Source organism: Carnobacterium funditum DSM 5970, from assembly GCF_000744185.1.
Classification (GTDB): domain Bacteria; phylum Bacillota; class Bacilli; order Lactobacillales; family Carnobacteriaceae; genus Carnobacterium_A; species Carnobacterium_A funditum.
Genome location: NZ_JQLL01000001.1, coordinates 288,358 through 346,028 on the forward strand (window position 1 = coordinate 288,358; position 57,671 = coordinate 346,028).

Annotated in this window: 43 protein-coding genes, 12 tRNA genes and 3 rRNA genes (2 of these 58 only partly in view); 54 read left to right on the forward strand and 4 right to left on the reverse strand. The window is 35.9% G+C overall.

Annotated elements, in window-relative coordinates; genetic code table 11:
* The 4 genes from BR44_RS01225 to BR44_RS01240 form a co-directional block, all read left to right on the forward strand.
* On the forward strand, positions 1 to 594 hold the 3' portion of the coding sequence (locus BR44_RS01225; protein ID WP_034549911.1) for an SGNH/GDSL hydrolase family protein. The gene continues 255 nt to the left of window position 1, outside the view; 594 of the gene's 849 nt are visible here — the last part of the coding sequence; its start codon lies off the left edge, out of view; the stop codon is at positions 592 to 594.
* Between the two features lie 1,242 nt (positions 595 to 1,836).
* Positions 1,837 to 1,965 carry a hypothetical protein gene (locus BR44_RS12015; RefSeq protein WP_281173115.1) on the forward strand — a complete coding sequence of 43 codons (129 nt, stop codon included), beginning with the start codon at positions 1,837 to 1,839 and terminating at the stop codon, positions 1,963 to 1,965.
* Between the two features lie 200 nt (positions 1,966 to 2,165).
* Complete coding sequence (rsxC, locus tag BR44_RS01235) at positions 2,166 to 3,476, forward strand: electron transport complex subunit RsxC (RefSeq protein ID WP_034549915.1); 1,311 nt, start codon at positions 2,166 to 2,168, stop codon at positions 3,474 to 3,476.
* Between the two features lie 22 nt (positions 3,477 to 3,498).
* The gene (locus BR44_RS01240) at positions 3,499 to 4,497 is read left to right on the forward strand and encodes an RnfABCDGE type electron transport complex subunit D (RefSeq protein WP_034549917.1); all 999 of its coding nucleotides are present in this window, start codon (positions 3,499 to 3,501) and stop codon (positions 4,495 to 4,497) included.
* 364 nt (positions 4,498 to 4,861) lie between these two features.
* On the opposite strand, the gene BR44_RS01245 is transcribed toward BR44_RS01240, so the two are convergent.
* Positions 4,862 to 5,959, reverse strand: coding sequence for an FUSC family protein (locus tag BR44_RS01245; protein ID WP_034549920.1), 1,098 nt, complete (start codon positions 5,957 to 5,959; stop codon positions 4,862 to 4,864).
* Between the two features lie 762 nt (positions 5,960 to 6,721).
* On the opposite strand from BR44_RS01245, the gene BR44_RS01250 reads away from it, so the two are divergent.
* The 31 genes from BR44_RS01250 to BR44_RS01400 all read left to right on the forward strand — a co-directional run bounded on the left by BR44_RS01250 (position 6,722) and on the right by BR44_RS01400 (position 33,455).
* The gene (locus tag BR44_RS01250; protein ID WP_034549922.1) at positions 6,722 to 7,165 is read left to right on the forward strand and encodes a Fur family transcriptional regulator; all 444 of its coding nucleotides are present in this window, start codon (positions 6,722 to 6,724) and stop codon (positions 7,163 to 7,165) included.
* 206 nt (positions 7,166 to 7,371) lie between these two features.
* Entirely contained in the window at positions 7,372 to 8,340 is a 969-nt protein-coding gene (locus BR44_RS01255; protein ID WP_034549924.1) for a LacI family DNA-binding transcriptional regulator, read from the forward strand.
* A 23-nt stretch (positions 8,341 to 8,363) separates the two neighbouring features.
* Entirely contained in the window at positions 8,364 to 9,257 is an 894-nt protein-coding gene (locus BR44_RS01260) for a diacylglycerol/lipid kinase family protein (RefSeq protein WP_034549925.1), read from the forward strand.
* 198 nt (positions 9,258 to 9,455) lie between these two features.
* Complete coding sequence (locus BR44_RS01265; protein WP_034549927.1) at positions 9,456 to 11,180, forward strand: glycoside hydrolase family 13 protein; 1,725 nt, start codon at positions 9,456 to 9,458, stop codon at positions 11,178 to 11,180.
* A 125-nt stretch (positions 11,181 to 11,305) separates the two neighbouring features.
* Positions 11,306 to 13,030, forward strand: a complete 1,725-nt coding sequence (locus tag BR44_RS01270) for a glycoside hydrolase family 13 protein (protein WP_051912451.1) — start codon at positions 11,306 to 11,308, stop codon at positions 13,028 to 13,030.
* A gap of 50 nt (positions 13,031 to 13,080) precedes the next feature.
* A complete protein-coding gene (locus BR44_RS01275; protein ID WP_034549929.1) occupies positions 13,081 to 14,874 on the forward strand; it encodes a glycoside hydrolase family 13 protein in 1,794 nt (597 codons plus the stop codon).
* Between the two features lie 182 nt (positions 14,875 to 15,056).
* Positions 15,057 to 16,337 carry an extracellular solute-binding protein gene (locus BR44_RS01280; protein ID WP_034549931.1) on the forward strand — a complete coding sequence of 427 codons (1,281 nt, stop codon included), beginning with the start codon at positions 15,057 to 15,059 and terminating at the stop codon, positions 16,335 to 16,337.
* A 245-nt stretch (positions 16,338 to 16,582) separates the two neighbouring features.
* Positions 16,583 to 17,860 (forward strand): extracellular solute-binding protein, encoded by a 1,278-nt coding sequence (locus tag BR44_RS01285; RefSeq protein WP_034549933.1) that lies wholly within the window; start codon positions 16,583 to 16,585, stop codon positions 17,858 to 17,860.
* An 89-nt stretch (positions 17,861 to 17,949) separates the two neighbouring features.
* Positions 17,950 to 19,260 carry a sugar ABC transporter permease gene (locus BR44_RS01290; RefSeq protein ID WP_034549935.1) on the forward strand — a complete coding sequence of 437 codons (1,311 nt, stop codon included), beginning with the start codon at positions 17,950 to 17,952 and terminating at the stop codon, positions 19,258 to 19,260.
* 1 nt (position 19,261) lies between these two features.
* Positions 19,262 to 20,113: a sugar ABC transporter permease gene (locus BR44_RS01295; RefSeq protein ID WP_034549937.1), complete on the forward strand. Its 852-nt coding sequence runs from the start codon at positions 19,262 to 19,264 to the stop codon at positions 20,111 to 20,113.
* A gap of 107 nt (positions 20,114 to 20,220) precedes the next feature.
* A complete protein-coding gene (locus tag BR44_RS01300; RefSeq protein ID WP_051912453.1) occupies positions 20,221 to 21,081 on the forward strand; it encodes a component of transporter in 861 nt (286 codons plus the stop codon).
* Positions 21,074 to 23,347, forward strand: a complete 2,274-nt coding sequence (locus tag BR44_RS01305) for a glycoside hydrolase family 65 protein (protein WP_034549940.1) — start codon at positions 21,074 to 21,076, stop codon at positions 23,345 to 23,347. Before BR44_RS01300 ends, BR44_RS01305 begins: the two co-directional genes overlap by 8 nt.
* 28 nt (positions 23,348 to 23,375) lie before the next feature.
* Positions 23,376 to 24,038: a beta-phosphoglucomutase gene (gene pgmB / locus BR44_RS01310; protein WP_034549941.1), complete on the forward strand. Its 663-nt coding sequence runs from the start codon at positions 23,376 to 23,378 to the stop codon at positions 24,036 to 24,038.
* A gap of 17 nt (positions 24,039 to 24,055) precedes the next feature.
* Positions 24,056 to 25,696, forward strand: a complete 1,641-nt coding sequence (locus tag BR44_RS01315) for a glycoside hydrolase family 13 protein (protein WP_034549944.1) — start codon at positions 24,056 to 24,058, stop codon at positions 25,694 to 25,696.
* A gap of 614 nt (positions 25,697 to 26,310) precedes the next feature.
* Positions 26,311 to 27,872 (forward strand): 16S ribosomal RNA (locus tag BR44_RS01320).
* A 204-nt stretch (positions 27,873 to 28,076) separates the two neighbouring features.
* Positions 28,077 to 30,997: ribosomal RNA gene (locus BR44_RS01325) — 23S ribosomal RNA — on the forward strand.
* 88 nt (positions 30,998 to 31,085) lie between these two features.
* Positions 31,086 to 31,201: ribosomal RNA gene (rrf, locus tag BR44_RS01330) — 5S ribosomal RNA — on the forward strand.
* Together the 16S, 23S and 5S rRNA genes with 12 tRNA genes alongside form the textbook arrangement of a ribosomal RNA operon.
* An 11-nt stretch (positions 31,202 to 31,212) precedes the next feature.
* Positions 31,213 to 31,285: transfer RNA gene (locus BR44_RS01335), tRNA-Asn, on the forward strand.
* Positions 31,286 to 31,336: 51 nt separating this feature from the next.
* Positions 31,337 to 31,425 (forward strand) — tRNA-Ser (locus BR44_RS01340).
* Between the two features lie 13 nt (positions 31,426 to 31,438).
* A tRNA-Glu gene (locus tag BR44_RS01345) sits at positions 31,439 to 31,510 on the forward strand.
* Positions 31,511 to 31,522: 12 nt separating this feature from the next.
* A tRNA-Val gene (locus BR44_RS01350) sits at positions 31,523 to 31,595 on the forward strand.
* Between the two features lie 14 nt (positions 31,596 to 31,609).
* Positions 31,610 to 31,682, forward strand: a tRNA-Asp gene (locus BR44_RS01355).
* Positions 31,683 to 31,706: 24 nt separating this feature from the next.
* Positions 31,707 to 31,782 (forward strand) — tRNA-Phe (locus tag BR44_RS01360).
* A 12-nt stretch (positions 31,783 to 31,794) separates the two neighbouring features.
* Positions 31,795 to 31,878, forward strand: a tRNA-Tyr gene (locus tag BR44_RS01365).
* A 29-nt stretch (positions 31,879 to 31,907) separates the two neighbouring features.
* A tRNA-Trp gene (locus BR44_RS01370) sits at positions 31,908 to 31,978 on the forward strand.
* Between the two features lie 31 nt (positions 31,979 to 32,009).
* Positions 32,010 to 32,082, forward strand: a tRNA-His gene (locus BR44_RS01375).
* A 9-nt stretch (positions 32,083 to 32,091) separates the two neighbouring features.
* Positions 32,092 to 32,163, forward strand: a tRNA-Gln gene (locus BR44_RS01380).
* A gap of 36 nt (positions 32,164 to 32,199) precedes the next feature.
* Positions 32,200 to 32,270: transfer RNA gene (locus BR44_RS01385), tRNA-Cys, on the forward strand.
* 31 nt (positions 32,271 to 32,301) lie between these two features.
* Positions 32,302 to 32,385 (forward strand) — tRNA-Leu (locus BR44_RS01390).
* A gap of 178 nt (positions 32,386 to 32,563) precedes the next feature.
* Positions 32,564 to 33,001, forward strand: a complete 438-nt coding sequence (locus BR44_RS01395) for a hypothetical protein (protein WP_034549946.1) — start codon at positions 32,564 to 32,566, stop codon at positions 32,999 to 33,001.
* Positions 33,002 to 33,035: 34 nt separating this feature from the next.
* Positions 33,036 to 33,455, forward strand: coding sequence for an OsmC family protein (locus BR44_RS01400; RefSeq protein ID WP_034549948.1), 420 nt, complete (start codon positions 33,036 to 33,038; stop codon positions 33,453 to 33,455).
* A 61-nt stretch (positions 33,456 to 33,516) separates the two neighbouring features.
* Here the strand turns inward: BR44_RS01400 and BR44_RS01405 are convergent, their stop codons facing one another.
* Positions 33,517 to 34,008 (reverse strand): YajQ family cyclic di-GMP-binding protein, encoded by a 492-nt coding sequence (locus BR44_RS01405; RefSeq protein WP_034549950.1) that lies wholly within the window; start codon positions 34,006 to 34,008, stop codon positions 33,517 to 33,519.
* A gap of 173 nt (positions 34,009 to 34,181) precedes the next feature.
* Here BR44_RS01405 and BR44_RS01410 point away from each other — a divergent pair, with 173 nt between their 5' ends.
* The gene (locus tag BR44_RS01410) at positions 34,182 to 35,078 is read left to right on the forward strand and encodes a YitT family protein (RefSeq protein ID WP_034549952.1); all 897 of its coding nucleotides are present in this window, start codon (positions 34,182 to 34,184) and stop codon (positions 35,076 to 35,078) included.
* Between the two features lie 68 nt (positions 35,079 to 35,146).
* Here the strand turns inward: BR44_RS01410 and BR44_RS01415 are convergent, their stop codons facing one another.
* A complete protein-coding gene (locus BR44_RS01415) occupies positions 35,147 to 35,956 on the reverse strand; it encodes a Cof-type HAD-IIB family hydrolase (protein WP_034549954.1) in 810 nt (269 codons plus the stop codon).
* 107 nt (positions 35,957 to 36,063) lie between these two features.
* On the opposite strand from BR44_RS01415, the gene BR44_RS01420 reads away from it, so the two are divergent.
* The 3 genes from BR44_RS01420 (at position 36,064) to clpB (ending at position 40,023) form a co-directional block, all read left to right on the forward strand.
* On the forward strand, positions 36,064 to 36,822 hold the full coding sequence (locus BR44_RS01420) for an alpha/beta fold hydrolase (RefSeq protein WP_034549956.1): 759 nt from the start codon (positions 36,064 to 36,066) through the stop codon (positions 36,820 to 36,822).
* An 84-nt stretch (positions 36,823 to 36,906) separates the two neighbouring features.
* On the forward strand, positions 36,907 to 37,248 hold the full coding sequence (locus BR44_RS01425; protein WP_034549958.1) for a metal-sulfur cluster assembly factor: 342 nt from the start codon (positions 36,907 to 36,909) through the stop codon (positions 37,246 to 37,248).
* Positions 37,249 to 37,410: 162 nt separating this feature from the next.
* On the forward strand, positions 37,411 to 40,023 hold the full coding sequence (clpB, locus tag BR44_RS01430) for an ATP-dependent chaperone ClpB (protein WP_034549960.1): 2,613 nt from the start codon (positions 37,411 to 37,413) through the stop codon (positions 40,021 to 40,023).
* A gap of 157 nt (positions 40,024 to 40,180) precedes the next feature.
* On the opposite strand, the gene BR44_RS01435 is transcribed toward clpB, so the two are convergent.
* Positions 40,181 to 40,369 (reverse strand): YjzD family protein, encoded by a 189-nt coding sequence (locus BR44_RS01435; protein ID WP_034549962.1) that lies wholly within the window; start codon positions 40,367 to 40,369, stop codon positions 40,181 to 40,183.
* A 148-nt stretch (positions 40,370 to 40,517) separates the two neighbouring features.
* On the opposite strand from BR44_RS01435, the gene dnaE reads away from it, so the two are divergent.
* The 15 genes from dnaE to BR44_RS01510 form a co-directional block, all read left to right on the forward strand.
* Positions 40,518 to 43,877, forward strand: coding sequence for a DNA polymerase III subunit alpha (gene dnaE / locus BR44_RS01440; RefSeq protein WP_034549963.1), 3,360 nt, complete (start codon positions 40,518 to 40,520; stop codon positions 43,875 to 43,877).
* Between the two features lie 186 nt (positions 43,878 to 44,063).
* Positions 44,064 to 45,026, forward strand: a complete 963-nt coding sequence (gene pfkA / locus BR44_RS01445) for a 6-phosphofructokinase (RefSeq protein WP_034549965.1) — start codon at positions 44,064 to 44,066, stop codon at positions 45,024 to 45,026.
* 23 nt (positions 45,027 to 45,049) lie between these two features.
* Complete coding sequence (gene pyk, locus BR44_RS01450; RefSeq protein ID WP_034549968.1) at positions 45,050 to 46,831, forward strand: pyruvate kinase; 1,782 nt, start codon at positions 45,050 to 45,052, stop codon at positions 46,829 to 46,831.
* A gap of 201 nt (positions 46,832 to 47,032) precedes the next feature.
* Complete coding sequence (locus BR44_RS01455) at positions 47,033 to 47,956, forward strand: CvfB family protein (protein WP_051912455.1); 924 nt, start codon at positions 47,033 to 47,035, stop codon at positions 47,954 to 47,956.
* Positions 47,957 to 47,991: 35 nt separating this feature from the next.
* Entirely contained in the window at positions 47,992 to 48,435 is a 444-nt protein-coding gene (fur, locus tag BR44_RS01460) for a ferric iron uptake transcriptional regulator (protein ID WP_034549970.1), read from the forward strand.
* A gap of 86 nt (positions 48,436 to 48,521) precedes the next feature.
* On the forward strand, positions 48,522 to 49,412 hold the full coding sequence (xerD, locus tag BR44_RS01465; protein WP_034549971.1) for a site-specific tyrosine recombinase XerD: 891 nt from the start codon (positions 48,522 to 48,524) through the stop codon (positions 49,410 to 49,412).
* A gap of 90 nt (positions 49,413 to 49,502) precedes the next feature.
* Positions 49,503 to 50,672, forward strand: a complete 1,170-nt coding sequence (deoB, locus tag BR44_RS01470; RefSeq protein ID WP_034549972.1) for a phosphopentomutase — start codon at positions 49,503 to 49,505, stop codon at positions 50,670 to 50,672.
* A gap of 51 nt (positions 50,673 to 50,723) precedes the next feature.
* Positions 50,724 to 51,545: a purine-nucleoside phosphorylase gene (locus BR44_RS01475; protein ID WP_034549973.1), complete on the forward strand. Its 822-nt coding sequence runs from the start codon at positions 50,724 to 50,726 to the stop codon at positions 51,543 to 51,545.
* 578 nt (positions 51,546 to 52,123) lie between these two features.
* Positions 52,124 to 53,437: a diaminopimelate decarboxylase gene (gene lysA, locus BR44_RS01480; protein WP_034549975.1), complete on the forward strand. Its 1,314-nt coding sequence runs from the start codon at positions 52,124 to 52,126 to the stop codon at positions 53,435 to 53,437.
* Positions 53,438 to 53,494: 57 nt separating this feature from the next.
* Positions 53,495 to 53,899 carry a GNAT family N-acetyltransferase gene (locus BR44_RS01485; RefSeq protein ID WP_034549976.1) on the forward strand — a complete coding sequence of 135 codons (405 nt, stop codon included), beginning with the start codon at positions 53,495 to 53,497 and terminating at the stop codon, positions 53,897 to 53,899.
* 2 nt (positions 53,900 to 53,901) lie between these two features.
* On the forward strand, positions 53,902 to 54,669 hold the full coding sequence (locus tag BR44_RS01490; protein ID WP_034549978.1) for a segregation/condensation protein A: 768 nt from the start codon (positions 53,902 to 53,904) through the stop codon (positions 54,667 to 54,669).
* Positions 54,670 to 54,672: 3 nt separating this feature from the next.
* On the forward strand, positions 54,673 to 55,254 hold the full coding sequence (gene scpB, locus BR44_RS01495) for an SMC-Scp complex subunit ScpB (protein WP_034549979.1): 582 nt from the start codon (positions 54,673 to 54,675) through the stop codon (positions 55,252 to 55,254).
* Between the two features lie 49 nt (positions 55,255 to 55,303).
* Positions 55,304 to 56,041 (forward strand): pseudouridine synthase, encoded by a 738-nt coding sequence (locus BR44_RS01500; protein ID WP_034549980.1) that lies wholly within the window; start codon positions 55,304 to 55,306, stop codon positions 56,039 to 56,041.
* Positions 56,042 to 56,186: 145 nt separating this feature from the next.
* The gene (locus BR44_RS01505; protein ID WP_034549982.1) at positions 56,187 to 56,909 is read left to right on the forward strand and encodes a response regulator transcription factor; all 723 of its coding nucleotides are present in this window, start codon (positions 56,187 to 56,189) and stop codon (positions 56,907 to 56,909) included.
* Between the two features lie 8 nt (positions 56,910 to 56,917).
* On the forward strand, positions 56,918 to 57,671 hold the beginning of the coding sequence (locus BR44_RS01510) for a sensor histidine kinase (protein WP_034549983.1). It continues 1,067 nt past the right edge of the window; 754 of the gene's 1,821 nt are visible here — the first part of the coding sequence; the start codon lies at positions 56,918 to 56,920; its stop codon lies beyond the right edge, outside the window.

A 57,671-nucleotide genomic window follows, 5' to 3' on the forward strand; every position in this document is an offset into this window, starting at 1 on the left:
AAAGTTATTAGCTTTTATGGAGATTTTTCAGAATCTGATGAGTGGTTTCTTACAGTTGGAAAATACATAAGCGAACAAGTTGATGGTAATGTAGAAATCAATTCTATTGCCTTGCCTGATTTCGATTCCTATCGTTTATTGGAAGAAAATACGGTTTCATCATTAGCAGAGAAGACCCCTGATGTTGTTTTCTTCCAACTTCCTGTTTACGGTGACCAGGTAAGAGACATTAGTTTAGCAGACTCAAAAAGCTACACCATGCAAGATTATGAAGAAATTAAACAAGAGTTGCCTGAAACATTGGTTGTTTTTGTAACACCTAATCCGAGTAATTCAAGAAAAGAAAAATACAATTCTAGAACATTAGTGTATACAAGCTATTTAGAATCAGTCATAGAGATCATCAATGAAAATAACCTTCCGCTTTTTGATCTGCATGAAGCCTATAATGCTGAATTACAATCAAGTGATAGTGCTCTTGAGAACACGTTAATAGAAGATGGGAAAACGTTGAATGATGAAGGAAATAAATTGTATTCTACAGTTTTTAACAAACAATTAACAGAGCCTGTTGACACAACAAGCGGAAGATAAACCTTGCGAACTATGTTGGCACTAAAGTACCAAGCTTTTTAGGAGCACCTTGACTTGGGATGTGCATTTCAGCATACCCACAATGGTTTAGGCTCTCTGACTAAGGCTTGTCTCAAGCCAATTGAGAGAATGTTTTTCGCTGCATTGATATAACGGTCAGGTAGTGTCTGACAGTTAGTAAACGTCCATTTACGGACAGACAACTCTTATTTCCCACTATCCTGTCCGTATGTTGAAAAAATTTGTGACAGTTGTATGGATTGACTACATGTAACTCTTTCCCATAACGAATACACTTGTACTCCAACATTCAGCGGATTTCACACCAAGATTGAGAAGCGATAGCACGAGCCAACTGTTTATTTTCATCATTTTAACCGTACTTAAGTCTTTCAACTTAATGACATTATAATCTCGAACCAACTGAGTGGTCAGCTTGTATAAGCGATCCTGACGTTGGTTTCTTTTTTTTAAAAAAGGTACACGATTATTGCTTTCTCTTATGTTGGCAATGCTTTACTTCATTTAAGGAAAGGTCATTTGTTTTTACTTGTAAGACTCTTCTGGCTACAGGACACTCCCAAAATTTTCGTTTGGGTTCTAAGATCTTGTCGAAATGGATGGTAGTAATCTTCTCACCCGTGGATAACACCATTAAATTAGTAACACCCATGTCTAACCCTACCATTTGGTATGTTTGGTCGTAGGTGACTCTCTTCTTGTATGCAGGCAGAAGAACTCATGCGAGTATTTAAAGCCTATCGTTTCGAAAACTTCGATACGTTTACTACCAACTACAATAAGTAAGTCTTTGCTCAAAAAATCAGTTGAAAAAGGAAAAGGACGTTTATTACCTTTTAAAATGGATTTGAACCTTTAGCAGAAGCTGTTCAGAAAGATAGTACGTAAATTAGTGGTTAATGAATCGTGACTGCTAGTGCTTTCTTTATTTTTTCCATTCTTCATCTAAAGTGGATTAAGAATGGAAAATGAATCGTTTGAGAAAGGGTAGAAAAAAGTTGTTCAATAAGTAACTCTATAGATTGCTCAAAGGAATAAACTATGAGCACTTCAACTTGAACTCACTCTTTCGGAATAATAGGGTATTTCAAGTGGACAAATTAATAAAGGATAAACTAAAAAGTACGTCGCAACCATAATTATAGGTTTAGTTCCTATTTTAAAAAAGTAGATTGACTATTCCATACAGGTGAACTCGAAAAGGAAAAGGAGATAAAGGATATGAAGCTATATTTTAGTAGAGACAGATTTTATTTAATTGATGAACTATTAATTAGTACAGCCGCAGAAATTAATACAGTAGAAGAACAGCTAAAGGATAAGTGGAATAATAGAGCAGAGGGGGGCTGAAGATAGTAAAAAATAGTATAACTGGAGTATAACTGGTAAAATTAACTTAGAGAAACCGGAAATGCTCATTACGACTATTTCTTATTCTTTAGGACAGACCGCTATTGTTAGCTACACTTATATCCATTTTAATAAATAATCGAGAGAAATTAAACTATAAACATTCATAAGTATTTTTTATGTTTAGGAAGGAGATTATTATGATTCAACTAATCAAAAAACAGTTAGGCTATATTCATCCAGACGATAAAAAAAACAGAACAGAATCACTATCGATTGTTGAAGCAAAAGTACCTAGTGTACTAGTATTTCCACTCTCTATGCATATTGGCTCTCCAGCAGAACCAGTAAAGCAAATTGGAGATAAAGTGAAAATTGGTACCGTTCTTGCTAAAGCTAGTGGAAAAATATCAGCCGCAATTCATTCATCCGTTTCTGGAGAAGTTTTAGCCATCGAAAAAAGACAAACAGTTAATGGTTTAGCTGATTGTATTGTAGTGAAAAACGATCAAAAAGATGAGAAAGAAGCTTTTATAGTAAAGACGGACAAAGAATTAACGAGAGAATTCATTTTAGACGCCGTACAAAAAGCAGGTATTGTAGGGATGGGAGGAGCCGCTTTTCCTACAGTTGTAAAACTTAATCCTCCTCCTGGAGATACTATCGATACCGTAATCATAAATGGAGCTGAATGTGAGCCGTACTCGACTTCAGATCACCGTGTTATGGTTGAATTCAGCGATGAAATCATCAAAGGAATACAAGTAACACGCAAATTGTTTCCCCAATTGAAAAAAATTGTCATTGGGATTGAAGACAATAAACCTGAAGCTATTGAAGCACTTGAAAAAGCAAGTAGTGAGTATTCAGACATATCTATTCAATCTTTGCGAACAATGTATCCACGAGGTTCGGAAAAAAATCTTATTCAAGATATAACTGGAAGAGAAGTTCCGACAGGAGGATTGCCTTCAGCAGTTCACTGTGTAGTAATGAATACTTCTACTACGCGAGCAATTTATCGTGCAGCACTATTAGGAGAACCTCTTTACCAACGTATCGTTTCGGTATCGGGAACACCTATTGCAGAACCGAAAAATCTCCTCGTACGAATTGGAACACCAGTAGATTTCCTGATTGAGCAATGCGGTGGATTTAAAACACGACCAGGGAAATTGTTAAGTGGAGGCCCAATGATGGGTAAAACCTTAGTTGACGGGAGCGTTCCCATCATCAAAGGAACGACTACTATAAATGCTCTTACTTTTGAAGAAGCCCATGTAGGGAATTGTTCAGATTGTATCATGTGTTCTGAATGTCTGAACGTTTGCCCGGTAAGGTTACAACCTATTTTGATTAGTGAAGCCTTTGAACGCGGAGATATTGAAAAAGCAAAGAAATTGGGAGCGATGGATTGTATTGAATGTGGAAATTGTTCTTTTATTTGTCCTTCTAAAATTTCTCTTCTGGAAAATATACGAGGAGCAAAAGCTGCTATAAAAGCTAAATAATAGAAGGTAGGGTGATTGAGTAATGGCACAATCAATGGATCTTAAAGGGAAACTTGTTCAGGGTCAGTCTCCTCATATTCGAATACCAAGAACTTCATCTTGGGTTATGACGCAAGTTCTTATTGCATTAATTCCACCAACAATCGCAGCAACCTATTTCTTTGGTTGGAAAGTCTTGCTTTTAGTAGGACTAGGTATAGTAACAGCTGTATTAAGTGAGTATTTGTATCAAAAATTTAATTATCAAAAGATACGTATTCAAGATAGAAGCGCAATGGTTACTGGTGCTTTAATAGGTTTGAGTTTACCAGTGACTGCTCCTTGGTGGACTGTAGTAATAGGAGCAGTTTTTGCTATTGTAATCGTGAAACAGATGAATGGCGGAATTGGAAAAAATTACTTTAATCCTGCTGTAGCTGCCCGTGTCATGTTGAAATTTTTCTTTTCTCCTTGGATTACCAATTGGGTGTTACCAGGAACAGACGCCGTCTCTAGTGCAACGCCTTTAGCATTTATTGGAGATGGAGCAAAAACTGTGGCTGCAACCATTCCTTCCATTGGAGATTTGTTTATGGGCTTCAACTTAGGTGGAAATGTCGGAGAAACCAGTAAATTAGCTATTTTAATAGGGATGATTTTTTTAATTGTACGACATGTTATTAATCCGAAAATTCCGATTTTATATATTCTCACAACCATGGTAGTAATTGGTTTTTATTCAGAATTTAATTTGGAATTCATGGTAACTCATGGATTATCTGGAACGCTATTTTTCGCAGCTACTTATATGGCTACCGATTATAGTTCTGGCTCGTTAACACCAAATGGAAAAACTGTTTTTGCTATAGGCGCCGGCGTACTAACGGCGTTCTTTAGAGTAACATTCAATTACCCAGGCGGAGTTGGTTTTGCTATTTTAATTATGAATGCTTTAATTCCGTACATTGATCAAAGGTTGATGCCAAGAATATATGGGCACGAAAAACGTCCGGAAGTAACTTTTGATAGACAAGCAAAATGATGGGAAAATGGCTTGGAAAAGGGACGCAGTCAGAGACTATTAATCTCTACCCCTATGTGATAGGACAAAAAGAACTGAGCAATCTTCTAGTTCTTTTTTTAGAATACTGTGTAGATGAGTAACCCAGCAACTTTAAAGAAAGTATGATTTGAATGGTTCCTATTTTTTTCTAATTAGTTCAATAGTTACAGCGAAACGGTAGAATGAAACCAAGTTATTTGACTGAAATCAACCGGGAAATTTTCATCAACCTATTGTATAAGATTTTTTGTTTTTTGCGATAAATTGGATTGCGTCATTTTAATGCAACATTAGTGAAAAAAAAGTCTTTGATTGGGAAGTGAAAACCAATCAAAGACTTTTTTTATTGCTCGATGTGTTCGATGTTATCGATAGTTGTTTGTGGATTCCTGAGATTTCTTTTATAACTAGTTACTAAAATATTTAAACGATTCAGGTATTCTTCGTATTTTAAAATACTAGACATGATATGAATTACAGCGTTACTTTGTGTATAATCTTTATTAACTTTAGCTTCCATATTCGCTTCATTAAAAAATGATTGCATAAATTTTTCTCTAAGAGATTCTTTGTAAGCAATAAAATTTACTTCATTTGGGGCTACTCGCCCATTAAATTTTAACAAGATTTGTTCATGTGCACTCAAAAGAGTTTCTAAGCGTTCGCGAATTTGAATTCTTAATTCTTCAGGAAAATGGTTAAACGAATTTTCGTGTCGATGTAAGATACTAGCCAAGTTGTAAGCGACTTTAGTCGTTGAGATGATTTGACGATAAACAACAATTTTTCTTAATATCTGGAATCGATTTTTTTTCCGAGAATAGGTGCCCTCATCTTTAAACAAAGAATAATAGGTTTCTAATCGATCTAGTTCAGATTTCACCCATTTTAAATCCTTTTTTAAAATGGAATATTCACTATTTTTTCGTACACTAGCTCTAATCCATTTCATGATTTCAGAAGTTGTATAATCTATTAAATGATATAGCTTTTCTTCATATTTAGGAGGGAAAAAAAGTGTGTTGACTAAAAATGCAATAACCACACCCAATAATGTCGCCAAGATACGGATAGTAGCTGAGAAAATAAAATTTGTACCTGGACTCATCATGATGACGACTAATGTTACGGTTGCTAAGCCTATAACAGGTCCGAGATTAAATTGATTCAAAATAGCAATGAGCAAGACTGCTGCAAGTCCAACAAAGATGAAATGATTTCCCAATGTTAGATTAACAACAATAGCTAAAATACCACCTACAATATTAGCGAAGACTCTATCTTTTAAGGTCTTAACAGATCGTTTTAAAGAAGGTTGCAATGCAAATATAGCTGATATGGCAGCTAAGACAGCTGCAGTTTTCATATTTAATAAGTAAGGTATGGCTAAAGCAAGAGTAATGGCTAGACCTGTTTTCATAGTCCTTGCTCCGATTTTCATAAAATATATCCTCTCTCACGCAATTTATTTCGTTTTATTGTTTAAGTTCACTGTTCTGATATTTCTATTTTAGCAAATATTTACAGTAATGAGAAGTGAATGAGTAGGATAAGTGTATTTTAATTAAACTATACCATTTTACCCTTCGTATTGTTCATTTTTTTTAAAAATAATAGAAATTTAAAGCAAAAATAGGATTATACAAATAGATCTGAATCATTCAACATATTTTATCATCTTTAAATAAATAGGGTGTTAGCATACAAACTCATAAAATGGGTATTTATTTTCTCTTCTCCTTTGTTATGACACTGATTTTATATTAGTCAGCTTATCTTATTGTGTTCAAAAAAATGACAAGTTTAAAAAAATTCTAACTAGTTCAATGTAGCATAGAATACAACACTGAAATTGTTTATTACCTATTGAAAATATGGAATTAAAATTTATGCTAGTATTAAGTCGACCCTTTATCACGAAAGAGAAGATTGTCATAAGTTCAATAAAGCCATTCTTTTTGTACCCCTAACGGGTGCCGGGAAATCAAAAGGAAACTAGCATCATAATAGACTATTAGAAGGTTTCTAGAAAAAACCAAAAATGAATTAAGTTAGCGTTTCTATTTTTTAAAAAGGACCAACTTAATTTGAAAAATTGCATTCTTAAGTGATAAACGTTATCATTAAGAAAATAAACATAGGAAATAAAGAAACTATAGAAAAACCAATAATTTAAAAGAATAGGATGAAGAGGAGTTTAGAGATGGTCGCTAATCAGATGGTGCTTCAAACAGTTGAAAAATTAAAAGCTTCTAACATAAGAATAACGCCGCAACGATATGCTGTCTTAGAATATTTAATTGAAGCGGATAGCCATCCAACAGCAGATGATATTTATCGTTCTTTGGTGGAACGCTTTCCTAATGTCAGTGTAGCTACTATATACAATAATTTACGTCTTTTTACAAAAATTGGATTTGTAAAGGAAATGACTTACGGAGATGACTCAAGTCGTTTCGATTTTGCTACGACCCAACATTATCATGCTATCTGTGAAAAGTGTGGAAAGATTGAAGATATCTATTACCCAGGACTTGAAGATATTGAAGAAACAGCACATAACTTAACGGGGTTTAAAGTAACCAATCACCGAATGGAAGTTTATGGGATTTGTCCCGAATGCCAAGAACTTTTGGCTAATGAATAAAACGAATCTTGACGGCAGGAATAATTGTACTTGCGGTCAATGTTATTTTGGAATGAATGATTAAATAGGTAGCCGTCTAATTGATAGGACCTTAGGTTTTCTAGTCCTAATACATTCTTTTTTTATTAACTAATGATAATAATAACGCATACATGAATAAAATGAACAGACTTGAGAACGAGAGAATAGAAAAGGACGGATTAAATATGACCACATTAAATGATGTTGCAAAAAAAGCTAATGTATCTAAAATGACTGTTTCTCGTGTCATTAATCATCCTGAGCAAGTTACGGATGAATTAAAAGAGCTTGTCTTTAAAGCAATGGAAGAATTAAATTATCGGCCTAACGTAGCAGCCAAAGCTTTAGTGAATAATCGTACTCAAATTATTAAGCTATTTATCTTAGAAGAAATGGATACAACAGAACCCTATTATATGAACTTGTTAACAGGCATAGCTCAAGAGCTAGATGCGCGGCACTATTCTTTGCAGTTGGTTACAAAAAATAACTTCGATATTGGTACTTGTGATGGTTATATAATGTGTGGAGTCCGTGAAAAAGATTATGCTTGGATTAGTGGTGCGAATAAACCGGTAGTCTTATTTGGCGAAAATCGACACGGTTTCGATTTTGTTGACTCAGATAATAAAGCAGGTATCTCACTTGCTACACAATATGCGATAGATTTAAAGTACCAAAATGTTATTTTTATTGGGATAGAAATAGATGAGTTATTCGAACTTTCAAGAGAATCTGGCTACCTCCAAATAATGAAAGAAAACCAAAAGATGTCCCAAATTTATCGTTTTGGGAATCACTCTAGACAGGCTGCCAAATTTATTAAAGATAATTGGTCTGAATTTACACCAAACACAATTTTTGTCTGCAGTTCAGATCGATTAGCATTAGGTATTGAACGAGGTATTATTGAAATGGGTGGTGGTATACCAAACGATTTTGGCATCATTGGTCACGATGGCGTGTTTCTAGATCAAATTGCTTTCCCACAACTAACGACTGTAAAACAAGCTGTAATCGAAATGGGTGCTGCTTGTGCTAAAATGTTGTTAAATAAAATTGATCAAGATGGTATTTCCCAAGGATCGGTTCTATTTAAACCAGAATTGGTTATTAGAGGGACTACAAAAAATAAGATGAATAAAGTAAATTAAGATAAAGGGAGGTTTTAGCATCTATGAAAGTCATGATTATCGTCAATCCTTCATCAGGAAGTGAAGAAGCAGAAGAATATGTTAAGCAATTAAAAAATCGTTTAAGTGAACAATATGAACATATTGTAACTAAAGAAACACAGAAAGCTGGAGATGCTATAAATTTTGCTTCTCAAGCATCAAAGGAACGATTCGATGCTATTATTTTAATGGGTGGTGACGGAACAGTAAACGAAGGCATCAATGGTGTTGCAAAACAGGATTATCAACCAACTATTGGTATTATACCTTTGGGTACGATAAATAATTTTGCCCAGGTTTTGGGTATCTCAATGGAACCAAAAGAAGCGATAAATCAATTAAACGTTAAAAGTAAAAAGAATATTGATGTTGGAAAAGTAAATGACCTATTCTTCGTTAGCACAGTTTCGGTAGGTTCCATACCAGAAACAGTTCAAAAAGTAGATAAAGATGCTAAGTCCAAATTTGGGCCACTAGCGTATGTTTTAGAGGGTGTAAAAGCCTTAAACGATGATGAAACGGCAACATTCCAAATGACGATAGATGACAAAGACTTCGAAGACAAGTATAGCCTGTTGTTAATAGGGCTGAGTCAGTCGATTATTGGAATAGGCACAGTATTTTCTTCAGCAAAAATTGATGATGGCTATTTAAACATGCTCTGTTTGAAGGCATCTACAGTTACAGAAAAAGTGAAATTAATTCCAGAAATTCTTCGTAATGATGACAATTATTCAGACAAACTTGTTTACAAGAGATTTAAAATAGCTGACATAAAAACAAAAGAGAATAAAGCATTTGTTACAACAGTAGACGGCAATGAAGGACCTGCTTTTCCAGTTCACTTGGAAGTCTACCAACGATTTTTAACTGTATTTGTACCTTCTGATGATTAAAAAATAACTGATTATGTTATCAAAATCAGGTGCTCTCATTTTAGTGAGAACATCTGATTTTTTTGGGTTCTAAATAGACTGAATGATTTGTTCTAAATAAAGTCTTTATTTTGGCTATCGCATTCAAGTTTGATTAAACTAAGGATAACAGAATTGGGTTAAGGTGCAAAAACAGAAAAATTATAGGAGGCGTTGGTAATGGAAGTAGGACAATCAAAGTGGTGGAAAAATGCCATTGTTTACCAAGTTTATCCAAAAAGTTTTAAGGATACAAGCGGCAATGGAATCGGAGACTTAAGAGGAGTTATTCAAAAATTAGACTACATTAAGCAACTTGAAGTTAATACGATTTGGATTAACCCTATATTTAAATCTCCACAGGTTGATAACGGCTATGATGTTTCTGATTATTATGCTATTGATCCTCTCTTTGGCACGATGGATGATGTTGAGGAACTAATTGAGGAGGCGCATAAACGGGAATTAAAAATTATTTTTGATTTTGTTCTTAATCATACATCTGTTGAGCATCCTTGGTTCCAAGAAGCTTTAAAGGGACTTGATAATCCGCATAGAGGTTTCTATATATGGCGTGATGCCTTACCAAACGGTGATTTACCTAACAATTGGGCTTCCATATTTGGCGGTTCAGTATGGGAAAAAGAACCTGCAGGAAATCAATTTTACTTTCACTTATTCAAAAAAGAAATGCCTGACCTGAATTGGGATAACCCACATGTTGAGAAAGCAATGGAGGATATAGGTAAATTCTGGTTAGACAAAGGGATTGATGGTTTCCGATTAGATGCTTTTATTCATTTGGATAAACTAGACGACTTTCCAAGTGAACTATCAATGAAAAATGGAGAACTAGCCTCTGCTCAAGAAATAAATAAAAACTTACCAAATATTAAAAACTATATTCAGGATCTTACTAGTGGTTTACGAAGAGTTAATCCAGATGTATTTATTTTAGGTGAGGCTGCTTCAGCAGATGTTGAATTAGCGGTCACTTATACTGATCCGAAAAACGATATGTGTGATGCCATTATTTCGTTCATGTTATTTCCTGAAGATCACTCGGTTAAAGATGCACGATTGCCACTTAATATGCAACATTCAATTTTAGATAAAAAAGAATTCAAAAAAATAATGACAGAGTGGCAAGAGAAATTGGATCCATTTGGAGGACCAACACTTTATTGGAATAACCATGATATGCCACGAGCTGTTTCTCGCTTTGGGGATGATAGTCAGTACCGAGAAAATAGCAGTAAAATGTTAGCCACTTTAATGTATTTACAAAAAGGGATTCCTTTTATTTTAAATGGTGAAGAAATAGGAATGTGCAATTTGAGTCATACAAACCCGCAAGAATTTGAGACGCCTGGTGCAACGGCTTTTTATGCGAAATCCAAAGCCTTAGGGTACACAGAAGAACACATTTTAAAAGAATTAAACAGCACAGCACGTGATGTAAGTCGTGGGGTTATGCAATGGGATAATTCTGAATACGCTGGATTTTCAACCATTTCACCGTGGAGTGGTGTTAATAGAGAAGAAAAATACAATGTTTATGAAGAAGACAAAGATCCTAAAAGTATTCTATCTTACTATCGAAAAGTACTGAAATATAAAAAATTACCAATTTTTACTGATGGAACCTTTCGTATGATTCAAATGAAAGAAAGTCTATACAGTTATGAACGGGTGCTAGGTAATCAACGTGCGATAATCATATGTAACTTTTCAGATACAAAGGAGAAAATTATACAACCTGGACTTATAGATAATGACTGGGAAATATTGCTTCGAAACGATGAGAACGATATCGATTGTAATTGTATTACCTTAGGTCCATATGGCGCGATAGTGTTACTCAAAAATACAGGAGTTGAAAAAAAGCAAGAGATACAAAAATAAACGAGTCATTTAATTGCTACATCTTTTTGTTACCGTTAACATCGCGAATAATATTGTAAGTGCTTACGTATTTGAGTATCCTTAATTTAAGTTCATTTGAACAAATGAAGGAGGTTTAAGATGATATGACAACTGAGTGGTGGAAAGAAGCCATTGTTTATCAAGTCTATCCAAGAAGTTTTCAAGATAGTAACAATGATGGAGTGGGAGATTTAAAAGGAATTATTGATCGTCTTGATTATATTCAATCTCTAGGCGTAACCGTCATTTGGTTGAATCCAATCTTTACTTCGCCACAGATTGATAACGGATATGATGTATCTAATTATTATGAAATCGACTCTCTTTTTGGTTCAATGGAAGATACAGAGGAACTAATCAAACAGGCTCACAATCGTGGTTTAAAAGTTATATTTGATTTTGTATTAAATCATACGTCAGATCAGCATCCTTGGTTCCTAGAAGCGTTAAAAGATCCAGATAATCCTTATCGAGATTATTACCTTTGGGCGGATGGGAAAGCGGAGGGCCAGTTGCCAAACAATTGGGCTTCTTTCTTTGGAGGATCTGTTTGGGAAAAAGAGCCTTTAGGGAAACAATACTATTTTCATTTATTTGCTAAAGAGATGCCGGATTTAAACTGGGGAAATCCAAATGTACAGTCAGCTATGTTAGAAATTGCTTCTTTTTGGATGAAAAAAGGTGTTGATGGATTTCGTTTAGATGCTTTCATTCATATGGATAAAGAAGAAGGTTATCCAGATGTTCCTAGTACAGTAGATGGAGAATTGGTTTTAGCTGAAAATTATTATGCTAATTTACCTAAAGTGAATGAGTACATGAAAACATTTGCTCAAGCATTGCGTAGCCAATATCCAGATGTCTTTTTAGTCGGTGAAGCTGCTTCAGCGACTATTGATTTAGCTGTCAATTACTCAGACCCAGTAAACGAGGCTTGCGATGCGGTCATTACCTTTCGTTATTTCCCGGAAGACGAGACTCAAAAGGATGCTCGTTTACCAATGTCAATGCAGTCGGGTAATTTAGATATTAAAAAGTTCAAAGAAACAATGGTTGAATGGCAAGAGCGACTAGCAGATTTTGGCGGACCAACACTTTATTGGAATAACCATGATATGGCAAGGGCCGTTTCACGCTTTGGAGATGCTGTTCATTACCGAGAAAATAGTAGCAAGATGTTAGCCACTTTGATGTATTTACAAAAAGGGATTCCTTTTATTTTAAATGGTGAAGAAATAGGAATGAAAAATTTAGAAATAAAAGCGATTGAAAACTTTTTTGCTCCAGAAGCAAAGGTATTTTATAAAAAAGCGTATGATTTAGGCTATCGTTCAGATTATATTCTTAAAGAATTAAACTCGACCAGCAAAGATGCTAGTCGAGGAGTAATGCAATGGGATAATTCAACATTCGCAGGCTTTTCTTCGACTACTCCATGGAGTGGGGTCAATATAGAGCCTGATTATAATGTGGCTAACCAGGAGGAAAAGACGTCCAGTATCTTGAATTACTATCGAAAATTGCTATCATACAAAAAAACGCCTTTGTTTACAAAAGGAAGTTTCAAATTAGTTGAAACGAATGACCATTTGTATTGTTATGAACGCAAACTTGGCGATCAAACGGCTTTAATTTGTTGCAATTTGACAAATCAATCTTTCATTTATAGTGATTCTCGTTTTTCAAATGAAACGGTCACGGTGCTATTGTCTAATGGAGATAATTCTTTAGAACATCAACAAATCAGGTTAGAACCATATGGCTCAGTAGTATTAGTCCTTGAAAATGAAAAAAAGACAACTGATGAAAAGCGGATAAATGTTATTTGAAAATAAAAAGCATTGCCTAAATAAAATAGTAGAAATGAGGAATAGAGTGAATGGAAACTTCAGCAATTTTTCATAGGCCTGAGAGTGAATATGCCTACCTTTATACAAAAGATGAAATGCACATTCGGATACGTACTAAAAAAGGAGACGTTTCCAAAGTAAATATTATCAGTGGTGATCCTTATTTACATGACCAGAAAAAATGGTATCTGGAAAACGTTCCAATGGATTTAATCTTAAGCACAGATATTCATGATTATTGGTTAATTAAAACTGGAGCAGAGTTTAGGCGTTTGTCTTATGGATTTCATGTTATTGGTAACGACGGTACTGAAGTTTTTTATGGAGATAGAGGCGTTTTTCCTTATGATGAAAAATACTTAGCCTTTGCTAATTCTTTTTTTCGAATGCCTTATTTCCAAGAAATTGATCGTTTTAAAGCGCCTGATTGGGTGAAAAAAACAATCTGGTATCAAATTTTTCCAGAGCGATTTGCTAATGGTGACACGAGTAATGATCCAGCAGGCACTTTGCCTTGGGGAAGTAAAAAACACCCAACACGTGATGATTTTTATGGTGGAGATTTACAAGGGGTTATTGATAATTTAGATTATCTAGTTGATTTAGGAATAAATGGTATTTATTTTTGCCCTATTTTTAAAGCGACCTCGAATCATAAGTATGACACGACAGACTATTTTGAAATTGATCCAGATTTTGGTGATAAAGAAACGTTTAAAAAATTAGTTGATGAAGCACATAAAAGAGGGATACGCATCATGTTGGATGCAGTATTTAACCATCTGGGGATGTTGTCGTATCAATGGGCAGATGTTATTGAAAATGAAGAAAAGTCTAAATATGCTGATTGGTTCCATATCCATGAGTTTCCAGTAAAATTAGATGAGAGTTTAACAACTGAAGAACTAGAAAATGTCGGTCAAGTACCGTATGATACCTTCGCTTTTACCGGTCATATGCCTAAATTAAACACAGCTAATCCAGCTGTTCAAGACTACTTATTAGAAGTTGCAGCTTATTGGATTCGTGAATTTGATATTGACGCTTGGCGTTTAGACGTAGCTAATGAAGTTGACCATCATTTCTGGAAAAGGTTTTATCAGGTTACAACAGATTTAAAAGAAGATTTTTATATTTTAGGAGAAATTTGGCACTCTTCTCAAAGTTGGTTACAAGGTGATGAGTTTCATGCAGTCATGAACTATGCTTTTACTGGCACAATAGAAGATTACTTTGTGCAGAAGAGGATCACTGCTAGTAAAATGGTCTCAGGGTTGAATGAACAACTAATGTTGTACCGGCAACAGGCGAATGAAGTGATGTTTAATTCTTTAGACTCCCATGATACTGCTCGTATACTAACAATCAGTGCAGGAAATAAAGATAGTGTGAAGTCGAGTCTGGCATTTACATTTATGCAATACGGTTCACCTTGTATTTATTATGGTACTGAGGTTGGAATGGATGGATTCGATGATCCCGATTGCCGAAAATGTATGGTTTGGAATGAAAAAGACCAAGATTTAAACATGCTAGCATTTACAAAAGAATTAATTGAGTTCAGAAAAAATTACCAAGATATATTGAGTTTTGGTAAATTAGAATGGTTTGATATTAGAGACGAAGAAAATGTTATTGGTTTCAAACGCTCATTTGGCGAACAAACGATTGTTGCTTACTTTAACCAAGGGGATGAAGAGTTAGCAATAACGTCAACTAGTCAAGCAGACAGTATCCTATCTCATTTAACCTCTAATAAAGGTGAGTTACTGACAATTAAGAAAAATGGTTTTGTTGTGTACAAAGAAAATATAAAGGCGTAAATAATAATCGTTATTATTTTTTTAAATTCCTATCTATTTTGGAGTAGTTCATTGTGAACTACTCTTTTTTGTCGTCAAAAATAATCTGTCTGTTTAAACTGTAAACGTTTGATTAATCATCGCCTTTCTAAGATAATTGAATAGAACGATAGGTTATATTATTTTTAAGGAGGAGTTTTAAGATGAAAAAAATACATTGGAAAAAAACAATGATTGGTTTCCTTTCACTTACTGCTTTAGTTCTAACGGCTTGCACTGATAATACTTCTGATTCAAATGATTCTGAGAGTGGTGGGAAAGAAACCGCTTCCGTTTTAAAGATTGATGTAGATGAACGCTACACAGATTATGTTAATGCTATTGTAGCTGATTTCGAAAAAGAACAGGGTGTAACCGTCGAAGTAACCGAAAAAAATATGTTTGATTCTATAGAAGCTTTGCCACTTGATGGTCCCGCAGGTATTGGAACAGATGTTTTAATTGCTCCCTATGATAGAATAGGTATTTTAGGTGAGCAAGGTCATTTGTTTGAAGTTAACTTACCAAATGATGATCGTTATGACAATATGGATAAGAATCAAGTACTTTCAGAAGGTAAAATTTACGGTGCTCCTTTTGTAATAGAAACGTTAGTCATGTTTTACAACAAAAATTTAGTTGAAACGGTTCCTAAGACATTTAACGATTTAGAGAAATTAGCCGAAGACAACCAATTTGAATTTGAAAACGAAAAAGGTACGAACACGGCATTTTTAGCTAACTGGGTTGCACCTTACCATTACATGGGATTAATCACAGGATACGGTGGATACATTTTTGGAGAAGACGGGAGAGATACAACTGATATAGGTCTAAATACTCCTGAGGCGATTGAGGCCATTGAATATGCTTCTAAATGGTATCAAGACGTATGGCCAAAAGGCGCGCTTGATGCGACTAGCGCTGAAAATTTTATGAATGATCAATTTACTAGTGAAAAAACAGCTGCAGTTATAAACGGTCCTTGGGGGGCAGCGAGTTATAAAGAAGCCGGCTTAAATTATGGCGTGGCTACTATCCCAACTTTACCGAACGGTGAGAACTATCAGCCGTTTGCCGGCGGAACGGGTTGGACCATTAGTACGTATTCAAAAAATAAAGGACTTGCGCAAAAATGGCTTGATTTTGTTAACAACACTAAGAACACACAAACTTTATATGAAATGACAGCAGAAATTCCGGCAAATCAAGAAACAAGATCTGCTATTAGTAATGGGGATGAGGAATTAACGAATGCGGTGATTAAACAATACATTTCTGCGGTACCAATGCCAAATATTCCGGAAATGGAAGAAGTTTGGACTGGGACAGAATCGATGATTTTTGATGCAGCATCCGGTAATAAAACAGCAAAAGAGGCAGCTGATGATGCCGTCAAATTGATTGAAGAGAACATCAAACAAAAATATGAAAAAAATGAATAGTCGTTGATCAAATTTTTTCAAAAAGGAAAAAAATAAAATGGTATAGTTAAAAAAATTAATAAGATTATCTAATTCTAGGTTAAATAGAAAAAAATGCGATAAGTGGGCTAAATTGTGACATAAAATCGAGATAAGTTATTCTGTTACCGGTAACAACGAAAAAACGATTGCAAGAAAGCGTTTTATCATCAATAATAAGAATGTAAACAAAAATAAAAAGCAAAACATAAAGGGAGGATATTAAATTGAAGAAAAAGAGTTGGAAAAAATATGCGGTTGGTTTAGTTTCTGCAAGTGCATTGTTGTTAGCTGCATGTGGTGGGGCAAGCGGAACAGAATCAGCTTCATCTGATTCAAAAGATAATGCAGGGAGTAAAGAATTAAATATCGCTGTTGATGCAGGATATGTTGATTACGTAAATGAGATTAAAGCAGATTTTGAAAAAGAAAATGATGTAACAATAAAAATTACTGAAAGAGATATGTTTGAACAGTTAGAGGCTCTTCCATTAGATGGACCAGCTGGAAGTGCACCGGACATCATGATGTCCGCTTATGACCGAATTGGACCATTAGGACAACAAGGACATTTAGCTGAAGTAACATTAGGGAATGAAGAGCAATATGATGAAACAGACAAAGCTCAAGTAACTATTGATGGTAAAATTTATGGTGAACCAGCAGTTATTGAAACGTTGGTATTATATTACAATAAAGATTTGATAGAAAAAGCTCCTGAAACATTTAAAGAAGCGGAAGCATTAGCTAAAGACGAAAAATATAATTTCGAAGGCGAAGATGGTAAAAACACTGGATTCTTAGCAAAATGGACTGACTTTTACTTCTCTTATGGATTAGTAGCAGGTTATGGTGGTTATGTATTTGGTGAAAATGGAACAGATGCATCTGATGTCGGTCTAAATAATGAAGGCGCAGTTGAAGCAATCACTTATGCTACAGACTGGTTCCAAAATGTATGGCCTCAAGGAATGCTAGATATCACAAGTTCTGATGCTTTCATTACAGATCAGTTCTTAGCTGGTAAAGTTGCAGCATTTATTGGCGGACCTTGGCAAGCACAAGCTTTGCAAGAAGCAGGCGTTAATTATGGTGTAGCAACAATTCCTACTTTAAATAATGGTGAAGAATACCAAGCATTTGGTGGAGGAAAAGGCTGGGTTGTCAGCAACTACTCAGAGAATAAAGAAGTGTCACAAGCATGGTTAGACTATGTTACAACAACAGAAAATCAAAATAAATTCTACGATGCTACAAACGAAATTCCAGCAAACCAAGAATCTCGTGAATATGCAACAGGTAAAGATGATGAGTTAACATCAGCAGTTATTGCACAATACAAAGAAGCACAACCTATGCCTAACATTCCAGAAATGGCTGAAGTATGGACAGGAGCAGAAAACTTAATGTTTGATGCAGCTTCTGGCAATAAAACACCAAAAGAATCAGCAGATGAAGCTGTCAAAATGATTACTGAATCTATTGAGCAAAAATACAATAACTAATTTTCAAGAAATTAATAGAGATACTGTTATCGGCAGAGAATGAATCTATTCTCTGCCATTATTATTAAGTGAAAAGAGGAGAAAAAACTATGTCTAAGGAAAATCAGCCAAAAAAGCTGAAGGATGAAAGAAAAGCCATGTTGTATTCTATGATCCCCGGCATTGGACAGTTTTATAATGAACAAAAGTTCAAAGGCTTTATATTTCTAGGAATCTTTCTAATGTTTATTTATGAAATGATCACCTTTGGCACAAATGCTATAACCGGATTGTTTACTTTAGGAAGTGTTCCAATTGAAGATCATTCTTTATTTATTATGATAGGTGGAACGTTACAATTAATTATTATTGTTATATTTTTAGCGTTTTATGCTTTAAATATCTATGATGCCAGAGCAGTGGCTATCAGATGGAACAAGCAGTTAAAAGTGAATACAACTGCAAAAGAGGTATTATACAATGTTTATGATCAAGGATTTCCATATTTATTGATTGTTCCAGCATATCTAATGATGGCTTTTACTATTATTTTTCCAGTGTTAGTTACTTTATTTATGGCCTTTACAAACTATGATTTCTATCATATACCTCCAGCAAATTTAATTGATTGGGTTGGGGTCAAAAACTTTACGAATATCTTGTTCTTAAGTTCTTATCGTGATGCCTTTACTTCTGTATTTAGTTGGACGCTTATCTGGACGCTTTGTGCAACCACATTACAAATTTCTTTAGGAATTATAACAGCTGTCATCACAAACCAGTCGTTCATTAAAGGAAAACGTTACTTTGGAGTGGTTTTCTTACTTCCTTGGGCTGTTCCTGCATTCATCACTATTTTATCTTTCTCAAATATGTTTAATGACAGTATTGGCGCAATCAATACTCAAGTTATTCCTTTATTAAACAATCTTCCTTTTGTTGAAATTGGACAAGTTGCTTGGAAAACACAAGCACTTTGGTCAAAAGTAGCCATTATTATGATTCAAGGATGGCTCGGTTTCCCTTATATTTATGTTATGACAACAAGTATTTTGCAATCAATTCCAGAAGATTTATACGAAGCTGCTAAAATTGATGGGGCTAATGCAATCCAACGCTTCAAAGAAATTACGTTGCCGATGATCTTTATGGTTGCAGCTCCAACTTTTATCACACAATATACAGGGAATTTCAATAACTTTTCAATGATCTATCTGTTTAATAATGGAGGTCCTGGAAGTGTCGGCGGTGGTGCTGGTGCGACAGATATTTTAATCTCTTGGATTTATAAACTAACGACAGGGACCTCACCACAATACTCAATGGCAGCTGCGATTACGTTGATTATTTCAACACTTGTTATCTCAGTTTCTCTAATCGTGTTCCGTAAAACAAAAGCTTTCAATATGGAGGATGCTTAAGATGAAAAATAAATTTAAATCTCAAAAAACTGCCACTTTTCTAAATCATTTTTTTACTTATTTTTTTATGATTGCACTTTCTATTATTATTATTTACCCCCTACTCATTACTGCTAGTTCTGCTTTCAAGTCAGGCAACATTACTGCTTTTTCTCTAGATTTTAATGCCGATTGGACACTTAATAATTTTCAACGTCTTTTTGGTGAAACACTATACGGAACATGGTACATGAATACTCTTATTGTTGCTACGTCAACAATGGTTGTTCAAGTTGCTTTGATTACTTTAGCAGGATATGCATATAGCCGCTATAACTTTATGGGAAGGAAAAAAAGTTTGATTTTTTTCCTTGTTATCCAAATGGTGCCTACTATGGCTGCATTGACAGCTTTCTATGTTATGGCCTTATTGCTAGGTGCATTAGACCAATTTTGGTTCTTGTCTATGCTTTATATCGGTGGAGGTATTCCAATGAATACTTGGCTGATGAAAGGGTATTTTGATACTGTCCCTAAAGAGTTAGATGAATCTGCGAAACTAGATGGAGCAGGACATTTTCGTATTTTTTGGCAAATTATATTGCCACTCGTTCGTCCAATGATAGCCGTTCAAGCTTTATGGGCATTTATGGGACCTTTTGGTGACTTTATGTTAGCCCGATTCTTGTTAAGAAGTCCGGAAAAAATAACTGTAGCAGTTGGACTTCAAACATTCATAAGCAATCCGCAAAACCAAAAAGCTTCTCTATTCGCTGCAGGTGCAATTTTGATTGCCGTTCCAATTTCAATTCTCTTCTTTATGTTACAAAAGAATTTTGTTTCTGGCCTTACTTCTGGAGGAACAAAAGGTTAATAGGTAACTGTTTAGCAAGCAAAATAATGGATCTCACTTTCACATAGACTTTTAAAGGCTAGTGAGATGTACTGTATAGAAATATTGAAGAAAAAGAAGGGGTTTTTATGAAAACTGATGTATTTCCACTGACTTATTTTAAAAATATCTGGACGCCTAGGCTTATCTTCAAAAAGCGTCACCAATTAAACTGGTTTCAATTATTGTTAGTCTTGTTCTTTTTGACTAGCATATTGATGGTTCCTGTATCATTAAATTTTTTGAAGATGGAGACTTACCCTATTGAAGAAAGTTATCCTGATACATTTAAATTAATGGATGAATCAGTTGTTGTAGCTTTTCAGCAGGCAACAAGTAAAAAAGGGGCATTGGTTACTGACCCAGGATTACACTTGGCTAAGAAAAACGGTGTAGTGAGTATAACGGAGTCGGATTCTGTCATCAAAGAAGATTTAAAAGCAGAAAATGCGCTTATTTTTTCTGAAAATGAATTTTATTTAAAAAACAAAGATGTACCGGTTTCTACCATTCGGTATACAAAAGATTTTACTCCAAGTCAAATAAAATCCGTTGAAGATATGAAAGCTGCCATTTCGCGACAATGGTTTTTCCAAAATCGCACTTACGTTATAGGATCTTTGTTGTTATTGGTTTTCAGTATATTATTCGTTAGTACAATTCTGATTGTTTTAGGATCTGCTGTGTTTTTATATCTGACCAAAAAAAATTCTTTTTCATCTATTAAAACGTACAAAGAATCTGTCAATTTAATTCTTAATGCATTAGGGTTGCCTTCTTTAATTGCATTAATTTCAAGTTTCATTCAGTTTGATATAATTGTGATGCTGACAATCCAATCGATTGGCCTAGCATTAATGATATTAATGGTATTTTATACAACGCGTTTCAATGATAAAGTCCCAGTTAAAAATAATATAGAAGTTGCTGGAGGTAAAAAACATGATTAAACGTTTATTTGAAGTAGATCCCTGGAAAATCAAATCTTCTTCTTTAGAGGAAAAAAACAAACGTCTTCAAGAAAGTCTAACATCCATGGGTAATGGTTACATGGGAATGCGTGGGAATTTTGAAGAAGGTTATTCAGGAGACAGTCACTTAGGTACTTATATTGCAGGTGTTTGGTACCCAGACAAAACACGTGTCGGCTGGTGGAAAAATGGCTACCCAGAATATTTTGGAAAAGTAATCAATGCGACTAATTTTATCCCTGTAGAATTATTTGTAGATGATCAAAAGGTAGATTTAGCAAAAGATACAATTAAAGATTATTCGATTGAATTGAATATGAAAACTGGTATTTTGTATCGATCCTACACATTGATAAAAGATGAAGTTGAAGTCCAATTTCATTTTAAGCGTTTTGTTAGTATTGCTATGAAAGAACTTGCTCTAATTGAAGTATCGGCAGAAGTATTAAAAGGGCAAGCAAAAATTACATTTACACCGATGATGGATGGAAATGTGACTAACGAAGATAGCAACTATGAGGAAAATTTCTGGTTAGAAATTGATCGTTTTGCAGGTGAAAAGAGTCACTTAACAACAAGAACAATCCCAAATCCTTTTGGAATTGAACAGTTTACAGTGACAACAATGATGCAAACCATTGCTGAAAAGGCCATTTCACGCCAAACAAGCGAAAACTTCATGAAAGTACAAGAAACAATCGACTATCAATTAGCTACTGGAGAAAAAGCAGAGATAACTAAATTGGTTAGTGTAATTACGAGTAGAGATGTTGAGATAGATAACCAAAAAGAGATAGCGTCTAGTATGCTAGATAAAGCCATAGAAAAAGGCAGTCATGTATTAGAGCAAGAACACATTACTGCATGGGCTGAACGATGGCATAAAGCGGATGTAGTTATTGAAGGAGACGACGAGAGTCAACAAGGTATTCGTTTTAATATTTTCCAGTTGTTCTCAACTTACTATGGGGAAGATTCAAGATTAAATGTTGGACCAAAAGGATTCACAGGTGAAAAGTACGGTGGAGCAACCTATTGGGATACAGAAGCGTATATTATACCAATGTATTTATCGGTCGCTGATGAAGCAGTAACAGAACAATTATTAAAATACCGCTATGATCAATTAGATGGAGCTTTTCACAACGCTAGACAACAAGGACTAAAAGGCGCGCTTTATCCAATGGTTACATTCAATGGAATAGAATGCCACAATGAATGGGAAATTACTTTTGAAGAAATTCACCGTAATAGTACGATTGCCTTTGCAGTCTACAACTATACGAACTACACAGGAAAAGAAGACTATTTAATAACTAAGGGCATAGAAGTTTTGGTTAGCATCTCACGCTTTTGGGCAGATCGTGTACATTTTTCTTCACGGACAAATCAATATATGATTCATGGTGTCACGGGTCCAAATGAGTACGAAAATAATGTGAATAATAATTGGTACACAAATCGAATGGCAACATGGACATTAAATTACACTTTAGAAAGTTTAAGCAAAATAACAGAAGCTAAAAAAGAAAAATTAGGCTTAACAGACGAAGAAATCGCTCAATGGCTAGATATTATTGCTAAAATGTACTACCCATATGATAAAGAATTAGATGTTTTTGTACAACACGATACGTTTTTAGATAAAGATTTACTTCCAGTCGCTTCATTAGGTTTAGATGAACTGCCGATTAATCAGAATTGGTCATGGGATAAAATTTTACGTTCTTGTTTTATTAAACAAGCTGACGTATTACAAGGAATCTATTATTTAAATGATGAATTTACTATTGAAGAAAAAGAACGCAACTTTGATTTTTATGAGCCAATGACCGTTCATGAAAGTTCACTTTCACCTTCTATTCATGCCATATTAGCTGCTGAATTAGGAAAAAAAGAAAAAGCAGTAGAGTTCTATGCTAAAACGGCTCGTTTAGATTTAGATAATTACAACAACGACACACAAGATGGTTTACACATTACATCAATGAGTGGAGGATGGCTCACGATTGTTCAAGGCTTTGCTGGGATGCGTACTTATGATGGGAAGTTATCGTTTAAACCATTCTGTCCAGATGATTGGGATGGGTATAATTTTATGATTAAATATCGTTCACGATTATTGCATATTACTGTAACAAAAAATGACGTTACCGTTACTTTAAATGAAGGGGACAAGTTGTTTATTACATTATACGACGAGAGAGTAGAATTGTTAGATACACTAACTGTGGCTATTCAATAAAATGATTTTAAATAAGGAGGTATCATTTTTGATAAAAGGGTTTGTATTTGATTTAGATGGCGTGTTGACTGATACAGCGGAGTACCATTATTTAGCTTGGCAAGAACTGGGTGAAAAAATAGGTATTTCTATTGATCGAGTTTTCAATGAGCAATTAAAAGGAATTAGTCGAATGGATTCATTAGATCGGATTTTAGCTTACGGGAATAAAAGTATGATTTACTCTAAAGAAGAAAAGATCCGATTAGCTGATGAAAAAAATGAAGAGTATAAAAAATTAATCACTAAAATTTCTTCAAGGGATTTATTGCCTGGCATAAAGGAGTTTATGGCCGATTTAAAACAAGCTGATATGAAAATAGCGTTGGCCTCCGCCAGTAAAAATGGACCTGATATTTTAAATCAACTTGGTATAGCCGGTCTGTTTGATACTATTGTTGATCCAGCAGCATTAACACATGGGAAACCTGACCCAGAGATTTTCATTAAAGGCGCAAAGCAATTAGGCCTATCTCCAAAAGAATGCATTGGTGTTGAAGATGCAGAAGCTGGGATTCAATCAATTAATGCAGCTGGAATGTTTTCAGTGGGAGTTGGAACCCAAGAATCAATGAAATTAGCAGATGTTTTCGTATCTAATACTACTCAATTAGATTTTGTAGCTATTTTAAATAAAGCTCAAAAAAAATAAAGGAGTAGATAAAGAATATGAAGAAAAAATGGTGGAACCATTCTGTTGTTTATCAAGTCTATCCTAGGAGTTTTCAAGATAGTAATGATGATGGCGTTGGCGATGTACAAGGAATGATACAACGATTAGATTACTTAGCAGATTTAGGAATAGACGTCATTTGGTTGAGCCCAATTTATCAATCTCCTAATGATGATAATGGATATGATATTAGCGATTACCAAATCATTTCTTCTGAATTTGGTACGATGTCGGATGTAGAAGAGTTGATAGAAAAAGCTAGTAATCATGGAATTAAAATTTTGATGGATCTAGTTGTGAATCATACTTCTGATGAACACGCTTGGTTTAAAGATGCATTAAAAAGCAAAGATAATGTTTATCGCGATTTCTATATTTGGCGTGAACCAAAAGAAGATGGAAGTCCTCCCAACGAACTTTTATCTGTGTTTGGTGGTTCTGCTTGGGAATTAGATCTTAATTCAAACCAATATTACTTACATTTGTATAGCAAAAAACAGCCTGATTTAAATTGGGAGAATCCCAAAGTACGCAAAGAAATATATAAAATGATGAATTTTTGGTTAGAAAAAGGAATCGGTGGATTTCGTATGGATGTAATCGACACAATTGGCAAAATTCCCGATGAACTCATTACTACAAATGGTCCTAAATTGCATGATTACATCAAAGAGATGAATTTAAATACGTTTGGACAATATGATGTACTGACGGTGGGGGAAACGTGGGGAGCAACACCAGAAATTGCTAAACTTTATTCTGATCCTGAAAGAAACGAATTGTCTATGGTATTTCAATTTGAACACATCGGATTAGACCAACATCCTGGGAAACCAAAATGGGATACAAAAGAACTTGATTTTGTTGAATTGAAATCCGTCTTTTCTAAATGGCAAATGGAATTGGGAAATAAAGGATGGAATAGTCTGTTTTGGAACAATCACGATATACCAAGAATTGTTTCTAACTGGGGTGATGATTCAAAAGAATACCGTGTTGTCTCAGCGAAGATGTTTGCGACTTTCTTGCACCTTCTGAAAGGAACGCCATACATTTTTCAAGGAGAAGAGATTGGACTTATCAATACACCCGTTACTAATATAGAAGAACTAGACGATATTGAAAGCAAACAATTGTATGATGAAAGAATAAAAGCAGGTTATTCTGTTTCTGATATTCTATCTTCTATTAATAAAAAAGGACGCGATAATTCAAGACGTCCTATGCAATGGAACAATGAAAAAAATGCAGGCTTTACCAAAGGAAACCCTTGGTTGGCATTGAATCCGAATTATTCCACTATAAATGTAATAAAAGATCAAGAAAATGAAAACAGTGTTTATAACTATTACAAAAAATTAATTCGCTTACGTAAAGAAAATGATTTAGTTGTTTATGGAGAATATAAAGAGTTATTACCTGAAGACAAGCAACTTTATGTATATGAACGTAGTTATTGCGGAGAAACTTGGTTAATTGTAATAAACTTTTATAAAAAAGGAACAGTCTATCAAGATTTACTCGATAGATCTGGGTCAATTTTAATAAGCAATTATTCAGATAGTTCAAGCAATTTGTCCGAACTAAAGCTTCGTCCATTTGAATCAATTGTCTTTAAAATGAAAGTGATTAAATAAAAAAATAATGAAATAAATGAAATAAACTTGTGTGCGGTTGTGATTAAATATGAACAATTCAAAAAGAAAAATAAAGAATGTTCATTTATTGGGTTTTAATTGTATATATATACGTGATGGGAATAATATATTAAACATAATGTTCGCTTATCTTTTTGGATAAACGAACATTATATTTTTTTGTTGACCGATCCTTTAAATGTTGTTATAGTAATTGATGTCGTTAAATTAACGGTGAAAAGGTGTGTGAATTTTTTTTGAATAGTAGATAAACTCTTTGACATTAGTTGAAGTCTTATGCTACACTAATAAATGTTAAATAGTTAATTGCTGAATTGTTTTATTGGATATTTATCCAAATAGAAAAATATTTATTCAAAAAAAGTGTTGACAAATGAATTAGAAATTGCTATTATTTAGAAGTTGTCAAAACGACAACGGCAAACAAATTAGACCTTTGAAAACTGAACAAAGTAAAACAATAAACTGTGTACGGCGGTTCGACCAAGGGTCGAACCAAAAGAAACAAAGTGAATAATTATTCGCTAGCAAGTCATTTTAATGAGCTTCAAGCATCGTTAAAAAGCGAAGCAATCCTAACGGGTTGGTTCAACTTTTATGAGAGTTTGATCCTGGCTCAGGACGAACGCTGGCGGCATGCCTAATACATGCAAGTCGAACGCTTCTTTCCTATTGAGTGCTTGCACTCGACTGGAAAGAGGAGTGGCGGACGGGTGAGTAACACGTGGGTAACCTGCCCATAAGTGGGGGATAACATTCGGAAACGGATGCTAATACCGCATAATTCTGATTGCCGCATGGCGAACGGATGAAAGGTGGCTTCGGCTACCGCTTATGGATGGACCCGCGGCGTATTAGCTAGTTGGTGAGGTAATGGCTCACCAAGGCAATGATACGTAGCCGACCTGAGAGGGTGATCGGCCACACTGGGACTGAGACACGGCCCAGACTCCTACGGGAGGCAGCAGTAGGGAATCTTCCGCAATGGACGAAAGTCTGACGGAGCAATGCCGCGTGAGTGAAGAAGGTTTTCGGATCGTAAAACTCTGTTGTTAGAGAAGAACAAGGATGAGAGTAACTGCTCATCCCCTGACGGTATCTAACCAGAAAGCCATGGCTAACTACGTGCCAGCAGCCGCGGTAATACGTAGATGGCAAGCGTTGTCCGGATTTATTGGGCGTAAAGCGAGCGCAGGCGGTTCTTTAAGTCTGATGTGAAAGACCCCAGCTCAACTGGGGAAGGTCATTGGAAACTGGAGAACTTGAGTGCAGAAGAGGAGAGTGGAATTCCATGTGTAGCGGTGAAATGCGTAGATATATGGAGGAACACCAGTGGCGAAGGCGACTCTCTGGTCTGTAACTGACGCTGAGGCTCGAAAGCGTGGGGAGCAAACAGGATTAGATACCCTGGTAGTCCACGCCGTAAACGATGAGTGCTAAGTGTTGGGGGGTTTCCGCCCCTCAGTGCTGCAGCTAACGCATTAAGCACTCCGCCTGGGGAGTACGGCCGCAAGGCTGAAACTCAAAGGAATTGACGGGGACCCGCACAAGCGGTGGAGCATGTGGTTTAATTCGAAGCAACGCGAAGAACCTTACCAGGTCTTGACATCCTTTGACCACTCTAGAGATAGAGCTTTCCCTTCGGGGACAAAGTGACAGGTGGTGCATGGTTGTCGTCAGCTCGTGTCGTGAGATGTTGGGTTAAGTCCCGCAACGAGCGCAACCCCTATTATTAGTTGCCAGCATTCAGTTGGGCACTCTAGTGAGACTGCCGGTGATAAACCGGAGGAAGGTGGGGATGACGTCAAATCATCATGCCCCTTATGACCTGGGCTACACACGTGCTACAATGGATGGTACAACGAGTCGCAAGATCGCGAGGTCAAGCTAATCTCTTAAAGCCATTCTCAGTTCGGATTGCAGGCTGCAACTCGCCTGCATGAAGCCGGAATCGCTAGTAATCGCGGATCAGAACGCCGCGGTGAATACGTTCCCGGGTCTTGTACACACCGCCCGTCACACCACGAGAGTTTGTAACACCCGAAGTCGGTGAGGTAACCCTTTTGGGAGCCAGCCGCCTAAGGTGGGATAGATAATTGGGGTGAAGTCGTAACAAGGTAGCCGTATCGGAAGGTGCGGCTGGATCACCTCCTTTCTAAGGATATAACGGAACCGTCACAGTTGTTTTACTTTGCTCAGTTTTGAGAGGTCTAATCTTCTCAAACAGTAAGTTAGTTGTTCTTTGAAAACTGGATAGTGTTTAACATGTAAGAAAAGCAAGAAACCAAGAAAACATCGCGTTTTATTTTTTAATGTATTTCTTCACCATGAGGTGAATGAAATAGTTAACATGACCATAGGTTAAGTTAATAAGGGCGCACGGTGGATGCCTTGGCACTAGGAGCCGAAGAAGGACGGGACTAACGCCGATATGCTTTGGGGAGCTGTAAGTAAGCTTTGATCCAGAGATTTCCGAATGGGGAAACCCAGCACTCTTTATCGGGTGTTACTATTGACTGAATACATAGGTCAATAGAGGTAGACGCAGAGAACTGAAACATCTAAGTACCTGCAGGAAGAGAAAGAAAAATCGATTCCCTGAGTAGCGGCGAGCGAAACGGGAATAGCCCAAACCAGAAAGCTTGCTTTCTGGGGTTGTAGGACTGAACACATAGAGTCATAAATGAACGAAGTAGGAGAAGCGACCTGGAAAGGTCCGCCAAAGAGGGTAAAAGCCCCGTAACTGAAACTTCGTTCACTCTGATCAGTATCCTGAGTACGGCGGAACACGAGAAATTCCGTCGGAATCCGGGAGGACCATCTCCCAAGGCTAAATACTCCCTAGTGACCGATAGTGAACCAGTACCGTGAGGGAAAGGTGAAAAGAACCCCGAAAGGGGAGTGAAACAGCACCTGAAACCGTGTGCTTACAAGTAGTTAGAGCCCGTTAATGGGTGATAGCGTGCCTTTTGTAGAATGAACCGGCGAGTTACGATCCCATGCGAGGTTAAGTTGATGAGACGGAGCCGTAGCGAAAGCGAGTCTGAATAGGGCGAATGAGTATGTGGTCGTAGACCCGAAACCAAGTGATCTACCCATGTCCAGGTTGAAGGTGCGGTAATACGCACTGGAGGACCGAACCCACGTATGTTGAAAAATGCGGGGATGAGGTGTGGGTAGCGGAGAAATTCCAATCGAACTTGGAGATAGCTGGTTCTCTCCGAAATAGCTTTAGGGCTAGCCTCGGAATTAGAATCATGGAGGTAGAGCAACTGTTTGGACTAGGGGCCCTTCTCGGGTTACCGAATTCAGATAAACTCCGAATGCCATTGATTTATATCCGGGAGTCAGACTACGAGTGATAAGATCCGTAGTCGAGAGGGAAACAGCCCAGACCACCAGCTAAGGTCCCAAAGTTTATGTTAAGTGGAAAAGGATGTGGGGTTGCTTAGACAACTAGGATGTTGGCTCAGAAGCAGCCATCATTTAAAGAGTGCGTAATAGCTCACTAGTCGAGTGACCCTGCGCCGAAAATTTACCGGGGCTAAACATAACACCGAAGCTGTGGATAGAACTTAGGTTCTATGGTAGGAGAGCGTTCTAAGGGCGTCGAAGCTAGACCGTGAGGACTGGTGGAGCGCTTAGAAGTGAGAATGCCGGTATGAGTAGCGAAAGACGGGTGAGAATCCCGTCCACCGAATGACTAAGGTTTCCTGGGGAAGGCTCGTCCTCCCAGGGTTAGTCGGGACCTAAGTCGAGGCCGATAGGCGTAGACGATGGACAACAGGTTGAGATTCCTGTACCAGTTTGTTTTGTTTGAACAATGGAGGGACACAGTAGGCTAAGGAATACGCACTGTTGGATATGTGCGTCCAAGCAACAAGTCTTGAGGTGAGTCAAATGCTTGCCTCTATTAAGGACAAGTTGTGATGGGGAGGGAAATTAAGTACCGAAGTTCCTGATGTCACACTGTCAAGAAAAGCTTCTAGTTAGAAACAATCTGCCCGTACCGCAAACCGACACAGGTAGTCGAGGAGAGAATCCTAAGGTGTGCGAGCGAACTCTCGTTAAGGAACTCGGCAAAATGACCCCGTAACTTCGGGAGAAGGGGTGCTGACCAATTGGTCAGCCGCAGTGAATAGGCCCAAGCAACTGTTTATCAAAAACACAGGTCTCTGCTAAATCGAAAGATGACGTATAGGGGCTGACGCCTGCCCGGTGCTGGAAGGTTAAGAGGATGGGTTAGCTTTCGAGCGAAGCTCAGAATTGAAGCCCCAGTAAACGGCGGCCGTAACTATAACGGTCCTAAGGTAGCGAAATTCCTTGTCGGGTAAGTTCCGACCCGCACGAAAGGCGTAATGATTTGGGCACTGTCTCAACGAGAGACTCGGTGAAATTATAGTACCTGTGAAGATGCAGGTTACCCGCGACAGGACGGAAAGACCCCATGGAGCTTTACTGCAGTTTGATATTGAGTGTTTGTACAGCTTGTACAGGATAGGTAGGAGCCTATGAAGCCAGGACGCTAGTCTTGGTGGAGGCAATGGTGGGATACTACCCTTGCTGTATGACCACTCTAACCCACAGCCATAATCTGGCTGGGAGACAGTGTCTGACGGGCAGTTTGACTGGGGCGGTCGCCTCCTAAAGTGTAACGGAGGCGCCCAAAGGTTCCCTCAGAATGGTTGGAAATCATTCGTAGAGTGTAAAGGCAGAAGGGAGCTTGACTGCGAGACCTACAAGTCGAGCAGGGACGAAAGTCGGGCTTAGTGATCCGGTGGTTCCGTATGGAAGGGCCATCGCTCAACGGATAAAAGCTACCCTGGGGATAACAGGCTTATCTCCCCCAAGAGTCCACATCGACGGGGAGGTTTGGCACCTCGATGTCGGCTCATCGCATCCTGGGGCTGTAGTCGGTCCCAAGGGTTGGGCTGTTCGCCCATTAAAGCGGTACGCGAGCTGGGTTCAGAACGTCGTGAGACAGTTCGGTCCCTATCCGTCGCGGGCGCAGGAAATTTGAGAGGAGCTGTCCTTAGTACGAGAGGACCGGGATGGACACACCGCTGGTGTACCAGTTGTTCTGCCAAGAGCATCGCTGGGTAGCTATGTGTGGACGGGATAAACGCTGAAAGCATCTAAGCGTGAAGCCCCCCTCAAGATGAGATTTCCCATCACGTAAGTGAGTAAGACCCCTGAGAGATGATCAGGTAGATAGGTTGGAAGTGGAAGTACAGCGATGTATGGAGCGGACCAATACTAATCGGTCGAGGACTTAACCAATTTTTAAACGATGAAGAAACGGTTTTAAGCCCTTATAGTTAAACACTATCCAGTTTTGAGAGAACAACGTTCTCTTATATGTAAGATGTGTGGTGGCGATGGCAAGAAGGTCACACCTGTTCCCATGCCGAACACAGCAGTTAAGCTTCTTAGCGCCGATGGTAGTGAAGGGTTTCCCTTTGTGAGAGTAGGACGCTGCCGCGCATCTTCATCATTCCGCAATAGCTCAGCTGGTAGAGCGCATGACTGTTAATCATGATGTCGCAGGTTCGAATCCTGCTTGCGGAGTACATAGTTATCTATGGAAAAATAAATAGAGAGTTCTATTAGAACTACCTTGGAGAGTTGTCCGAGCGGCCGAAGGAGCATGATTGGAAATCATGTAGGCGGTGCACACTGTCTCAAGGGTTCGAATCCCTTACTCTCCGTTATACTAGTTTTGGCCCGTTGGTCAAGTGGTTAAGACACCGCCCTTTCACGGCGGTATCACGGGTTCGAATCCCGTACGGGTCATTTTGTATTACCGGAGGTTTAGCTCAGCTGGGAGAGCATCTGCCTTACAAGCAGAGGGTCGGCGGTTCGATCCCGTCAACCTCCATGTTTAACTTTAAAGGTCTCGTGGTGTAGGGGTTAACATGTCTGCCTGTCACGCAGAAGATCGCGGGTTCGATTCCCGTCGAGACCGTTGTTTTTTATAAAAACATATTTAGGCCTGGTAGCTCAGTTGGTAGAGCACTTGATTGAAGCTCAAGGTGTCGGCAGTTCGATTCTGTCCCAGGCCACCATTTTTAAATAGCGGAGGGGTAGCGAAGTGGCTAAACGCGGCGGACTGTAAATCCGCTCCTTCGGGTTCGGCAGTTCGAATCTGCCCCCCTCCACCATTTTTTTAAGCAAGGGATCCTTTTTTTATAGGGATATAGTTCAATGGTAGAATTATGGTCTCCAAAACCATCGATGTGGGTTCGAATCCTACTATCCCTGTGTTACTTTTTAAAATAAACCTTTTATTATGGCGGTTGTGGCGAAGTGGTTAACGCACCGGATTGTGGTTCCGGCATACGTGGGTTCGATCCCCATCAGTCGCCTTTTTTTATTGGGCTATAGCCAAGCGGTAAGGCAAGGGACTTTGACTCCCTTATGCGTTGGTTCGAATCCAGCTAGCCCAGTTTTATTTTATTTTTTAAACAATCAAATTTAAGGATGGCGGTATAGCCAAGTGGTAAGGCAGAGGTCTGCAAAACCTCCATCACCGGTTCAAATCCGGTTACCGCCTTATTCGATTTTATTGATTGTTTACCTATCTTGCCGGCGTGGCGGAATTGGTAGACGCGCTGGACTCAAAATCCTGTGCCCGCGAGGGCGTGCCGGTTCGATTCCGGCCGCCGGTATAAAACAAGACATCAAACGTTTTTATAACGTTGTGGTGTTTTTTTTACACAAAAAATTTTATATAGCAAAAGCAATTGAATCCGTTTAAAAATGATTGATAAGCTTGTATTTCAATGATTAAGTACGTTATACTTACTATGAAAAATAGGAGTAGAAAAAAAGAAATGAGGTATTCACTTGACTAAAATAACAGATCAGTTCGAGACAATATTAAAAGAGAAACAAATTCCTCTAGCTAAAAAGGAAATCGAGAATGGTCAAGTTACTTATAATGGAAAATTCCAATTAACAAAAGATAAGGCATTGCCATTTGGAATTGTATTTGATAAAGAAAATGAGATTTCAGATTATCAAATTGTTTATCATCATTTGGCTTTTGTAACGAACTTTGGCAAGAAAACAGCTGTTTTAGAGGTAATTAATGAGCTAAATGAATTGCAAGCAGGTTACTATCGTATTTGCTTAGGATCTGATGGAGAAATATACATGAGATTATTAGGAAGAACATCTGCTAATATTCAACCGCTCTACGAAATGCTTGTAACAGGTTCAATAATTGCTAAAGCTATTTTGCCAAGAATTGAAGCAGTTCTTGATGGAACAGATACAAAATAAAGAAGTTAGAGGATAATCGTAAGGAGATAAAAAGATGAAAACTCACAAAAGTTTATTTCATGCTGAAATGGTTAATGAAAGTGGTGTTGATGGATTAGCTTATGTGAAAAATGAGGGATTGAAGGTAACCGTATCAAGTCCAACTTCGAAAGCACTAGGAACAAATCCTGAAGAATTGTTAGGCCTTTCTTTAAGCACGTGTTTGAATGCTACAATTCAATCCTTATTAAAGGCCAGAGGCAAAGATAACAAGAGTAGGGTTGAGGTTCAAATAGATTTTATGCGGGAATCATCAGGGATTGGTTTTTACTTTGATGTCGTTGCTTTAGCGCAAGTAGATGGATTAGGGTTCGAAGAAGCGAAAGAGCTTGTAAAAGAGGCTGAACAGCGTTGCCCGGTGTCTAAATTATTAATGGGAAGTCAAACAGTCGTCGTTAAAACAATTGAAGGTTAAACTATTTTAAAAATCAAAAAACCTGTTGCTCTCATTGAACACTGATGAGCAACAGGCTTTTTTAACGGTAATTAGAAAATTGTAATGCAATTGGTAAGTTAGCTTCACGTAAAAGAGCGATTACTTTTTGTAAATCATCTCTATTTTTACCAGTTACTCTGATTTGGTCATCTTGAATTTGCGTTTTCACTTTTATTTCAGCTTGTTTGATAAGTTGTGTAATTTTTTTTGCATTGTCTTTATCAATTCCATTAATCAAATCAGCCGTTTGTCTTACATTTCCTCCAAAAGCTTTTTCAATTTTTTCGAAATGTAGATTTTTTGAAGAAATTTCTCGTTTGACAAGCTTGTTAGTCAATATGTCTTTTACTTGTTCCAATTTAAACTCGCTTTCTGAAACAATCACTAATTGATTTTTTTCTAATTTAACTTCACTGATGCTTCCTTTGAAATCAAAGCGAGTATCGATTTCTTTTTTTACCATTTGAATTGCATTTTTTACTTCTTCTAAATTAGTTTCTGAAACAATATCAAAACTAGCATCTTTTGCCATTATTTTGCCTCCATTTATTTTATGAAATTGGTTACAATACTTACAGTGTACCATAATTTGCAGCCAGGCTAAAGACAGCACGTTCAAATAATAATAAAGAGAGAGAAATTTTTCTTTATTAATCTTCAAAATCTTGTTAATCTGTATAAAGAATAGTCTCAGGAGGTTATAAAATGAAAAAATTAAAAACACCCATTTTTTGGAAAGAACAAGCTAAAAAAATATTTTTTGTCTTATTTGCATCAATTACTAATTCGATTGCGTTGAATAACTTTCTTATTCCTTCTAATATTTATGCTCCGGGAGTCAACGGGATATCCCAGTTACTAGCACATATGTTTGAAAATGGCTTACACATTACAATTGATACCGGTATATTTATCTTATTGATTAATATACCTATTGCCTTGTTAGGCTGGTTTAAAATAGGCAAAGATTTCACGCTTTATAGTTTTATGACTTCTGTTTTGATTTCTTTATTTATTATTATCCTACCCATTTCTCCTTTAACAACTGATCCTATTATGAACTCTCTTTTTGGAGGTGTAATAGGTGGTGCAGGTATAGGGTTTGCATTGAAGTATGGTTTCTCTACTGGGGGACTGGATATTATTTCGATGGTTTTATCTAAAACAACTGGACGATCAGTCGGGAGTTTGTTAATGGCTATAAACGGAATGATTGTTATTGCAGCTGGATTTATCAATGGTTGGCAATATGCTATGTATACGTTGCTTTCTATCTATGTAATGACAAGAGTAGTAGATACGATTCACACCAGTCATCAAAAAGTAACAGCAATGATTGTTACGAATGATCCAGACGCTTTAATTAAAGCTATTCATGCTAAATTAATTCGTGGTATAACGGTTATTCCAGCTAAAGGTGGCTATACAGGACTAGATCGTTCAGTTTTGATGATTGTGATAACTAATTATGAGATGTATGAGCTAGAACAAGCAGTAAAAGAAGCAGATGCAGCAGCATTTGTTAACTTTATGGGTACAAATAAAGTAGTAGGAGAATTTTTAAGTTCGGATCAACAAAAAGCTAGAAGGACAAATCAGTAAGTTTAATAAAAATACGTAAAAAAGGCAGCTCATAACTTTATATGGCCTGCCTTTTTTACGTATTTAATTTACAGACTAAGGTGTTTTTCCAGATAAAGAGCTAGTCCATCATTGTCGTTGGATTCTTCGGTTATGTCATTAGCGATATTTTTAAGAGCTTGAATACCATTTTTCATGACTACGCCATTTCCAGCATATTGAATCATTTCATAATCATTGTCTTCATCTCCGAAAGCAATAACGTTTTGTTGCTTTATACCATAAGCACTAGCAACTCGTTCGACACCAAGAGCTTTTTGAACGCCAGCTGAAACAACTTCTAAACAAGGGGTGTTCCCACCCCAAGTTCTGACTTCAACTAAATTGCCATATCGTTGGATAATTTTATTAATAATTTTTTCTTGATTTTCTTGTGCTGTAAAAACACAAACAGAAGTAGGACTCTCTTTTAAGTTAGCAGCAGATAATTTTAGTACATCTTTTTGTCCATGAGGAAAAAAATCTGGATAAGGTAAAAATGATTCATCCGTATAAACCGAATCAAGTAATTCAGCCGCAATGAGTTGAATATCGAAATCCTTTTTCAAATCAAGCATATCAATCGCAATATCTCGACTAACTGTTTTATGGTATTGACTCGTCCAATTTTTTTCGTTTGGTAAATGACATAGAGCGCCATTGAAATTAATCATAGGGGTAATCATTTTTAATTGATCATAATAATGTTTGCTATTCCGGTAAGGTCTACCAGTCGCAATCGAGATAATATGGCCAGCATCCTTTGCTTTAAGGAAAACTTGTTTTGTTTTATCTGAAATTAGAGATTGATGATTTAAGGTCGTTCCGTCTAGGTCAACGGCAATAAGTTTTTTATCCATTTTTCCCTCCATCTATTACAGGGTAATTATTTTTTATGTTAAACTAAAGTTAACTTATGTGTACATACTGTAACATAAATGGACAACTAACGAAAAGAGGGAAATGAATGATTTCAATAAAATCTCTAACGATAGAAGGAATGCCATTGCTGGAAATAAATCCTAAAGGGAAAGAAATGGCATTATTGCCGACAGTCGTATTTTTTCACGGTTGGGAAAGCAATAAAGAAAGTTGTTTAGTCAATGGATACGAATTAGCTAAAAAAGGTTTTCGTGCCATATTGCCTGATGCTTATCTTCATGGAGAACGAAAAGAAAAAGATTTAACAAAAGAAGGTGTAGAGTTTTGGAACGTTATTGCAAGTAATTTAACTGAATTGCCTTTAATCAGAGAATACTATATAAATAAAGGACTCAGCGATTCTAAACGTTTTGGGGTAACTGGTCTTTCTATGGGCGGATTCACGACTTGTGCTGCTTTGACGCAGTTTCCGTGGATCAAAACCGCAGTCGTATTAATGGGAAGTCCGGACCCTGTTAATTTTACGAAATGGTTATTGTCCTCTAAATGGACAGAAGGTATGGAACTGCCTGTTACTGAAGAAGTGTATACTAAATCGTTAGCAACTTTATTGCCTATTTCTTTAGCTATGCATCCAGAAAGTATTGCCAATCGTTACATTCATTTTTGGCATGGAACAAAAGATGATTTAGTTCCTTATCAACCTACTTTTGATTTTTATGAAGAAGTAAAGTTGCAATCATATGGATCAAATTTAAGTTTTTCGGCTAGTGTAGGTGTTGGTCATAAAGTTCCCTATACGAAGTCTGTAGAGATGGCCGATTTCTTTTCAGCTCATTTGTAATTTGGTTCTTAGTGTAAAATGAACAGATTTACTTTTTCACTCAAAACAAGTAAACTGATAATAACAATTGGAGGTGTTTACTGAATGGAAAAGGATAGCAAATTATGGAAAGAGGAAGAAGCAGAAGAAATAAAAGAACGAATCATTGCTGCTTTGGAACAAGTAATAGATCCAGAACTTGGAATTGACATTGTCAATTTAGGGTTAGTCTATCACGTTCATTTATATGAAACGGGCTTTTGTCTAATTGAGTTAACCTTAACGACAATGGGTTGCCCGCTTGTTGATGTGATTACAGACGATATTATTAATGCTTTAAAAACTGTCCCAGAAGTCACTTCTTCAGAAGTAAAACTAGTTTGGTACCCTGCCTGGGATACCACTAAAATGAGTAGATATGCTCGGATTTCTTTGGGAATTCGATAAAAAGTTCTGACATTTGTCAGAGCTTTTTTTGCTAAGAAAACTTATTGTATAACTGCTATTTTTAAATAAAAAATACGAGTAAAATCTTTGACCAATACTAACCATTTAGTTATAATTAAGTCATGAATGAACCAATAAATCGTAGTCAAGGAGGAATTAAAAATGGATAGTGAAAAAATGACTTCTACTATGCAAGAATCATTGGCAGAGGCGCAAAGTGTCGCCATGAATAGGCATCACCAAGAAATAGATATTGTCCATCTTTGGAAAATATTTATGACACCGGATAATTTTGCTCGTGGATTTTATCAAAGTGTTGGTCTTAACGTAGATAAATTTGAAGAAGCTATTGACCAAGAATTAAATCGGATGCCAACAGTAGAAGGCAGTTCAGTTAATTATGGTCAAAACCTTAGCCAAAATCTTTTTCGTTTGTTGTCTGAAGCGGATAAGTTACGTAAGGACTTTCAAGATGACTATTTAGCAACAGAGATTGTACTACTAGCATTAATGAAATTAAAAAATTATGTGTTAACCAAGTATTTGCTAACGAACGGCTTAACCGAAAAGCAATTAAAAAAAAGTATAGAAGAATTGCGAGGAGGCGATCGTGTGACTTCACAAAATCAAGAAGAAAGCTATCAAGCTCTTGAAAAATATGGAATAGATTTAGTTAAATCAGTGAAAAGTGGGCAACAAGATCCTGTAATTGGTCGAGATGAAGAAATTAGAAATGTTATTCGTATTCTATCAAGGAAAACAAAAAACAATCCCATTCTAATAGGTGAACCTGGAGTTGGTAAGACAGCAATCATTGAAGGTTTGGCTCAAAGAATCGTTCGTAAAGACGTTCCAGAAAATTTGAAAGATAAAACTATTTTTTCTTTGGATATGGGCGCATTAATTGCTGGTGCAAAATATCGTGGTGAGTTCGAAGAACGCTTGAAAGCCGTTTTAAAAGAAGTTAAAAAAAGTGAAGGAAAAATTATTCTTTTTATTGATGAAATTCACAATATAGTTGGTGCTGGTAAAACTGAGGGAAGCATGGATGCAGGAAATTTATTGAAACCCATGTTAGCTCGTGGTGAGTTGCATTGTATTGGCGCAACAACATTAAATGAATACCAATTGTATATGGAAAAAGATAAAGCGCTAGAACGTCGTTTCCAAAGAGTAAGGGTTGAAGAACCTAGTATAGAAGATACCATTAGTATCTTGCGAGGATTAAAAGAGCGTTTTGAAATTCACCACAGTGTAAATATTCATGATAACGCTCTAGTTGCAGCCGCAAATCTTTCCAGTCGGTACATTACAGACCGTTATTTGCCAGATAAAGCGATAGATTTGGTCGATGAGGCTTGTGCAACAATCAGAGTTGAAATGAACTCAATGCCAACAGAACTGGATCAAGTAACGCGCCGTTTGATGCAACTAGAAATAGAAGAAGCCGCACTAAAAAAAGAAAAAGATGAAGCAAGCAAACGTAGACTAGAAATATTACGCGAAGAATTAGCTGATTTACGTGAAGAAGCCAATTCTCTTAAAATGAAATGGGAAACAGAGAAAGAAGAAGTCTCTAAATTACGCGATAAACGATCAGAAATAGAACAAGCCCGACGTGAATTAGAAGATGCTGAGAGTAATTATAATTTAGAGCGGGCAGCTGTTTTACGTCATGGTCAAATCCCCGCTATGGAGAAAGAACTAAAAGAATTGGAAGCAAAGAATTTAAAAGAGCAAGAAGATAAACAAAGACTGGTTCAAGAATCTGTAACAGAAAATGAAATTGCAGTCGTCGTAGGGCGAATGACAGGTATCCCAGTGACAAGGTTGGTTAAAGGTGAAAGAGAAAAATTACTTCATCTAGCAGATACATTGCATGAACGAGTCATTGGACAAGATGAAGCAGTAGAAAGTGTAACAGATGCAGTAATCCGTGCCAGGGCCGGTTTGCAAGACCCTAATCGTCCAATTGGTTCTTTCTTATTTCTTGGCCCAACAGGAGTAGGGAAAACAGAATTGGCAAAAGCACTTGCTGAAAACTTATTTGATTCTCAAGAGCGAATGGTGCGTATTGATATGAGTGAGTATATGGAAAAACATTCTGTTTCACGTTTAGTAGGGGCTCCTCCAGGATATATTGGGTATGAAGAAGGAGGGCAATTAACAGAAGCGGTCAGACGCCATCCGTATAGCATTATATTGCTTGATGAAATTGAAAAAGCACATCCGGATGTGTTTAATGTTTTACTGCAAGTACTAGATGATGGTCGTTTAACAGATGGAAAAGGACGGTTAGTAGACTTTAAAAATACTGTTTTAATTATGACGAGTAATATAGGTTCTACTTTTCTATTAGAAGGAACAGATGAAAACGGTCAAATTGATGAAGCAGCCAAAGAACAAGTTTATTCTTTACTAAATGCACATTTTAAACCTGAATTTTTAAATCGTATTGATGATACTGTTTTGTTTGCACCATTAAGCATTGAAGTGGTGAAACAAATTGTGCTTAAATTGACCAATGATCTTGCTAAACGTTTAGTTGATCAAGAAATTGAACTATCTATTTCCCAAGAAGCCCAAACTTGGATTGCTGAGAACGCTTATGATCCAATGTATGGTGCAAGGCCATTAAAACGTTATTTAACGAGAAGCATAGAAACTCCGTTAGCAAAAGAGATTATCTCTGGAAAAATCATGCCTAAGTCTAAAGTAACGATTACCCTTGAAGATAATAAACTTGCGTTTGAAACATCTAAATTAATCGAATAAATCAACGGTTTTTAGATGATGGAAAACAGCTAATTATCTTTTTGTGTGATGAGACATCAAAATAGCTTAAACTGATTTAAACAACTGCAGAAAAAACGCACATCGCATGTTAGCATGCAATGTGCGTTTTTTCTTTAAAATCAATTATCTATTCTTTTTATTTGGTTTCACCAGCATGGATTGTTTTTGGAATAACTTGTCCGATTAGCAGAATAATGACTGCTGAAACAAGACCAATCAAAGTAGCTGTTACAAAATCATATGAGCCGCCGGTCAAAGAACTACCAATGTAATTAATTGCTTGACCAATACAAAACCCCCAAAATAACGTTACGATAAATTTCATGATACAACACCTCTCTTATACGAATTAATTTTATCACGTTTAAAAAAATTGTAAAGCAAACTATAAAAATACTCCTTTTAAAGTATTTGCGCATCATTACAAATTAGGGTTATAATATATAAGATGAAATGAGAATGGAGTGACTAAAATGTCTTTTGTACACTTGCAAGTTATCAGTGCTTATAGTTTGTTAAAAAGTACGTTATCAATTGAAAAACTTGTCGTCGCTGCAAAAGAACGAGGGTACAAAGCTATAGCTTTAACTGACCAAAATGTAATGTATGGGGTTGTCGATTTTTATAAAGCGTGTAAAAAATATGCTATCAAACCGATTATTGGTATGACCATAGATATTCAAGGGATTATAAATAAGCAACAAGACTATCCCCTAATTCTTTTAGCTCAGAATATGGCAGGCTACAATAATCTTATGAATTTATCCAGTAAAAAAATGTTAATGGAGCAGGGCGGGAATTTAACAATTGAAGATGTAAATGACTACAGTAACGGTTTAATTGCTATCACACCAGGAAGAGATAGTGAATTTGAGTCATTTTTATTTAGTGAGGAACAAGAGGCGGTAATTAAAATAAGCGAAACGCTTCAAACAATTTTTTCTGACGATCATTTTTTTGTAGGATTGCAACTACATGATCGATTTGAAGAAGTTCAGTCTGCTTTAGTCAAACTAAAAAAACAGTTGAGTATTAAAACAGTTGCATTAGGAGATGTTCGCTATTTAAATCCGTCTGATGATTTTAGTAATGAGGTTTTAAAAGCTATTGGTTCAGGTGATAAAGTCTCGTTATCTGATGTAACGACAACAAACGGGCCTTATTCATTACTTGAAGAAAATGATCAGGTTGGGAAATTTGAAGCTGCTAGTTTGCAAAAAGCTATTAAGCAGACGACTTTAATTGCTGAAATGATTGACGTTGAAATTGAATTGCAGCAACATCTATTGCCACGTTTTGATTTGCCAGAACAGACAAATACAAGCAGTTACTTAAAAAATCTGTGTTTTGAGGGATTAAACCAAAGGAAATCAGACCATACAAAAGAGTATCAAGAACGTTTAGATTACGAATTAGCCATTATTCATAAAATGGGATTCGAAGATTATTTTTTAATTGTTTGGGATTTAATGGCTTATGCTCATAAAGTAAAAATCGTTACCGGAGCAGGTAGGGGTTCAGCTGCAGGCTCATTAGTTGCCTATGTGTTGAACATAACAGACGTTGATCCGATTCAATACAATTTGTTGTTTGAACGGTTTTTAAACGAAGAACGTCACACTATGCCAGATATTGACTTAGATTTTCCAGATAACCGTAGAGAAGAAATGTTGGAATATGTAAAAAATAAATACGGACAAGAACATGTTGCGCAAATTGCAACTTTCGGTACATTGGCAGCAAAAATGGCCTTACGTGATGTTGCTCGTGTATTTGAGCTTAGTCAAGATGAAGCATCACAATGGTCCAATACAATCCCTAAAACTATTGGAATTACCCTAGAATTAGCTTTCCAGCAGTCAAAAGCATTACGAGAACTTGTTGGAAAAAATAAAAAACACACATTACTATTTGATACGGCCAAAAAAATAGAAGGACTACCAAGACACGTTTCTACTCATGCAGCGGGCGTTGTTATCAGCGACCAACCTTTAAACAAGTATCTGCCACTTCAAAAAGGCAGTGGCTCAATTAACTTAACCCAATACCCGATGGGGAATGTAGAAGAAATTGGCTTGTTGAAAATGGATTTCTTAGGCCTGAAAAACTTATCCATTATCGACAACACCTTAAAGCTAATTAAAAAACAAACACAAGCAGACGTTAATTTATTGGCTATTCCGATGGATGATCCTTTAACACTAGAGCTATTTGCTAAAGCCGATACGGTTGGTATTTTCCAGTTTGAATCTAATGGGATTAAAAATGTTTTACGCAAGCTAGGCCCAACTTCAATTGAAGATGTGGCAGCGGTGAATGCGTTATACCGTCCAGGACCAATGGAACAAATTGATTTGTTTATTAAACGAAAAAAAGGTGAAGCTCCAATCGTTTACCCACATGATAACCTAGAACCTATCTTAAGCGTCACTTATGGGGTAATGGTTTATCAAGAACAAGTCATGCAGGTGGCTTCTAAAATGGCCGGTTACACATTAGGACAAGCTGATATTTTAAGACGAGCAATGGCCAAAAAACAAAAATCTTTAATTGATATAGAACGGACTCATTTTATTAAGGGTGCAACAGAACTAGGTTATGAGGAAAAAATCGCTACACAAGTGTATAACTATATTGAACAGTTTGCCAACTACGGGTTTAATCGGTCCCACGCTGTAGCCTATTCGTTTATTGCTTATCAAATGGCTTATTTAAAAGCTCACTATCCCGAAGCGTTTTTTGTTGCATTACTTAATTCAGCATCAAATAATCCAACTAAATTAAAAGAATTCACACTGGAAATAAAGAAGCGGAAAATTAGTATCCAACCTCCAGATATCAATAAAAGCTTTTACGCCTTTTCATTAAAAAATCATCACATTCAATTCGGATTAGGTTCAGTAAAAAAATTAAGAAAAGAAATGATAATGGATATTATTCAAATCAGAAAAGAATCAGGTCCGTTTAAAGATTTGATTGACTTTTTAAGACGGATAGATCCTAAATGGTTAAAAGAAGAATACATTAAGCCGTTAATTTATGTTGGAGCTTTTGATAACCTTGCTCATTCAAGAGGAATATTAATTTCGTCATTAATGGGAATTTTATCGAGTCTGGAACTGAGTGGCAATAATGTTGGCTTATTTGATATTTTGAAACCAAAATATACCAAAACAAATGATTTAAGTCTTGAAGAAAAGTTAGAGTTAGAAGAATTTTATCTTGGTATTTATTTATCCGGTCATCCCACAGAACAGTACGAAAACATAGCCTTAATGAAACAGACAAAATTTATACAAGACGTACAAATCGGCCAACACGAAAAAATCATAGGACTTATAAAAAATATCAGACGAATTCGAACAAAAAAAGGAGAAATCATGGCTTTTGTAACATTAAATGATTCGTCTGGAGACTGTTCATTGACACTTTTCCCTATTAAGTATAGACAATATGGGAACCTGTTGGAAAAAGGTGAGTTACTTTATGTAGAAGGGAAAATTGAACAAAATCGTGAAGATCAGAAACAAATGATTGTTTCTTCATTAGAAGATATTAAGGTGCTAGCAGAAATAGAAAAAATAGGACGAATTTTTATTCGGATTCCAACTGAAAAAAACGATGGCAAATCTTTACAAGAATTAAAAAAAATTATAAAAAAACACCATGGATCAATTCCCGTTATTTTATTTTATGAAAAGACAAAAAAAAAATTCGCACTAAATGAATCTGAATGGGTAGATGGAACCGAGAAACTTAAAGTAGCTCTTGAAAAAATAATCGGAAAAGAAAATGTCGTTATTCAAAAAAAAGAACAAAATACAATTTTTTAAAGGTTTTTGTCATTTTATTAGGACAATTCAACCTAGAAATGGTAGAATAATTTTGTGAGCTTAATAATTGAATTAGTTTTTTATAAACTTTTCAAAAAACGCTGGTAAAAATTATAGAAATAAAGATTGAATGATTATTCAACTATTATTTCTATACTAAATACACTGATAAGGTAGGTTATTAACATGAAACGTATCGCTGTTTTAACAAGTGGAGGAGACGCTCCTGGAATGAATGCTGCTGTTCGTGCAGTTGTCCGCAAAGGTCTTTACGAAGGAATGGAAGTTTACGGGATAAACTATGGTTATGCTGGTTTAGTTGCTGGAGATATCCGTAAATTGACACGAAGAGATGTTGGAGATAAAATTTCACGTGGTGGAACATTCTTATATTCAGCTCGTTATCCAGAATTTGCAACAGAAGAAGGACAATTAAAAGGAATCGAACAATTAGAAAAATTCGGGATTGAAGGATTAGTTGTTATTGGTGGAGATGGTTCTTACCGTGGAGGATTAGCTTTAACAAGACATGGTTTTCCTGCAATCGGGTTGCCAGGAACAATCGATAATGATATCCCTGGTACTGATTTTTGTATTGGATTTGATACAGCAATTAATACGGTTTTAGATTCTGTCGATAAAATCAGAGATACTGCAACGAGTCATGTAAGAACTTTTATCATAGAAGTTATGGGACGTAATGCAGGAGATATTGCTCTTTGGACAGGTGTTGCAGGTGGAGCAGAACAAATTATTATTCCTGAAAAAGAATTTAACATGACAGATGTAGCTAATACTATTCAAAAAGGACGCGAACGCGGCAAGAAACATAGTATTATTATCCTTGCTGAGGGCGTAATGAGTGGGAATGATTTTGCTGATAAATTAGCAGAATTTGGAGATCACCATGCCCGTGTAACAGTTTTAGGCCACGTTCAGCGTGGTGGCTCACCAACAGCTAGAGACCGTGTGTTAGCAAGTGTCTTTGGCGCTAAAGCTGTTGACTTGTTAAAAGAAGGAAAAGGAGGCCTAGCCGTAGGATTGGTTGGAAATAAAATAGCTGAAAATAAATTTGAAGATATTTTAACTAATGAAAAGCATACGCCTGACCTATCTTTGTACCAATTAAATAAAGAAATTTCATATTAACCAAATAGATTTTTTACAAAAAAATGATTATTGGGAGAGAATATAAAAATGAAAAAACAAAAATAGTATGTACAATTGGACCAGTTAGTGAATCAGTAGAATTTTTAGTACAAATGATTGAAGCTGGAATGAACGTTGCTCGTTTAAACTTTTCACATGGAGATTTTGAAGAACATGGAGCGCGTATCAAAAACATTCGTGAAGCATCAAAAATTACGGGTAAAATGGTTGCTATCTTACTAGATACAAAAGGTCCAGAAATGCGTACACACAACATGAAAGATGGACTTATCGAATTTTCTACAGGAGATGTCGTTCGTATATCTATGGATGAAGTTGAAGGAACAAAAGAAAAATTCTCTATAACTTATCCAGAGTTAATCAATGATGTGCATGTAGGTACACAGGTATTATTGGATGATGGTTTAATCGATTTAGAAGTAACAGATATCGATTTTGAAAACAGAGAACTTGTAATGTTAGTTAAAAATGCTGGCGTATTGAAAAATAAAAAAGGTGTTAACGTTCCAGGAGTATCTGTCAATTTACCAGGTATTACTGATAAAGATGCAGCTGATATCCGTTTTGGTTTAAAAAACGATATCGATTTTATTGCAGCTAGTTTTGTTCGACGCCCAAGTGATATTTTAGAAATCGTTGAAATTTTAGAAGAACAAAAAATGGAACACGTTCAAATCATTGCTAAAATAGAAAATCAAGAAGGTGTTGATAGAATCGACGAAATCTTGAAAGTTACTGATGGCGTAATGGTTGCTCGTGGTGATTTAGGCGTGGAAATTCCAACTGAAGAAGTTCCTATTGTTCAAAAATCTTTGATCAAAAAATGTAATGCATTAGGAAAAGCAGTTATAACAGCTACTCAAATGTTAGATTCAATGCAAGATAATCCTCGTCCTACACGTGCAGAAGCTAACGACGTTGCTAATGCTATTTTCGATGGTACTGATGCAGTAATGTTATCAGGAGAAACAGCAGCAGGTAAATACCCTATTGAAGCTGTTCAGACAATGGCTCGCATTGCCGTTCGTACTGAAGAAGCTTTAGTCAATCAAGATGCATTTGCTTTGAAAGCTTACAGTGAGACAGACATGACAGAAGCAATTGGACAAGCTGTTGGTCATACTGCTCGTAACTTAGGAATTCGAACCATTGTCGCTGCAACAGAATCTGGTCATACAGCACGTATGATTTCTAAATATCGTCCAAAAGCTAACATTGTAGCAGTAACATTCTCAGAACGTGTTATGCGTGGTTTAGCACTTTCATGGGGAGTTCATCCAACTATATCTTCTAAGCCTTCATCTACTGATGATATGTTCAGCTTAGCATCAACTATCGTTCGTGAAAATGGCTTTGCTACAGAAGGAGATTTAATTATTATTACTGCAGGTGTTCCTGTTGGTGAACGTGGAACGACAAACTTAATGAAGATTCAATTAATAGGATCAAAATTAGTAAGTGGTCACGGAATCGGCTCAGAATCTGTTATTGGAAAAGCTGTTGTTGTTTCAAGTGCTGAAGAAGCAAATGTAAAAGCAATAGAAGGTGGTATCTTAGTTGTTAAGACAACAGATAAAGACTACTTGCCTGCTATCCAAAAATCTGCTGCAATTGTAGTAGAAAATGGCGGATTGACAAGTCATGCAGCTGTTATTGGGATTGCAATGGGAATTCCGGTAATTGTTGGAGCAGAAGATGCAACAACGTTAATTAACACAGATGAATTGATTACAGTTGATTCACGTCGCGGTATTGTGTATCATGGAGCAACAACTGCAATCTAAATGACTCATCATCTCAAAAAAATGTGATAGTTGAGACTTTTGAAAAGATGACTAATCATCTTTTCAAAAGTCTCTTTGCATTATAATGCTAGATGACATAATGTAATTATGGTAAACTTGTTGAGGAAGTTACATTCTGTTCACTTGATCAGTTTAAAAGCTAATTTTAAAAACAGTACGATAATTAATGGAGGAAAAAATATGAACCAATCATTAGGAAATGTAATAACAGGATTAGTTACAGATATGAATGAAAAAGCTTATTTTATTCAAAAAGACGGAGTAACATATAAATTATTAAAAAACGAAACAACACAGTACGAATTAGGAGATACGGTAGAAGGATTTGCGTATGTATCTTTAAATAAAGAGACAATATTAACACAAGATATTCCGACAGTTCGTATTGGAAAATTTGCATGGGCTACTGTTGTAGATACACGCAAAGACTTAGGCGTGTTTATGGATGTTGGCTTGCCAGATAAAGAACTGGTTGTTTCATTGGATGAGTTGCCCGTATTGAAACATCTTTGGCCCAAAAAAGGCGATCAACTAATGATCACTGTAAAAGTTGATGAAAAAGATCGTATGTGGGGAACTCTAGTACCTGAAACAGTTTTTGAATCGCTCGCTCAAAAAGCTAGTGCTGATTTAAATAATCAAAACATTACAGCTACAGCTTATCGACTGAAAATGGTTGGTACATTTGTGTTTACTTCGGACAACCATTTAGGTTTTATTCACCCATCTGAAAGAAAAGACGAGCCTCGTATGGGAGAAGTCGTATCAGGTCGAGTTATTGGAGTTAGACCAGATGGTGTTTTAAATATTTCATTGATGCCTCGTGCACACGAAGCGATAGATGATGATGCTGGAATGTTATTAGCAATCTTAGAACGCACCGCAAATGGTAGTTTCCCTTATACGGATAAAAGTGATGCGAATGAAATTAGAGAACGCTTTGGGATAAGTAAATCTCAATTTAAGCGTGCTCTAGGCAACTTAATGAAACAAAGAATGATCATCCAAGAAGATGGAGAAACAAAACTAGTTCAACAAGCTGTTGAACCAACTATCGAACCAATTGTCGAAGCAGCTAATAATGATGAGAATATAAAAGAATAGACATAAAAATTGTTAAATTAGATGAGGGATTGCTAATGCAGACGACAGAGTCCATGTTAATAACGATAAAAGAAAAATTGCATAGTGCTGGGTATAAACTTACTCCGCAAAGAGAAGCGACGATAAAAATTTTGCTTGAAAAAGAAACAGAACATATGAGTGCGGAAGAAATCTATTTAGCAGTTAAAAAAAAAAATTCAGATATTGGCTTAGCTACGGTGTATCGTACATTAGAAATTTTATCTGAAATGGAAGTTGTCAATAAAATTAGTTTTGATGACGGGTTAGTTCGATATGATTTAAAACAAGAAGGTGACAGACATTTTCACCACCATCTCTTATGTTTGAAATGTGGTGGAATTGAAGAAATATTCGAAGATTTATTAGAAACTGTTGAACAAGATGTTGAAAAGCGTTTTAATTTTCAAATTAAAGATCATCGTTTAACGTTTCATGGAATTTGTAAAAAATGTCAATGAAGCTATCTTAAAAATAAAAAAGAGCAGATCACGTAGTGTGTTTCTTGCTCTTTTTTTCAACGTTAATTTAATAAGGAGAGAGAGTAATGGAAGAAGATTTAGCTGAATATATTCGTTTTTTAACAATTGAACGTGGACTTTCCAAGAATACGATTGAAAGTTATTTACGTGATTTAAAAACCTATTTGGTCTTTTTGGATAATAATCAACTCGTAGCATGGGATGATATTGATCGTTATGCTATTTTATCTTTTTTACAGCAATTAAAAGAAGAAAAAAAATCTGCTGGTTCTATCATAAGAATGGTTTCAAGTTTAAGGCAGTTCCATCAATTTTTAAGACAAGAAAAATTAGCAACGGTTGATCCGATGGCCCATATCGATACTCCTAAAAAAGCACAAACCTTACCGAAAGTACTGTCTACTAAAGAAGTAGAGATTTTAATTGAAACCCCTAATACTAGTGAAACATTAGGTATCAGAGACCGCGCAATCCTTGAAGTAATGTATGCAACTGGCCTGCGAGTTTCTGAATTAACAGAGTTAAAATTAGATGATTTACATCTTTCTCTAGGTTTAATTCAAACGATTGGTAAAGGAGATAAAGAGCGTATTCTACCGTTGGGCGATTTAGCTATCAAATGGATTGAACTGTATTTAAACCATAGCCGAAATAGACTAGAACGACCAAATCAACGTTCTATGTATGTCTTTTTAAACCATCATGGTCATAAATTAACTAGACAAGGGATATGGAAAAATTTAAAAATACTTGTCCAAAAAGCAGGAATAGAAAAAGATGTGACTCCCCATACTCTACGACATTCCTTTGCTACTCATTTATTAGAAAATGGGGCGGACTTAAGGACGGTTCAAGAATTGTTGGGACACTCAGATATATCAACCACACAAATTTATACACATATTACTACACATCGCATGTCTTCTGTTTATAAAATGTATCACCCGCGAGCGTAACCGTAAAAGTTTAGCTTTTCTCTCGCAATGTAGTGTGTTATTGATTATAATGATACGTGTAGAGGATAATAAAAAGGAGGATAAAAGAGTATGTCTTATAAAAGAGTACATTTGATTGTAATGGATTCAGTTGGAATTGGTGAAGCACCAGACGCTAAACAATTTAATGATGTAGGCAGCGATACATTAGGTCATATCGCTCAGGCAGTAGAGTTAAAGATACCCCATTTAGAAGAATTAGGATTAGGCAATATTCGCCCATTAAAAGGTATCAGAAATGTGCCAGATAATGTTGGCTACTATACCAAATTACAAGAAGTATCTGTTGGAAAAGATACGATGACAGGACATTGGGAAATAATGGGTTTGAATATTCAAACTCCTTTTAGAGTTTTTCCTGAAGGATTTCCAGATGAATTACTTAAGAAAATTGAAGATTTTTCAGGCCGTAAGATAGTTGCAAATAAACCTGCTAGTGGAACTGAAATTATTGAAGAGTATGGTGAGCATCAAATGAAAACTGGTGATTTAATCGTTTATACGTCAGCTGATCCTGTATTACAAATTGCTGCGCATGAAGACATTATTCCGCTAGATGAATTATATAAAATTTGTCAATATGTAAGAGACATTACAAAAGATGATCCGTATATGATTGGCCGTATTATTGCTCGCCCGTTCGTTGGATCTCCAGGAAGTTTTACTAGAACAAGTGGCCGCCACGACTATGCTTTAAACCCTTTTGGAGAAACAGTTCTGAATCATTTAAGCAACTCCGGAAAAGATGTTATAGCGATAGGGAAAATCAATGATATTTACAATGGCGAAGGAATTACAGAATCTGTACGTACAACTAGCAATATGGATGGAGTCGATCAATTATTAAAAGTGATGACTCAAGATTTTGTAGGGTTAAGCTTTTTAAATCTAGTTGATTTTGATGCCTTATTTGGACATCGTCGGGATGTAGTTGGTTATGGAAAAGCTATCGAGGAATTCGATAATCGCTTAGAAGAAATCGTAGGACAATTGAGAGAAGACGACTTGCTTTTAATTACTGCTGATCATGGAAACGATCCGACTGCTCTTGGGACAGATCATACACGTGAATACGTACCATTGCTAGCTTATTCACCCGCTATGAAAAAATTTGGAGAGTTACCTCAAGGTCATTTTGCAGATATAGGAGCAACGATTGCTGAAAATTTCAGTGTCAAAAACACCGGCTTTGGCGAAAGTTTTTTGAATCATTTAATTTAATAAAAAATTAGGGTAATAAAAAATAAAAGTGAAACAAAAAGGAGAACATTCATGACTTCAACCTTACAAGAAAAAATTGAAAGTGCAGCTGAATACATTAATGAAAAAGGGGTTAAACAACTTGAAATTGGTTTAATTCTTGGCTCAGGATTAGGAGAACTTGCGGATGAAATTGAAAATCCAGTGACGATATCTTATAATGAAATCCCTCATTTCCCTGTATCGACAGTAGTAGGGCATGCTGGCCAATTAGTCTATGGGAAACTTGGTGGAAAATTAGTATTAGCTATGCAAGGACGTTTTCATTATTATGAAGGCTATAGTTTAGAAGAAGTGACATTTCCTGTTAGAGTCATGAAAGAGTTAGGCGTGCATTCTTTAATTGTTACTAATGCTGCTGGTGGAGTAAATAAAACCTTCACACAAGGAGAATTAATGATGATCACCGATCAAATTAACTATACTGGAGCAAACCCATTGATGGGACCGAATGATGAAGCATTAGGCGTACGTTTTACGGACATGAGCGAGCCTTATAATAAAGATTACCAAAAAGTCGTTAAACAGGTTGCTTCAGATATGAATTTAGACTTAAAAGAAGGCGTTTATATGGGATTCTCCGGTCCAACGTATGAAACCCCTGCTGAAATTAAAATGGCTCGACTACTAGGAGCAGATGCAGTTGGAATGTCTACCGTTCCTGAAATAATAGTTGCTAAACATGCATCACTAAAAACAATTGGAATTTCTTGTATCACTAATCTGGCAGCAGGTATGCAAGAGTCACTTAATCATGAAGAAGTTGTAGAAACAACGCAACGAGTTAAAAAAACATTCAAATTATTTATAAAAAATATTTTAGCAGCTATTTAGTACGAAATCATTATTTCAAAAAAAGTTACCCTTTTATTAAGTAAGAAGTTAAAAAACGTTTGCCATACTTGAAGTTGTATTCAAGGCAGTTAAGGAAATTTTAGAAAATACTGTAGCTGACCGGTCTGCTGGAGCAGCAATGTTAGAAGATGACGATAGAAAAATATAGCAGCTGTAAAAAGCGAAAATATCTATGAGTCTAGTCCTGGAACAAGTTGCTTATGTGCTGGACCGGTTGCTAACTCTGAAATTATTGAGGATGTTCTTAATCAATTAGCGAACGAATTGAATAGACTGTAAAATAAAAAGGCAATCTTATTTTTATGATTGCCTTTTTAGTATCATTGTAGATAAAAATGTTTAAACAAAAGTAAGATGAGTATTTTTTTGTTTTTACCAACACTAACAAGTTTGATGATTTTGAAATGAAGATAGATTTAAGGAATGCATTACTTATAAAACTTTTCTGCAGGCTATCTAGTTTGCTAATGCTATCTTTTGCTTCGTTGAGAAAATACATTTTTTATGTTAAGGTAAATAAAGCAAAAAATCGGATAAAGTTGAAATGAGGGCTTTTAATGGACGAACGTTTACTGACAGGTACAATGAAAATAAATGAAACCAATCATCTTGAAATTGGTGGCATAGACACTGTCGATTTAGTGAAGAAATATGGCACCCCATTATACGTTTATGATATAAAAGCCGTTAAACAAAAAGCTCAAACTTTTAAAACAGCTTTTTCTAAAAGAAAGATAAAAGCTCAAGTTGCCTATGCGAGTAAAGCTTTTTCTTGTCTAGCTATATACCAGGTAATGGCAAAAGAAGGAATGTCTCTGGATGTTGTTTCGGGAGGAGAACTTTACACGGCAATTAAGGCTGAGTATCCTAGTGGGAAAATTCATTTTCATGGCAATAATAAATCAGACGATGAAATTATCGCTGGATTAGACTATCAAATAGGCTGCTTTGTTGTAGATAATTTTCATGAATTAGATAGATTGAATCAATTTACTACAGAACGCAAACAAAAAATGACTATTTTGATTCGAGTTACACCAGGCGTTGAGGCTCATACTCATGATTATATTTCTACTGGACAAAGTGACTCTAAATTTGGTTTTGATCTTGAAAATGGGCAAGCTAAACAAGCTGCAATTTTGGCAAGCCAAATGCCATTTATCGATGTAATAGGCTTGCATAGTCATATTGGTTCACAAATTTTTGAGCTAGAAGGGTTTAATTTAGCCATTAATAAAATTTTAGATTATTCCAAAAAATGGAAAGACCAATTTGGTTTTAATTTAAAAGTCTTGAATGTTGGTGGAGGATTTGGGATTCAATACACTATTGAAGATAAGCCCATGCTGATTGAAGAGTACATTGACTCTATTATTTCTGAGGTTGAAAGTGTAACAGACACTTTAGGGTTGGAAATGCCTGAAATATGGGTAGAGCCTGGCCGAAGTTTAGTAGGAGATGCAGGGATTACTCTTTATGAAACAGGTTCTCAAAAATCAATTCCTGAAGTTCGTAATTATCTTGCTATTGACGGAGGAATGTCAGACAACATAAGACCTGCATTATATGGGGCAAAGTACACGGGAGTTTTTGCCAATCGTGTAAATGATAAGCCAGATGGACTTTATTCGATAGCTGGAAAGTGTTGCGAATCAGGGGATATGCTAATTTGGGACTTACCACTACCTGGCCCGCAAAAAAAAGACATTTTAGCTGTGTTTAGTACAGGAGCGTATGGATACGCAATGGCAAATAATTACAATCGTATTCCTCGCCCTCCGGTTATATTTGTTGAAAATGGTATTGCTTTTTTGGCTATTCAAAGAGAAAGTTATAGTGATTTAATGAAACTAGAACACTCATTGATATAAAATAGTCAAGTAAATGGATTGCCAAATGGATAGAATCTCTAGGAGGATAAACATAACATGTTACTCGATTATAAAAACACTTATGAAAAAATTACGATGGGCTTACTTTCATTTATACCTGATTTTAAAGAAGTCACTCGTTTGAAGTTCGAACTGGAATGGTATGAAAAGGAAGAAAACCGCAAACTTTTTTTATGGCGAGGAGAAGAAACACAAGACATCATAGCTGTGATAGGGGTAGAAATAGAAGGTGAATTAGTTTTATTGCGACATATTTCTATTAACCCTTCTTTTCGTAATGAAGGAATCAGTTATAAAATATTAGAAGCACTAGATAGTCAATTTCTTGATAAGCAGGTCATTGGAACATTAGAAACAGCCCAGTTAATTGTTAAGTGGGAGCAAGAAAAAAATAAAAAACTACATTTAATTTCCACCGATAACAATGAGAAAGAAGATTAGCAATGTCTGAAATGAATATAAAAGTAGCTGCTTTTGAAGGTCCATTAGATTTGTTGCTCCATTTGATCCAACGAATGGAATTAGATATTTATGATATTCCAATCGCAGAAGTTACTTCTCAATATCTTAATTATATCAAAACAATGAAAGTTCTAAAATTAGATGTTGCGGGTGATTACTTAATCATGGCGGCGACTTTAATGGCAATAAAAAGTAAATTACTCTTGCCTAAACAGGAATTAGTTTATGATGATGAAACAGTAGATTATTTTGAAGAAGGCCATGATCCTCGAGAAGCCTTAGTAGAACAGTTGTTGGAATACCAAAAATATAAAGAAGCGGCTGTCATATTAAAAGAAAAAGAAGAAGAACGAAATCAATATTACACTAAGGAACCGCAAAATCTTGAGTATTTACAAAAAAATATTCCTTTAGATCCGTTGGAGCTTACTACCGAAGATTTAGTAGTAGCCTTTAACAAATTATTATCAAAACGGTTAAAGAAAGTACCTCTTCAAACTAGAGTAATGGCAGAAGAGACAACAATTACTGAAAAAATGACATCTATTTTAAATCAATTATCTCTTAAATCCCAAAAAGAAGGGTTACTGTTTTCTAGTCTGTTTATTGAACCAACAAAAAAAGAAATGGTTGCAACCCTTATGGCAATGCTCGAATTGATAAAAGAAAAATCCATTATTTTTAAACAATCTAAAAAATATGGAGAAATTTTTATATTTTTAGTAAAAAGTAATGATGAGAGGTGCTAATGGATGAATGAAACAGCAGCCATTGAGACGCTACTTTTTGTAGCAGGAGATGAGGGCTTAGCTTTAAATGAGATTGCTGCCCTTTTGATTTGTTCAACGCAGCATGCTTATCAATTATTAATGGCGCTACAAAAAACATATGATACTTGTGAGACTCGTGGCTTAACGTTATTAGAAGTTGGTGAACACTATCAACTGGCAACAAAAAAAGAATATGCCGAAGTAATAAGGTCATATGCTATTTCACCTCTCTCGACTAACTTATCACAAGCGGCATTAGAAACATTAGCGATTATTGCCTATAAACAGCCATTGACGAGAATGGAAATTGATGAGATACGCGGCGTTCAAACAAGTGGTGCGTTACAAAAATTAATGATCAGAGGACTTATCGAAGAAAAAGGTCGTATAGAAGGTCCTGGTCGTGCTATATTGTATGGAACATCTCATTATTTTTTAGGATATTTCGGATTGAAAAAGTTGTCTGAATTACCTGAATTACCCGAAATGTCCGATGTTGAACAAAATTATTCAGAGAAAGAATCAGATTTGTTCTTCGATCGATTTAATGAACATTTTTCATGAAAGATTTAATAAGTACAAAAATCGCAACGCTAAGGAGTAGTTAGAGAATATGGAAAGATTACAAAAAGTAATGGCACATGCAGGGATAGCGTCTAGAAGAAAGTCTGAAGAACTAATTGTCAAAGGTCATGTAAGAGTGAATGGGAAACTGGTAACAGAATTAGGTGTTCAAGTGGGAAACTCTGATAAAGTAGAAGTTGATGGTGTCCCTATCGATCGTGAAGAACCGATTTATTTTTTACTAAATAAACCTAGAAATATGATATCAGCAGTATCTGATGATAAGGAAAGACGCGTTGTAACTGATCTATTCCCTCATGTAGAACAACGGATATATCCAGTTGGCCGATTAGATTACGACACAACTGGTGTCCTTATTTTAACGAATGATGGAGAGCTTTCACAAATGTTAATGCACCCTAAGTTCCATATCGATAAGACATATGTAGCCAAAGTTGAAGGTATGGTAGATAGACGTTCATTAAATAAATTAGAGAATGGAATTAATATTGAAGGCAAAAAAACTTCGCCAGCTAAAGCGAAAATACTATCGGCGGATAAAGATAAAAATGTAACGATGGTTGAATTAACCATTCATGAAGGAAGAAACCAGCAAGTAAAAAATATGTTTAGATCTATTGGACATCCAGTGCAAAAACTTAAAAGAGAAACATATGGAACGTTGAATTTAAATGGTCTGCGTCCAGGAGAATGGCGTGAGCTCAAATCATTTGAAGTGAATCAACTACGTAATTTAATAAATGAAAATAAAAATGAAATAGACTAACCTCTCAACTTTAGATGGCATTCTTATGGTTATCTGAAGTTAAGGCGTACATAAATAATGCATATCTCTGTATGCATTATTAAAATCATGTATAATATAATGAATATAGAAGCGAATTATTTTGAAATTTGGAGGTGTAGTGTCGTTGGAAAACGAGATACTTAATTTATTGGTTGTTGATGACGAAGAACGCATTCGACGTTTACTAAAGATGTATTTAGAAAAAGAAAATTACAACATAACTGAAGCAGATGATGGAGAAAAAGCTTTGAATTTAGCATTGGAGAATGACTATGATTTAATTCTGTTAGATCTCATGCTACCTAAGATGGATGGCATCGAGGTTGCAGAAAAGTTACGAGAGTATAAAAACACCCCAATTATGATGCTAACAGCTAAAGGCGAAGAAGGTAATCGAATCCAGGGATTTGAAGCAGGTGCAGATGATTACATCGTAAAACCTTTTAGTCCTAGAGAAGTTGTTTTGCGTGTTTCTGCTGTATTAAAAAGAACTCATATTGAAAAAGAACAAGAAGAGATAAATCCAGATTTAATTGTTACGTCTAATATTGAAATTGACAATCAATCACATCGTGTATTAGCAGATGGTAAGCCGGTTAACCTGACTCCCAAAGAATACGATCTCTTATTGTATTTGATTCAATCGCCCAATCAAATTTTTGGAAGAGAACAACTATTGCGAGAAGTGTGGAAGTATGAATTTTTTGGAGACTTAAGAACTGTCGATACACATATTAAACGGTTGCGAGAAAAATTAACTAAGCAGTCAGAAGCCGCTGCAAAAATGATTGTAACGGTTTGGGGATTAGGTTATAAATTTAATTCTTATTCCGAAGAAAAAAAGTAGGCTAAAATATGAATAAATCAAACAGCCTTGTTATTCGAATTTGGTTGATTGCTATGTTGATTCTCGGTTTTTGTTTTATCTCCACGACAGAACTTTATGGCCATTTGTATCAAAAAAATATACAAATAAAATATATCTCGGACTATGAGAAAATGATTCAATCCATTGAAAGACAGTTAGAAAATGACCCAAATGTGACCATTGAAAATATTGGGGAATTGAAAGCGCATGATTCTCATTTATTTATGTCTATTGACATAGAAGGAGAACCCGTTTCTAATTTTTCTAAAGAGGCAACAACTTTTTTTTCCACCTATAAACAAGAGTTGCTGACTGATGCAGAAATAAAAAAAGCGTTTATCAATAAAGAAGATACACAAATTATTAGTGAGATGGTTCTTACTAATAATAAAAATAGCTTATTCATTTTTAAAATCAAAAATATGTTAATAGATGGAAAAAAAGCTGTTCTCTACACAGTTGTAGACTTGTCATTCTTAAATGAAACGGACCAAAAAATGGATACATGGATCGTAGCGCTATTTTCTTTTTATGGACTATTAGCTGTACTATTTTTTTATTATTTACAAAAATATCTAGGCAAACCTTTAAATGAGTTAAGAGATATTACCTTTGATTATGCAAAGAATGACTTCACTCAAAAAGCTGCAGTTAATTATAAAGATGAGTTATCACAATTAGCTTTAGCCATGAACAAGATGAGGAAATCTTTAGAGACAACGGGAACAGCGACAAGACAAG

Coding starts and splice junctions, on each gene's coding strand:
- BR44_RS01275 (WP_034549929.1), top strand. CDS start 13,081: ATGGAAACTTCAGCAATTTTTCATAGGCCTGAGAGTGAATATGCCTAC.
- BR44_RS01265 (WP_034549927.1), top strand. CDS start 9,456: ATGGAAGTAGGACAATCAAAGTGGTGGAAAAATGCCATTGTTTACCAA.
- BR44_RS01485 (WP_034549976.1), top strand. CDS start 53,495: ATGTTACTCGATTATAAAAACACTTATGAAAAAATTACGATGGGCTTA.
- BR44_RS01315 (WP_034549944.1), top strand. CDS start 24,056: ATGAAGAAAAAATGGTGGAACCATTCTGTTGTTTATCAAGTCTATCCT.
- clpB (WP_034549960.1), top strand. CDS start 37,411: ATGGATAGTGAAAAAATGACTTCTACTATGCAAGAATCATTGGCAGAG.
- xerD (WP_034549971.1), top strand. CDS start 48,522: ATGGAAGAAGATTTAGCTGAATATATTCGTTTTTTAACAATTGAACGT.
- BR44_RS01260 (WP_034549925.1), top strand. CDS start 8,364: ATGAAAGTCATGATTATCGTCAATCCTTCATCAGGAAGTGAAGAAGCA.
- BR44_RS01400 (WP_034549948.1), top strand. CDS start 33,036: ATGAAAACTCACAAAAGTTTATTTCATGCTGAAATGGTTAATGAAAGT.
- BR44_RS01290 (WP_034549935.1), top strand. CDS start 17,950: ATGTCTAAGGAAAATCAGCCAAAAAAGCTGAAGGATGAAAGAAAAGCC.
- BR44_RS01500 (WP_034549980.1), top strand. CDS start 55,304: ATGGAAAGATTACAAAAAGTAATGGCACATGCAGGGATAGCGTCTAGA.
- BR44_RS01425 (WP_034549958.1), top strand. CDS start 36,907: ATGGAAAAGGATAGCAAATTATGGAAAGAGGAAGAAGCAGAAGAAATA.
- BR44_RS01420 (WP_034549956.1), top strand. CDS start 36,064: ATGATTTCAATAAAATCTCTAACGATAGAAGGAATGCCATTGCTGGAA.
- BR44_RS01405 (WP_034549950.1), bottom strand. CDS start 34,008: ATGGCAAAAGATGCTAGTTTTGATATTGTTTCAGAAACTAATTTAGAA.
- lysA (WP_034549975.1), top strand. CDS start 52,124: ATGGACGAACGTTTACTGACAGGTACAATGAAAATAAATGAAACCAAT.
- dnaE (WP_034549963.1), top strand. CDS start 40,518: ATGTCTTTTGTACACTTGCAAGTTATCAGTGCTTATAGTTTGTTAAAA.
- BR44_RS01295 (WP_034549937.1), top strand. CDS start 19,262: ATGAAAAATAAATTTAAATCTCAAAAAACTGCCACTTTTCTAAATCAT.
- rsxC (WP_034549915.1), top strand. CDS start 2,166: ATGATTCAACTAATCAAAAAACAGTTAGGCTATATTCATCCAGACGAT.
- BR44_RS01300 (WP_051912453.1), top strand. CDS start 20,221: ATGAAAACTGATGTATTTCCACTGACTTATTTTAAAAATATCTGGACG.
- fur (WP_034549970.1), top strand. CDS start 47,992: ATGCAGACGACAGAGTCCATGTTAATAACGATAAAAGAAAAATTGCAT.
- BR44_RS01250 (WP_034549922.1), top strand. CDS start 6,722: ATGGTCGCTAATCAGATGGTGCTTCAAACAGTTGAAAAATTAAAAGCT.
- BR44_RS01280 (WP_034549931.1), top strand. CDS start 15,057: ATGAAAAAAATACATTGGAAAAAAACAATGATTGGTTTCCTTTCACTT.
- BR44_RS01240 (WP_034549917.1), top strand. CDS start 3,499: ATGGCACAATCAATGGATCTTAAAGGGAAACTTGTTCAGGGTCAGTCT.
- BR44_RS01305 (WP_034549940.1), top strand. CDS start 21,074: ATGATTAAACGTTTATTTGAAGTAGATCCCTGGAAAATCAAATCTTCT.
- BR44_RS01490 (WP_034549978.1), top strand. CDS start 53,902: ATGTCTGAAATGAATATAAAAGTAGCTGCTTTTGAAGGTCCATTAGAT.
- deoB (WP_034549972.1), top strand. CDS start 49,503: ATGTCTTATAAAAGAGTACATTTGATTGTAATGGATTCAGTTGGAATT.
- BR44_RS01410 (WP_034549952.1), top strand. CDS start 34,182: ATGAAAAAATTAAAAACACCCATTTTTTGGAAAGAACAAGCTAAAAAA.
- BR44_RS01475 (WP_034549973.1), top strand. CDS start 50,724: ATGACTTCAACCTTACAAGAAAAAATTGAAAGTGCAGCTGAATACATT.
- BR44_RS01255 (WP_034549924.1), top strand. CDS start 7,372: ATGACCACATTAAATGATGTTGCAAAAAAAGCTAATGTATCTAAAATG.
- scpB (WP_034549979.1), top strand. CDS start 54,673: ATGAATGAAACAGCAGCCATTGAGACGCTACTTTTTGTAGCAGGAGAT.
- BR44_RS01270 (WP_051912451.1), top strand. CDS start 11,306: ATGACAACTGAGTGGTGGAAAGAAGCCATTGTTTATCAAGTCTATCCA.
- BR44_RS01245 (WP_034549920.1), bottom strand. CDS start 5,959: ATGAAAATCGGAGCAAGGACTATGAAAACAGGTCTAGCCATTACTCTT.
- pfkA (WP_034549965.1), top strand. CDS start 44,064: ATGAAACGTATCGCTGTTTTAACAAGTGGAGGAGACGCTCCTGGAATG.
- BR44_RS01455 (WP_051912455.1), top strand. CDS start 47,033: ATGAACCAATCATTAGGAAATGTAATAACAGGATTAGTTACAGATATG.
- pyk (WP_034549968.1), top strand. CDS start 45,050: ATGATTATTGGGAGAGAATATAAAAATGAAAAAACAAAAATAGTATGT.
- BR44_RS01415 (WP_034549954.1), bottom strand. CDS start 35,956: ATGGATAAAAAACTTATTGCCGTTGACCTAGACGGAACGACCTTAAAT.
- BR44_RS12015 (WP_281173115.1), top strand. CDS start 1,837: ATGAAGCTATATTTTAGTAGAGACAGATTTTATTTAATTGATGAACTA.
- BR44_RS01435 (WP_034549962.1), bottom strand. CDS start 40,369: ATGAAATTTATCGTAACGTTATTTTGGGGGTTTTGTATTGGTCAAGCA.